Source organism: Neolewinella maritima (genome assembly GCF_923081025.1).
In the GTDB taxonomy this organism is placed as follows: Bacteria; Bacteroidota; Bacteroidia; order Chitinophagales; family Saprospiraceae; genus Neolewinella; species Neolewinella maritima.
The window spans coordinates 403,700-461,150 of sequence record NZ_CAKLPZ010000003.1 but is presented as its reverse complement, the minus strand read 5'-3'; the positions used below and the strand labels follow the sequence as shown (position 1 = coordinate 461,150).

48 protein-coding genes, 1 tRNA gene and 1 other RNA gene (2 of these 50 cut by a window edge) are annotated in these 57,451 nt (G+C 60.2%); 20 read left to right on the top strand and 30 right to left on the bottom strand.

The window, feature by feature from the left end:
* From MJQ68_RS13645 to MJQ68_RS13630, 4 genes are all read left to right on the top strand, one after another.
* Window positions 1–694 carry the 3' portion of a Gfo/Idh/MocA family protein gene (locus MJQ68_RS13645; protein WP_238751687.1) on the top strand. It extends 623 nt beyond the left edge of the window, so only the last 694 of its 1,317 coding nucleotides appear in the window; its start codon lies beyond the left edge, outside the window; it ends in the stop codon at window positions 692–694.
* Between the two features lie 32 nt (window positions 695–726).
* Window positions 727–1,623 carry an FAD:protein FMN transferase gene (locus tag MJQ68_RS13640; RefSeq protein ID WP_238751686.1) on the top strand — a complete coding sequence of 299 codons (897 nt, stop codon included), beginning with the start codon at window positions 727–729 and terminating at the stop codon, window positions 1,621–1,623.
* 70 nt (window positions 1,624–1,693) lie between these two features.
* The gene (locus tag MJQ68_RS13635; RefSeq protein ID WP_238751685.1) at window positions 1,694–2,638 is read left to right on the top strand and encodes a nucleoside hydrolase; all 945 of its coding nucleotides are present in this window, start codon (window positions 1,694–1,696) and stop codon (window positions 2,636–2,638) included.
* A 119-nt stretch (window positions 2,639–2,757) separates the two neighbouring features.
* Window positions 2,758–4,557, top strand: a complete 1,800-nt coding sequence (locus MJQ68_RS13630; protein WP_238751684.1) for an acyl-CoA dehydrogenase family protein — start codon at window positions 2,758–2,760, stop codon at window positions 4,555–4,557.
* A gap of 84 nt (window positions 4,558–4,641) precedes the next feature.
* On the opposite strand, the gene MJQ68_RS13625 is transcribed toward MJQ68_RS13630, so the two are convergent.
* The gene (locus MJQ68_RS13625; protein WP_238751683.1) at window positions 4,642–5,031 is read right to left on the bottom strand and encodes a hypothetical protein; all 390 of its coding nucleotides are present in this window, start codon (window positions 5,029–5,031) and stop codon (window positions 4,642–4,644) included.
* Window positions 5,032–5,245: 214 nt separating this feature from the next.
* On the opposite strand from MJQ68_RS13625, the gene MJQ68_RS13620 reads away from it, so the two are divergent.
* From MJQ68_RS13620 to MJQ68_RS13600, 5 genes are all read left to right on the top strand, one after another.
* The gene (locus MJQ68_RS13620) at window positions 5,246–6,916 is read left to right on the top strand and encodes an AMP-binding protein (RefSeq protein WP_238751798.1); all 1,671 of its coding nucleotides are present in this window, start codon (window positions 5,246–5,248) and stop codon (window positions 6,914–6,916) included.
* Between the two features lie 39 nt (window positions 6,917–6,955).
* Window positions 6,956–7,567, top strand: a complete 612-nt coding sequence (locus MJQ68_RS13615) for a DNA-3-methyladenine glycosylase (protein WP_238751682.1) — start codon at window positions 6,956–6,958, stop codon at window positions 7,565–7,567.
* On the top strand, window positions 7,564–8,940 hold the full coding sequence (locus MJQ68_RS13610) for a type IX secretion system plug protein (RefSeq protein WP_238751681.1): 1,377 nt from the start codon (window positions 7,564–7,566) through the stop codon (window positions 8,938–8,940). Before MJQ68_RS13615 ends, MJQ68_RS13610 begins: the two co-directional genes overlap by 4 nt.
* Window positions 8,941–9,025: 85 nt before the next feature.
* Window positions 9,026–10,477, top strand: a complete 1,452-nt coding sequence (locus tag MJQ68_RS13605) for a TolC family protein (protein ID WP_238751680.1) — start codon at window positions 9,026–9,028, stop codon at window positions 10,475–10,477.
* Window positions 10,478–10,504: 27 nt separating this feature from the next.
* Window positions 10,505–11,863 (top strand): HlyD family secretion protein, encoded by a 1,359-nt coding sequence (locus MJQ68_RS13600; protein WP_238751679.1) that lies wholly within the window; start codon window positions 10,505–10,507, stop codon window positions 11,861–11,863.
* Between the two features lie 282 nt (window positions 11,864–12,145).
* On the opposite strand, the gene MJQ68_RS13595 is transcribed toward MJQ68_RS13600, so the two are convergent.
* Window positions 12,146–12,577 carry an HAD family acid phosphatase gene (locus MJQ68_RS13595; RefSeq protein WP_238751678.1) on the bottom strand — a complete coding sequence of 144 codons (432 nt, stop codon included), beginning with the start codon at window positions 12,575–12,577 and terminating at the stop codon, window positions 12,146–12,148.
* A gap of 114 nt (window positions 12,578–12,691) precedes the next feature.
* Here MJQ68_RS13595 and MJQ68_RS13590 point away from each other — a divergent pair, with 114 nt between their 5' ends.
* The 3 genes from MJQ68_RS13590 (at window position 12,692) to MJQ68_RS13580 (ending at window position 18,087) form a co-directional block, all read left to right on the top strand.
* Window positions 12,692–13,489 carry an SDR family NAD(P)-dependent oxidoreductase gene (locus MJQ68_RS13590; protein WP_238751677.1) on the top strand — a complete coding sequence of 266 codons (798 nt, stop codon included), beginning with the start codon at window positions 12,692–12,694 and terminating at the stop codon, window positions 13,487–13,489.
* Window positions 13,490–13,599: 110 nt separating this feature from the next.
* Window positions 13,600–16,371 (top strand): 2-oxoglutarate dehydrogenase E1 component, encoded by a 2,772-nt coding sequence (locus MJQ68_RS13585; RefSeq protein ID WP_238751676.1) that lies wholly within the window; start codon window positions 13,600–13,602, stop codon window positions 16,369–16,371.
* Between the two features lie 69 nt (window positions 16,372–16,440).
* On the top strand, window positions 16,441–18,087 hold the full coding sequence (locus MJQ68_RS13580; RefSeq protein ID WP_238751675.1) for an amidase: 1,647 nt from the start codon (window positions 16,441–16,443) through the stop codon (window positions 18,085–18,087).
* Here MJQ68_RS13580 and rdgB read toward each other — a convergent pair.
* The 10 genes from rdgB to MJQ68_RS13530 all read right to left on the bottom strand — a co-directional run bounded on the left by rdgB (window position 18,050) and on the right by MJQ68_RS13530 (window position 30,208).
* Entirely contained in the window at window positions 18,050–18,658 is a 609-nt protein-coding gene (gene rdgB, locus MJQ68_RS13575) for an RdgB/HAM1 family non-canonical purine NTP pyrophosphatase (protein ID WP_238751674.1), read from the bottom strand. The genes MJQ68_RS13580 and rdgB overlap by 38 nt on opposite strands.
* Window positions 18,659–18,732: 74 nt before the next feature.
* An RNA gene (gene ffs, locus MJQ68_RS13570) (signal recognition particle sRNA small type) lies at window positions 18,733–18,829 on the bottom strand.
* Between the two features lie 63 nt (window positions 18,830–18,892).
* Window positions 18,893–19,630, bottom strand: coding sequence for a gluconate 2-dehydrogenase subunit 3 family protein (locus tag MJQ68_RS13565; RefSeq protein ID WP_238751673.1), 738 nt, complete (start codon window positions 19,628–19,630; stop codon window positions 18,893–18,895).
* Complete coding sequence (locus tag MJQ68_RS13560; protein ID WP_238751672.1) at window positions 19,630–21,351, bottom strand: GMC oxidoreductase; 1,722 nt, start codon at window positions 21,349–21,351, stop codon at window positions 19,630–19,632. The genes MJQ68_RS13565 and MJQ68_RS13560 overlap by 1 nt, the downstream gene beginning before the upstream one ends.
* Before the next feature lie 57 nt (window positions 21,352–21,408).
* Window positions 21,409–22,149 carry a hypothetical protein gene (locus tag MJQ68_RS13555; RefSeq protein ID WP_238751671.1) on the bottom strand — a complete coding sequence of 247 codons (741 nt, stop codon included), beginning with the start codon at window positions 22,147–22,149 and terminating at the stop codon, window positions 21,409–21,411.
* A 105-nt stretch (window positions 22,150–22,254) separates the two neighbouring features.
* Entirely contained in the window at window positions 22,255–23,598 is a 1,344-nt protein-coding gene (locus MJQ68_RS13550; RefSeq protein WP_238751670.1) for a SusD/RagB family nutrient-binding outer membrane lipoprotein, read from the bottom strand.
* A 109-nt stretch (window positions 23,599–23,707) separates the two neighbouring features.
* On the bottom strand, window positions 23,708–26,953 hold the full coding sequence (locus MJQ68_RS13545) for a SusC/RagA family TonB-linked outer membrane protein (RefSeq protein ID WP_238751669.1): 3,246 nt from the start codon (window positions 26,951–26,953) through the stop codon (window positions 23,708–23,710).
* A 333-nt stretch (window positions 26,954–27,286) separates the two neighbouring features.
* A complete protein-coding gene (locus MJQ68_RS13540) occupies window positions 27,287–28,003 on the bottom strand; it encodes a pyridoxine 5'-phosphate synthase (RefSeq protein ID WP_238751667.1) in 717 nt (238 codons plus the stop codon).
* An 87-nt stretch (window positions 28,004–28,090) separates the two neighbouring features.
* On the bottom strand, window positions 28,091–29,356 hold the full coding sequence (locus tag MJQ68_RS13535; protein ID WP_238751665.1) for an NYN domain-containing protein: 1,266 nt from the start codon (window positions 29,354–29,356) through the stop codon (window positions 28,091–28,093).
* 303 nt (window positions 29,357–29,659) lie between these two features.
* Window positions 29,660–30,208, bottom strand: coding sequence for an RNA polymerase sigma factor (locus tag MJQ68_RS13530; protein WP_238751664.1), 549 nt, complete (start codon window positions 30,206–30,208; stop codon window positions 29,660–29,662).
* A gap of 212 nt (window positions 30,209–30,420) precedes the next feature.
* Between MJQ68_RS13530 and MJQ68_RS13525 the strand changes: the two genes are divergently transcribed.
* Both MJQ68_RS13525 and MJQ68_RS13520 read left to right on the top strand, forming a co-directional pair.
* Entirely contained in the window at window positions 30,421–30,948 is a 528-nt protein-coding gene (locus tag MJQ68_RS13525) for a helix-turn-helix domain-containing protein (RefSeq protein ID WP_238751662.1), read from the top strand.
* A 24-nt stretch (window positions 30,949–30,972) separates the two neighbouring features.
* On the top strand, window positions 30,973–31,872 hold the full coding sequence (locus MJQ68_RS13520; RefSeq protein WP_238751661.1) for a DMT family transporter: 900 nt from the start codon (window positions 30,973–30,975) through the stop codon (window positions 31,870–31,872).
* Here MJQ68_RS13520 and MJQ68_RS13515 read toward each other — a convergent pair.
* On the bottom strand, window positions 31,831–33,663 hold the full coding sequence (locus tag MJQ68_RS13515; RefSeq protein WP_238751660.1) for a tetratricopeptide repeat protein: 1,833 nt from the start codon (window positions 33,661–33,663) through the stop codon (window positions 31,831–31,833). The two genes, MJQ68_RS13520 and MJQ68_RS13515, sit on opposite strands and share 42 nt — an antisense overlap.
* Before the next feature lie 76 nt (window positions 33,664–33,739).
* Here MJQ68_RS13515 and surE point away from each other — a divergent pair, with 76 nt between their 5' ends.
* Window positions 33,740–34,582, top strand: coding sequence for a 5'/3'-nucleotidase SurE (surE, locus tag MJQ68_RS13510; RefSeq protein WP_238751659.1), 843 nt, complete (start codon window positions 33,740–33,742; stop codon window positions 34,580–34,582).
* Here the strand turns inward: surE and MJQ68_RS13505 are convergent.
* The gene (locus MJQ68_RS13505; protein ID WP_238751657.1) at window positions 34,579–34,872 is read right to left on the bottom strand and encodes a hypothetical protein; all 294 of its coding nucleotides are present in this window, start codon (window positions 34,870–34,872) and stop codon (window positions 34,579–34,581) included. The two genes, surE and MJQ68_RS13505, sit on opposite strands and share 4 nt — an antisense overlap.
* A 123-nt stretch (window positions 34,873–34,995) precedes the next feature.
* Here MJQ68_RS13505 and MJQ68_RS13500 point away from each other — a divergent pair, with 123 nt between their 5' ends.
* On the top strand, window positions 34,996–35,769 hold the full coding sequence (locus MJQ68_RS13500; RefSeq protein WP_238751656.1) for a DUF697 domain-containing protein: 774 nt from the start codon (window positions 34,996–34,998) through the stop codon (window positions 35,767–35,769).
* Here MJQ68_RS13500 and MJQ68_RS13495 read toward each other — a convergent pair.
* The 10 genes from MJQ68_RS13495 to MJQ68_RS13450 all read right to left on the bottom strand — a co-directional run bounded on the left by MJQ68_RS13495 (window position 35,766) and on the right by MJQ68_RS13450 (window position 48,928).
* Window positions 35,766–36,692, bottom strand: a complete 927-nt coding sequence (locus tag MJQ68_RS13495) for a DUF4097 family beta strand repeat-containing protein (RefSeq protein ID WP_238751654.1) — start codon at window positions 36,690–36,692, stop codon at window positions 35,766–35,768. The two genes, MJQ68_RS13500 and MJQ68_RS13495, sit on opposite strands and share 4 nt — an antisense overlap.
* A 61-nt stretch (window positions 36,693–36,753) precedes the next feature.
* Entirely contained in the window at window positions 36,754–37,329 is a 576-nt protein-coding gene (locus MJQ68_RS13490; RefSeq protein WP_238751653.1) for a hypothetical protein, read from the bottom strand.
* Complete coding sequence (locus MJQ68_RS13485) at window positions 37,326–37,907, bottom strand: RNA polymerase sigma factor (protein ID WP_238751652.1); 582 nt, start codon at window positions 37,905–37,907, stop codon at window positions 37,326–37,328. The genes MJQ68_RS13490 and MJQ68_RS13485 overlap by 4 nt, the downstream gene beginning before the upstream one ends.
* Window positions 37,908–37,976: 69 nt before the next feature.
* Window positions 37,977–38,609 carry an outer membrane beta-barrel protein gene (locus MJQ68_RS13480; protein ID WP_238751651.1) on the bottom strand — a complete coding sequence of 211 codons (633 nt, stop codon included), beginning with the start codon at window positions 38,607–38,609 and terminating at the stop codon, window positions 37,977–37,979.
* A gap of 117 nt (window positions 38,610–38,726) precedes the next feature.
* The gene (gene treY, locus MJQ68_RS13475) at window positions 38,727–41,000 is read right to left on the bottom strand and encodes a malto-oligosyltrehalose synthase (RefSeq protein WP_238751650.1); all 2,274 of its coding nucleotides are present in this window, start codon (window positions 40,998–41,000) and stop codon (window positions 38,727–38,729) included.
* Complete coding sequence (treZ, locus tag MJQ68_RS13470; protein ID WP_238751649.1) at window positions 40,997–42,763, bottom strand: malto-oligosyltrehalose trehalohydrolase; 1,767 nt, start codon at window positions 42,761–42,763, stop codon at window positions 40,997–40,999. Before treZ ends, treY begins: the two co-directional genes overlap by 4 nt.
* A 1-nt stretch (window position 42,764) precedes the next feature.
* On the bottom strand, window positions 42,765–44,210 hold the full coding sequence (locus tag MJQ68_RS13465) for a dihydrolipoyl dehydrogenase family protein (RefSeq protein ID WP_238751648.1): 1,446 nt from the start codon (window positions 44,208–44,210) through the stop codon (window positions 42,765–42,767).
* Window positions 44,211–44,275: 65 nt separating this feature from the next.
* Window positions 44,276–46,921, bottom strand: a complete 2,646-nt coding sequence (gene mutS / locus MJQ68_RS13460; RefSeq protein WP_406613001.1) for a DNA mismatch repair protein MutS — start codon at window positions 46,919–46,921, stop codon at window positions 44,276–44,278.
* An 83-nt stretch (window positions 46,922–47,004) separates the two neighbouring features.
* Window positions 47,005–48,348, bottom strand: coding sequence for a DUF2851 family protein (locus MJQ68_RS13455; protein ID WP_238751646.1), 1,344 nt, complete (start codon window positions 48,346–48,348; stop codon window positions 47,005–47,007).
* Between the two features lie 85 nt (window positions 48,349–48,433).
* Entirely contained in the window at window positions 48,434–48,928 is a 495-nt protein-coding gene (locus tag MJQ68_RS13450; protein WP_238751645.1) for a dihydrofolate reductase, read from the bottom strand.
* 113 nt (window positions 48,929–49,041) lie between these two features.
* On the opposite strand from MJQ68_RS13450, the gene priA reads away from it, so the two are divergent.
* Complete coding sequence (gene priA, locus MJQ68_RS13445) at window positions 49,042–51,522, top strand: replication restart helicase PriA (protein WP_238751644.1); 2,481 nt, start codon at window positions 49,042–49,044, stop codon at window positions 51,520–51,522.
* Window positions 51,523–51,552: 30 nt separating this feature from the next.
* Here priA and MJQ68_RS13440 read toward each other — a convergent pair whose 3' ends face one another.
* The gene (locus tag MJQ68_RS13440) at window positions 51,553–52,296 is read right to left on the bottom strand and encodes a head GIN domain-containing protein (protein WP_238751643.1); all 744 of its coding nucleotides are present in this window, start codon (window positions 52,294–52,296) and stop codon (window positions 51,553–51,555) included.
* Between the two features lie 109 nt (window positions 52,297–52,405).
* Between MJQ68_RS13440 and MJQ68_RS13435 the strand changes: the two genes are divergently transcribed.
* Entirely contained in the window at window positions 52,406–53,632 is a 1,227-nt protein-coding gene (locus tag MJQ68_RS13435) for a metallophosphoesterase (protein WP_238751642.1), read from the top strand.
* An 8-nt stretch (window positions 53,633–53,640) separates the two neighbouring features.
* Here MJQ68_RS13435 and MJQ68_RS13430 read toward each other — a convergent pair whose 3' ends face one another.
* On the bottom strand, window positions 53,641–54,552 hold the full coding sequence (locus MJQ68_RS13430; protein WP_238751641.1) for an aldo/keto reductase: 912 nt from the start codon (window positions 54,550–54,552) through the stop codon (window positions 53,641–53,643).
* A 28-nt stretch (window positions 54,553–54,580) separates the two neighbouring features.
* On the opposite strand from MJQ68_RS13430, the gene MJQ68_RS13425 reads away from it, so the two are divergent.
* Window positions 54,581–54,934, top strand: a complete 354-nt coding sequence (locus MJQ68_RS13425) for a transmembrane 220 family protein (protein ID WP_238751640.1) — start codon at window positions 54,581–54,583, stop codon at window positions 54,932–54,934.
* Here the strand turns inward: MJQ68_RS13425 and MJQ68_RS13420 are convergent.
* The 3 genes from MJQ68_RS13420 to MJQ68_RS13410 form a co-directional block, all read right to left on the bottom strand.
* Complete coding sequence (locus MJQ68_RS13420) at window positions 54,916–55,674, bottom strand: LytTR family transcriptional regulator DNA-binding domain-containing protein (protein WP_238751639.1); 759 nt, start codon at window positions 55,672–55,674, stop codon at window positions 54,916–54,918. The genes MJQ68_RS13425 and MJQ68_RS13420 overlap by 19 nt on opposite strands.
* Complete coding sequence (locus tag MJQ68_RS13415; RefSeq protein WP_238751638.1) at window positions 55,674–56,261, bottom strand: hypothetical protein; 588 nt, start codon at window positions 56,259–56,261, stop codon at window positions 55,674–55,676. The genes MJQ68_RS13420 and MJQ68_RS13415 overlap by 1 nt, the downstream gene beginning before the upstream one ends.
* 71 nt (window positions 56,262–56,332) lie before the next feature.
* Window positions 56,333–56,803: a DUF1573 domain-containing protein gene (locus MJQ68_RS13410; protein WP_238751637.1), complete on the bottom strand. Its 471-nt coding sequence runs from the start codon at window positions 56,801–56,803 to the stop codon at window positions 56,333–56,335.
* Window positions 56,804–56,971: 168 nt separating this feature from the next.
* Here MJQ68_RS13410 and MJQ68_RS13405 point away from each other — a divergent pair.
* A tRNA-Ala gene (locus MJQ68_RS13405) sits at window positions 56,972–57,045 on the top strand.
* A gap of 44 nt (window positions 57,046–57,089) precedes the next feature.
* Here the strand turns inward: MJQ68_RS13405 and MJQ68_RS13400 are convergent.
* Window positions 57,090–57,451: the final stretch of a class I SAM-dependent methyltransferase gene (locus MJQ68_RS13400; protein ID WP_238751635.1), read on the bottom strand. The gene runs 433 nt beyond the window's last position; 362 of the gene's 795 nt are visible here — the last part of the coding sequence; the start codon falls outside the window, past its right edge — the gene reads right to left on this strand; the stop codon is at window positions 57,090–57,092.

The window sequence follows — 57,451 nt, the reverse complement described above, 5'->3', positions numbered from 1 at the left end:
CTGGAACAGCGGGGGGGTGTGGGTACGACCCCGCGAGCCGCAGCAGACCGAGATGGAATATCAGATGCGCAACTGGTACTACTTCAACTGGCTCTGCGGCGACCACATCAACGAGCAGCACATCCACAACCTCGACGTGGGCAACTGGGTCAAGCAGGCCTACCCCGTCACGGCCTCCGGCTACGGAGGTCGCCACGTGCGCAACGGCAAGGAACACGGCGAGATCTTCGACCACCATGCCGTAGAGTACACCTACGCCGACGGTAGCCGCATGATCAGTCAGTGCCGCCACTGGAACGGTGCCTCCACCAAGGTCACCGAGGCGTTTCAGGGCACCAACGGCACCGCCCCCGCCCCGGGCAAGCTGCTCACCCCCGGCGGCTACGGCCTACTCGACCACGACGCCCGTAAGGACCCCAACCCCTACCAGACCGAGCATGACCTGCTCTTCGCCGCCGTAGCGGCGGGGGACTACAAGTATGCCGACGCCGAGAACGCCGCTAAAAGCACCCTGACCGCCGTAATGGGCCGCATGGCCACCTACTCCGGGCAGGTCGTAGACTGGGATGCGGCCATGGCCTCCGAGTTGGATCTCTCGCCCCTTACCTACGCCTTTGACGCCCCACCGCCCATTCTGCCCCTTGAAAACGGCTACTACCCCATCCCGGTACCCGGCGAAACCCGGGTAATGTGAAGCCGGGCTTTTGGTTAGCCAGTTTAGTGACCATGCTACTACTTGGGGCTTCGCCGCTGTGGGCGCAGCAGTCTTCGGTGTCCGCCTCCCGCCCCGCCATGGGTACGCCCTGGCGCATCACGGTGTACGCCGTCGATACCTTCGTGGCCCACCGGGCGATCGACAGTGCCTACGCGCGCATCGAGCGGGTGGAGCAGTCCATGAGCGACTACCGGCCGGACAGCGAGATCAATCGCCTGGCTAGCCTACCGGCCCGGCAGTGGTATCCGGTATCCACCGACCTGTATACCGTGCTTCGCTTCAGTGAGCAGCTGCACATGCATAGTGACGGCGCATTCGACGTGACCATCGGCACCCTCACCAAACGCTGGCGACGGGCCATCCGGCAGCAACACTTTCCCGAAAACGCGATCAGGGGGGCGCGTACGCCGGTGCGGAGTGATTACCATTTAGGTCGGTCCGGACAAAGTATGCTGATGAGCGATAGCATACTCTTCGATCTGGGTGGGGTGGCGAAGGGCTACGCGCTGGACGTAGCCGGGGATGTACTGCGGGACTTCGGCATCGACTGCTTCCTCATCGACGGCGGCGGCGACCTGCTGTTGGGTAGTGCCCCACCCGATCGGGCGGGCTGGACCGTAGCACTGCCCTCCGGTCCGCTCGATACAACCGATGTAGCCATCGCGACCTCCGGGCCGGACTACCGCTACTTGCTGCACGAGGGGGTCCGTTACAGTCACCTCCTCGATCCGCGGACCGGGCTGGGCGTGACCCACGGGCAGACAGTGACGGTCTTTGCCCCCACGGGCATGGTAGCAGACGGACTGGCCTCCGCCCTCTCGGTTCGTACAACCGCTAGATCAGCCCTGATCCAGTTATTTCCAGCAACCACCTATCGGGTAATGCATGAGTATATACCGATCCGATGAATCCGTGCAATTACCGCGAAGCGGCGACAAAGTCGATCCGCGCCCTCCGTGTTTAGATTACCTTGCCCCCATGCGCTTCATCTTCTACCTGGCTGCACTACTCACTCTAGCCGCCTGTAATACCTCCGCCACCCGTACCTCCCAGCAGGCCCCCACCCGCCTACCTATAATCGTAGATGCCGACACCGCCAACGAGGTAGACGACCTCTTCGCGCTGGTGCGCGCCGTGGCCGAGCCGACCTTCGATCTGCGGGGCATCACCTCCGCCCAGTTCCACACCTCGCCACTGGCCTCGGACAATACGGTACAGGAAAGCCAAGACATTAATGAGGAGCTTCTCCGGCTACTGGACCGTGAAGACATTCCCCACCCCCTCGGCGCGAACGTGCCGCTGGCCGATCGCAGCACCCCCTCCCCCTCGCCCGCCGCCTCGCTCATCATTGAAGAGGCACTGCACCTGCCGCCGGGCCAAAAACTTCACTTGGTCATTCTGGGCTCCTGTACCAATGTGGCCTCGGCCGTGCTCCTAGAACCCAAGATCATTCCCCGGGTAAGCGTACACTACCTGGGCTTCTGGCACGACCCGGCCACCAATACCTACAATAAGAAGGAATTTAACTCTGGCAACGATACCCTGGCCGTGGCCGTACTGCTGGACACCGAGGGGCTGGAGCTGGACGTGATGACCGCCACCACCAGTCAGCACCTCGTCTTCGACCGTACGGACGTAGAGCAGCGGCTGAAGGGCCAGGGCGGGGCGGCCGACTACCTCGTAGACCGCTGGGACAGCTACACCCGCTGGTGGACCCAGGAAGACCCCGAAAAGGCCCACTGGATCATGTGGGACGTAGCCATCATCGAAGCCCTGGCCCGTCCCGAATTGGCCAGTAAAGAGGGTTACCCCACCCCTCCGGAGAATGCACTGCGCGAGATCGGCATCTATACCGAGATCGACGTGCCGGGTATGAAGACAGACTTCTGGAGCCGCTTTCCCGGCCTAGACGATGCTGAATAGTTATTCCGGCAACTGACTTAGCGAATTTTCGCTAAAACACAACGAATGGCTTGTGCCCTACGTTCTTAGCCCGTAACTTAGCAGCGAATTTTCGCTAAAGCACTAAAACTATCCGGATCATGCCAGCTACGCTAACCGCACAACAAGTCCTCAAGGGCGGCGAATTTTTGATCGCCGATGCCGATTACCACAGCACCTTCACGCCCGAAGAGTTCAGTGAAGAGCAGCTCATGGTCAAGCAGATGGTGGAAGATTTTATCCAGCAGGAAATCTACCCCAACCTAGATAAGATCGAGAAGCAGGAGGACAACATTGCCCCCCGCCTACTGGAAAAAATGGCCGACCTCGGTCTGCTCGGTTCCCACATGCCCGAATCCTACGGCGGCATGGAGATGGACACCAACACCAACACCCTGATCTGTGACGTCATGGGCGGCAGCTCGGGATCGTTTACGGTATCCTACGCGGCACACACCGGTATCGGTATGCTGCCCATCCTGTACTTCGGTACCGAGGCACAGAAAGAAAAGTACCTGCCCCGCCTGATCAATGGCGAACTCAAGGCCGCCTACTGCCTCACCGAGCCCGGTAGCGGATCGGACGCCATGGGGGCCAAGACCAGTGCGACCCTGGACGGTGACGCCTACGTGCTCAACGGCCAGAAGATGTGGATCTCGAACGCCGGCTTCGCCGACGTTTTCATCGTGTTCGCTCAGGTAGACGGCGACAAGTTCACCGGCTTCATCGTACCCAGCGGACTGGACGGACTCACCCTCGGCGCCGAAGAAGACAAGCTCGGCATCAAGGGTAGCTCTACCCGTCAGGTATTCTTCGAGAATGTACGCGTACCGGCTGACAACAGCCTCGGACAGATCGGTAAGGGTCACCTAATCGCCTTCAACGTCCTCAATGTAGGCCGTTTCAAGCTGCACGCCCTCAGCATGGGAGGCAGCAAGCGCTCCCTGGAAGTGGGTGTCCGCTACGCCAACGAACGCATTCAGTTCAAGCAGCCGATCGCCAACTTCGGTGCCATCAAGTACAAGATCGGCGAATCCGCCATTCGCATTTTCGCCGGTGAGAGCGCGCTGTACCGCGTCAGCCAGCAGATCCAGGACATGAACAAGCAGCTGCAGGCGGATGGGAAGTCCTTCGCCGAGGCCAAGCTACTGAGCGCCGAAGAGTACGCCATCGAGTGTGCCCTGCTCAAGTTCCTCGGTTCCGAGACGCTTGACTACACCGTAGATGAAGTCGTGCAGATCCACGGCGGCATGGGCTACTCCGAAGAGACCCTCGCCCCCCGTATGTACCGCGACAGCCGCATCAACCGCATCTACGAGGGCACCAACGAGATCAATCGCCTGCTCAGCGTGGATATGCTACTGCGCCGTGCCATGAAGGGTGCGCTGGACATCGTAGGACCCGCCTGGGCCGTACAGAAGGAACTCAGCGGCATGCCCGACATGACCCCGCCCGAGGGCGAGTACGGTCAGGAGATCAAGGCCATCGCAGACTTCAAGAAGCTGATCCTCATGGTAGCCGGTGCGGCCGCTAAGGAGCAGATGGACGGCAAGATCAACCTGAAGTCCGAGCAGGAGATCCTGATGAACGTAGCCGATATGCTCGGTGACCTCCTACAGGCCGAGAGCACCCTGCTCCGGGTACAGAAGATGCGTGCCGAGGGATTGGGTAAGCAGGACATCAGCGTCTACGACGCGATCCTGCGCACTTACATCCACGACGTCACCGCTCGTATGATGAAGAATGGCACGGATGCCGTAGCTAGCTTCGTCGAGGGCGATATGCTGCGCACCTTCACGATGGGCATCAAGCGCTTCACGAAGTACCCCCCACAGAACGTCAAGAAGCTGCGCCGCCTGGTCGCCGATACGGTGATCGAGGCGAATGCCTACGTGCTCTAGTTCAAGGGGTTAAGGTTTCAAGTGAAAAGGGGTTAAGGACGTGATGTCCTTAACCCCTTTTCTCCGTAACTCCTCAACCCCTTGCTATATCTTGACCACTTCGGCCTGGATGGGGTAGTCGGCCAGGATACGGTTGGTGAAGGCCATGTGTCCGCGGGGGACGGCCAGGTACAGCTTACCGTGCTTGTAGGCGGCCAGGCTGGAGAGCAGCCGCCACTTGGTGACCAGCTCGCGTTCGTCGTCGGTCTTCATACCGAGCTCGAAGTAGCTCTTGCGGCCATTGACCTCACCGGTGACGTCGGGGATGAAGTACTCCTCGGTGTCCTTGCTGCGGCGGATCTTGGCGGGGGTTTCGTAGCCTTCGGCGTTTGCCTTGACGTTGTCGAAGCCCTTCTTATTTACGATCTTGTCGAGCAGGGTTTGAATAAGCTCCGCGTCCTTTTGCTGCGCGTCGGTGAGAATTCCGTTTTCCATTGTGGGATAAGTAATTTAAAAGGTCGTAGTCAGTCAGCGAATATCCACAAATTCCGCTAGACGGGTGGGTCGGCCACCGGATCTGGGAGATGCGTCATTCGCAAGTGCTTATATGAGAACGTTACCAGTCCGACCGGAGTTCTTGCGCGGTCACTAGTAAGCCTATCCCCCCCGTGTTGTACTTTGGGAGCTCCAACGCTTAAACTTGATCATGATGAACACCGACCAGCGTCCCTGGCTCGCACAGTACCCCGCCGGCATCCCCGCCAACGTCGAGGTAGATTCCTTTCCTACCCTCCGGGCGCTCATCGCCGATGCGACCAAGCAGCACGGGAACAAGGCCGCCTTCTCCTGCATGGGCAAGGACGTCACCTACAATGAGCTCGACCGCCTCAGCACCGCCTTCGGAGCCTACCTGCACTACCGCGGCCTGCAACCCGGCGACCGCGTGGCCGTCATGATGCCCAATATGCTGCAGTACCCCATCGCGCTACACGGTATCCTCAAGGCCGGACTGGTGATCGTCAACACCAACCCGCTCTACACGCCGCCGGAGATGAAGCACCAGTTCACCGACAGCGGGGCCAAGGCCATCATCATCGCCGAGAACTTCGCGGCCAATCTGCAGAAGATCGTAGGAGAAACGGACATCCACACCGTCATTCTCACCAGCATCGGTGGCATGCTGGGCTGGATCAAGGGCGGCCTGACCAACTTCGTCGTGCGCAACGTCAAGAAGATGGTGCCCGCCTACGACCTGCCCAATGCCGTACAGTTCCAGACCGCCCTGGACGAGGGCAAGAAGTATAAGCTGCCCCAGTTTACCGGTCAGCCCACCGATACCATCGCCCTGCAGTACACCGGCGGCACCACCGGCGTATCCAAGGGAGCCATGCTCACCAACAGCAATCTGGTAGCCAACGCCCTGCAGTCGAAGGCCTGGATGACGCAGAAGCTCGAGGCCGGTAGCCAGGAGCGGATGCTCTGTCCCCTGCCGCTGTACCACATCTTCGCCTTCACGGTCAATTCAGTAGCCATCTTCGCCCATGGCATCTGCAACGTGCTCATCGTCAATCCCCGCGACCTGAGTACCATCGTCAAGGCCTTTAAGGACAACCGCATCGCCGGCATGACCGGAGTAAATACGCTCTTCAATGGGCTGCTCAACGATAAGGACTTCACCAAGCTCGACTTCCGCCACCTCAAGATCACCGTCGGCGGCGGCATGGCCGTACAGCGCGCAGTAGCCGAGCGCTGGCAGAAGCTTACCGGCGTACCCCTCAGCGAGGGCTACGGACTGACCGAGACCAGCCCCTCGGCCAGCATGAACCCCCTGAACGACAAACTCCGCATCGGCTCCATTGGCGTGCCACTGCCGAATACCGACATGCGGGTCTGGAACGAAGACGCGCACCGCGTAGCCACCAGCGAGGAGCGCGGCGAGATCCAGATTAAGGGCCCCCAGGTCATGAAGGGCTACCTCAACCGCCCGGAAGACACCGCCAAGGTGCTGCAGGACGGCTGGCTCAGTACCGGCGACATCGGCATGATGTCCGAAGACGGCTTCTTCACCATCGTAGACCGCAAGAAGGACATGATCCTGGTCTCAGGCTTCAACGTTTACCCCAACGAAGTAGAGGACGTGATCGCCGCCCACCCCAAAGTACTGGAGGTAGCCGCCGTAGGCGTACCCAGCGAGCGCTCCGGCGAGGTGGTCAAGATCTACGTCGTCAAGAAAGACGCCTCGCTCACCAAGGAGGAGCTCATCACCTACGCCCGCGAGAGCCTGACTGGCTACAAGATTCCCAAGGAGGTCGAGTTTCGCGATGACCTGCCGAAGAGCAACGTCGGCAAGATCCTGCGGCGGGAACTGCGGGAGGCCTAGGTCGAGGCGTTGCACGCCGAGGAGCTACGAACCATCACCATGGACCTCCATACCCTACTCACCGGCCTCGATCCCGTCCACATCGCCCGCCAGCTCATCGGTCAGGAGCTCTACACCCACATCGACGGCCGGGAGACCGCCGGCCTCATCACCGAAACGGAGGCCTACTGGGCCCCCGACGACCGGGCCAGCCACGCCTACGGCTACCGGCGTACGCCGCGCACCGAGCCCTTTTACCAGCGGGCAGGCACGAGCTACGTTTACCTCTGCTACGGCATCCACGAGTTGTTCAATGTGATCACGGGGCCGGAGGGGGTGCCCCACGCCATTCTGATCCGCGCCATCGAGCCCACACAGGGCGTGCATACCATGCTGGCGCGCCGTCCTATGGAAAGCTTAAAGCCGCAACTTAGCCGCGGACCCGGCGTTGTTTCCAGGATTCTGGGCATCACCCGGGCACACAACGCTCTGGACCTGCTCCACCCCGACAGTCCCGTACAACTGCGGGCGCGGCCGCCGGTGCCGAGTGATGAGCTGGTGACTACTCCCCGCATCGGCATCGCCGGGGCCGGACCCGAATGGGCCGCCAAACCCTGGCGCTTCTACCGCAAGGGGAGCCGGTACGTAAGTAGACTCAACGCCTTCCAATGAACTTACACGCTTCGCTCCTTTCTGCGCACCTGCGTATATCCGCCCTCCTGCTGGTTTTGTTACTGAATGGACTGCTAACGGCACAGAACGAGCAGGACCTGAAGTACTACGACAACACCTACGTCGACCACATCAAGACGGTGCGGCTACACGTGGATGGCTTTCCGCACTCCTACCCCGTGATCGAGCTGGGTGGCGGGGCCCGCCTGCGCCTCTCCTTCGATGACCTGCGCGAAGAGGTGGGCCGGTATTCGTACAGCTTCGTGCACTGCGACCGGGACTGGACCCCCTCCACCCTGGGCCAAATGGAGTACAACAGCGGGTACGGCAACGACTACCTGGAGGACTACGACTTCAGTCTGCGCACCCTGGCCCGCTACGTGCACTACGACCTGACCTTCCCGAACCGGAACATGCGCCTGGAACGCAGTGGAAACTACCTGCTGGTGGTCTACGATACGCAGCAGGACAACCGCCCCGTGATCACCCGCCGCTTCATGGTAGCGGAGAATGTAGCGGGACTGAGCGCGCAGGTGACCCGCCCCAACCGGGTCGATAAGATCCACACCCACCAGGAAGTGCAGCTATCGGCCAACACCAAGCAACTGCAGCCGCGGGCACCGCTACAGGAGCTGAGCGCCAGCATCCTGCAGAACGGCCGCTGGGACAATGCCGTGACCGGCGTACAGCCCAACCTGCTGGGCCGCGAGAGCGTGCAGTTCAACTACCAGGACCTGATCGTATACCGGGGGGGCAACGAGTTTCGTAATCTGGACCTGCGCTCGATCCAGGCCCCGCGCACGCCCGTAGCCAGTATCACCAATGAGGGTAGCAACTACGCCATGCTACTGGCCCCGGAGGAGACACGCGGCAACAGCGTGTACGTGCAGTACTTCGACCTGAATGGCGATTTCGTCAACTTCCGTAGCGACCGGCCGGTGGTGAACCTGGCCGATGAATTTCTGCAGGAGAACTTTGCGCGCTTCGGGCTCGACTTCACCGGCGACTACATCGAGGTGACCTTTGTGCTCAAGCCCCGCAACGGCGTACCGCTCGATGAGGACGTGTACCTGTTCGGTATGATGACCGAATGGCGACTCAAGTACGACTACCGCATGGTCTGGAACACCAACATCAACGCCTATGTGGGCCGGGTGCTGATCAAGCAGGGCTTCTACAACTACTACTTCGTGACCGACCAGGGGGAGTCGGGCCGCAAGCTTCTGCGCCCCGGCGACCGGGTGGGCTACGACCGCACGGAAGACAGTTTCACCGAGACCGAGAACGACTACCTCAGCCTGCTCTACTACCGTCCGCTGGGCGGACGCTACGACCGGCTGGTAGGTACTACGCTCACGAACAGCAACCAGTAGCGCCGGTCTAGTACATCTCGTCATTCATAGAATATATTTCTCCGCGTGGAGGGAAGCCGTAGTTTTGCTGGCCTAAACGATCAGTATGAACCGCCGCATCTTCTACCTCCTCGTCCCCCTCTGTTTTCCCCTTATCGTATCCGCCCAGACTGACCGGGAATGGACCCTCAGCGAGGCGGTCACCTACGCCCGGGAAAACAACCTGCAGGTGCGCCGCATCAACAACAGCACCGAGCTGGCACAGATCGATGTGCAGCAGGGCCGCAACAACCGCCTGCCGACGCTGACCGGAGGGACCGGCGTAAATCTACAGCTGGGCCGCACCATCGACCCCACTACGAACACCTTCGAAGCGCAGAATATTCTCTCCCAGGGCTACCAGCTACAGGGGGCAGTGACCATCTATAACGGTGGGCGCATCAAGAATCAGCTGCGGCAGTTCGAGCTAGACCTCGAGGCCGCCCGTACCGATGCCGAGGTGACCGGCAACGACATTGGCCTGCAGGTCGCCAATAGCTACCTTACGATCCTACTCACCCGCGAGCAGCTCGCCAACGCCCGGGCCCAGCTCGCTCTCACGGACGAGCAACTCGCTAATACGGACGCACAAATTCGGGCCGGTAGTATCCCTGCCGGACAGCGCTACGATATCATTGCTCAGCAGGCCGCCAACCAGCGCTCCGTAGTGGAGTTGGAGAATCAAGTTCGGCTGGCCAAACTGGATCTGCAATTACTTCTGGAGCTCGACCCCGATCCGAACTTCGAGATCGCCACCCCGGTACGTGACCTAGAGGAGGCCACCCTGCTTACTGACTACGACCTGGACGAAGTGCTCAACGCCGCTCGCCAGACCCAGCCTACCATCCGGGCGGCGGAGCTGCGCCGCTCCTCGGCCGAGGTACAGAAAGATATCGCGCGGTCGGGTCTGCTTCCTACCGTTCAGCTCTACGCTAGTGTGAATACGAACTATTCTAACCTGGGTAGGGACTTCGAAAATCCGGACGAGTCCAACGTAAAGTTCGTAGAGGGGCCTACGGTGCCCGTTCTCATCAATGGGGAGGAGAGCACGCTATCGACTTTTAGTCAGACCGGCCTCGTATTTCCCAAACTGGGCTACGTCGACCAGCTCGATCAGAACCTGGGCCAGTCCTTCGGCTTCAACATCTCGGTACCCATTTACCAGCAAAACTTCAACCGGCTCAACGTACAGCGGGCGGAGGTGCAGCGCATGGGCGCCGAGATCGAAATGGAACAGGCCGAGAACCAGCTGCGCTCCGATGTAGAGCGTGCCCTGGGTGACCTACGGGCCGCCCGCGAGACCTACCGTGCCGCACAGATCAGCGAGGAGGCCGCCCAGAATGCCTACGATATCGCCCAGCGCAGCTACAATGCCGGAGCCACCAACAGCCTCGACCTCACTACGGCAGCGAACCGACTGGAGCAGGCGCGCGTAGAGTTTACCCGCACGAAGTACCAGCTCATTTTCAACCGGGAGGTGATCCAGTTCTACCTCGGCCAGGGGCTCAGCCTCGATTAATTTTACCCCAGTAAACGCATACCAATCATGTCCCGCAAAGCAATCTTTTTAGTCCTCGGTATCCTCGCCCTCGTCGTCATCGCCGCCGTGGTATTCAGTGGCCGGGGGGAGGACGGCACCCGCGTGTTCGTCCAGGAAGCCAAGCAACGCCCCATCCAGGAAGTAGTCAGTGCCAGTGGCAAGATTTTTCCACAAACGGAGGTCAAGATCAGCTCTGACGTATCCGGTGAGGTCATCGAGCTCTACGTAGAAGAGGGCGATAGCGTCGTACCCAACCAGTTGCTCGCCAAGATCGACGCCGACGTCTACCAGTCACAGGTTGCCCGGGGAGTAGCCGGCGTGAACAGCAGCCGGGCCCAACTCGCCAACTCCGAAGCCCAGATCAATACCAGTAAGGCCAATCGCGACCAGATCCTGGCCCAGCTCGAGAATGCCCGCAACGTACTGGCCCGCAACGAGCAGCTCTTCGAGGATGAGGTCATTAGCCGGGCTACCCTGGAGACTAGTCAGGCCGAAGTACGCAGCCTGGAGGCAAGTCTCACCGCCGCCGAAAGCAACGTCAGGGCTGCCGAAGAAACCGCCCGCGCCGCCCAGTATAATATCCAGTCCAGCGAAGCGAATCTCGGTGAGCTACGGACCAGCCTGCGGCGTACCACGCTCTATGCCCCGATGGGCGGCGTGGTGTCCCTGCTCAATGTAGAGGAAGGTGAACGGGTAGTAGGTACTATCCAGATGACCGGTACCGAGCTCATGCGTATCGCCAACCTGAACGCCATGGAAGTACGGGTAGAGGTGAGCGAGAACGACGTGCCCTCCGTCAAACTCGGTGACAAGGCCGAAGTAGAAGTAGATGCCTACCTCAACCGCACCTTCGCCGGTACCGTGACCCAGATCGCCAACTCCAGCACGACGGCCGGTCTGGCGGATAACGTCCTGAATTCCGATCAGGTGACCAACTTCGAGGTCCGCATCAGCATCGACCCCAGTAGCTACGCCGACCTGGTAGCTACCGGCAACGCCTACCCCTTCCGCCCGGGCATGTCGGCCAGCGTAGATATCCTGACCAAACTGGCCCCGGATGCCCTGAGCGTACCCATCGAGTCGGTGACCACCCGCGAGCAGACGGAGGAGGATGAGGCAGCGGAAGAAAGTGCCGGCACGAATGCCCTCAAAGAAGTCGTCTTCGTAGTACGCGGCGATACGGTAGCTGAAGTACCAGTAGTCACGGCGCTACAGGACGCCAAGCACATCCAGGTGACCGAGGGGCTCGAGGTAAACGACAAGGTAGTGGCCGGTCCCTACGGTGCACTATCCCGCGACCTGAAGTCAGGCGAGCGGGTCATCGTCGTAGCGAAAGATGAGTTCTACACCGCGGAGGGCGACTAAGAAACCCCTCCGCAGTCCATGCCGTGAAGGGGTTTGATAATTAAGGTATGTCAGAAAGCTAAAAGTGGACGGGACCCTACGGGCTCCGCATATGTGTTGTCAGTGAAGTCTCTCAGTCATAAATATGATTCGTCTGCCAAATATAGGCCCCGGACCACTCTGTTGCAAATCCTGCCACCACTATTTCTGCTTTTCCGCCCCCATGCCTATGGGGTAGATCCAATTTACTTTCCGTTGCTGTAGAAAAAGGTCTGCCGGGGGGAGACAGCGCGCGACGACGTACTAGTCGTTGAACACTTCTACGTCGCGATTCTTCACGATCAGGTCCGTGAACTTGCCCTTGAAGCGGGTGGCCTTGACGATGTGGTTATCGATCCAGTGGTAGTTGCCGCCGCGGGGCTTGCCCATGAGCATGCCGTGGTACTTGAAGTTGTGGCGGTTGAGCCATTCTTCGGTGACCTCGCGGTGTTCCTCAGTGCGGGAGGTGAAGAAGGTGATGATGTGACCGTCTTCGTACCATTTGTTGACGATCCGCAGGGCATCCGGGTAGGGCATACAGGTGCTCATGCGCTCGGGCTCCTCGTTGGGGATGTCGTCACAGACGGTACCATCAATATCGATGAGGAAGTTCTTGACGCCGGCGGCGAGCACCGGGCTGATTAGTTCGCCCTTCTCGTTGAACGTAGTTTCCAGGTCTTTTTCGGGGGAAGCCATACGGGGTAGGTTAAATTCCAGTAGGTAAACCACAAAGGTACATCCCACCGGCGCATCCATCCGACCATTAGCCACATCTTTGCCCGTACTTTACCCGCCCAACCCCGACAAACTATGCCTTCTGTTGCCCTCGTTACCGGTGCCTCTTCCGGACTCGGTGAGGCCCTCGCCCCCCTACTGGCCACCGCCGGTTGGCGGGTCTACGGCATGAGCCGGCGGGCCGTCACCCTGGAGGGTGTCGTGGCCCTACCCGCTGATATCACGGACGCCGAGGCTGTACAGCGGGCGGTACAGCAACTGCTGCGGGCGGAAGGTAGGCTGGACGCCGTACTCCACTGTGCCGGGGTCGGGGGCGCGGGTGCGGTGGAATCCATGCCGCAAGAGCGGGCGGAGGTGGTGATGCGTACCAATTTCTGGGGCAGTTGGAATGTCTGTCAGGCTACGCTCGGTCCGCTGCGGGAAAGCCCCCGGGGCCGCCTGCTACTGGTCAGTAGTATCGCCGGGCACATGGGCATCCCCTTCCGATCCGTGTACTGCGCCAGCAAGGCCGCGGTGATCGCGCTGTCGGACAGTCTGCGGCTAGAGGTCCGGGGCTCGGCCCTGCAGGTGAGCTGTGTGAGTCCGGGCGACATTGCCACTAACTCCATCGCTACCCAGTACCGGCAGCCGGCAGCGGAGCTGGACCCGTTGTACCGGGCCCGCTACCAACGGGCGGACGATGCGATGGCCGGCAACGTAGCTCAGGGCATGTCGGCAGACTACGTGGCGGGCCGTATGTTGCGTATCCTGGAGCGGGATACTCTGACCCCGCACTACGTGATCGGGCCACCGGTGCAGAAAGCGAGCACGCTGGCCAGACGCCTGCTGCCGGCCCGGGCCTGGGAGTGGGTACTGAGCCGGTATTACAGTTAGCCGGTATACGCCTCCGATTCTATTGAACATCGCCCCTACGGGGCTGTTGGAAAACACCTACTTTAACCGCCCCGGGCAGCGCGTGTACCGCCAGTGCCCCCCCTCCCATCATGAGCAATTACTCGCACCTTGCCAACGCCCATCCGGGCTACATCGAACAACTATACCATCAATTCAGCGAAGCGCCCGACTCGGTCGATGAGAGCTGGCGTGATTTCTTTCTCGGCTTCGACTATGCATCCGATAAGCAGGGCGTAGCACTACCCACGGGCACCGACGGGGAAGTAGACTGGCAGCACGTACAGAATGAACTTAACGTGTTCGCGCTCATCAAGGCCTACCGCATTCGGGGCCACGTGACCTCGAATATCGACCCCATCGAGGAGTTCAACGATCCGGACCCCGACCTGGATCTGGCCGATTTCAATCTTAGCGATGCAGACCTCGACAAGCCCTTCCAGGCCGCGCAGCACCTGTTTATGGCCGAGGGAAGTACCCTACGGCAGATCGTGGCCAACCTGCAACGGATCTACCTGGGCAGTATCGGCTTCGAGACCGACCACATCTTCCACCGCGAGAAGCGCCGCTGGCTACGGGAGCGGATCGAAAAGCACCATCCGGAAGAAGCCTACGGCCTGTCCATCGACGACAAGCGCCACATCCTGGAAGTACTCAATGACGCCGTAGGTTTCGAAGACTTCCTGAAGATCAAGTACCCCGCCCAGAAGCGCTTCGGACTGGAAGGCGGAGAGGCGGCCATCGTAGGACTAGACACCATCATCTCCGAAGCAGCCCGTGACGGCGTTGACGAGGTGGTGATCGGTATGGCACACCGCGGTCGGCTTAACGTACTGGCCAATATTATGGGTAAGTCGTACGAGAGCATCTTCCAGGAGTTCGAGGGTATTACTCCCGATAACATCAAGGGGGACGGCGACGTGAAGTACCACATGGGATATAGCTCCCTGATCGACACCCGCGTCAGTAAAGCCGTAAATGTCAAACTAGCCCCTAACCCCAGTCATCTCGAAGCGGTAGGACCGGTCGTAGAGGGCTTTGCCCGGGCTAAGGCCGATCTACTCTACGCCAACGACTACGATAAGATCGTACCCATCCTGATCCATGGCGATGCCGCCGTGGCCGGTCAGGGCGTAGTCTTCGAGACTGCCCAGATGAGTGGCCTGGAGGCCTATACTACCGGTGGAACGATCCACCTGATCATCAACAATCAGATCGGCTTTACGACCGATTACGAAGACGCCCGCACCAGTATCTACGCCAGTGGGGTAGCTACCGTCATCGAAGCTCCCGTGTTTCACGTCAATGGTGATGACCCGGAGGCCGTATTCTACGTAGCTAAGCTGGCCATGGAGTACCGTAACCGCTTCAACTCCGATGTTTTCATTGACATGCTGTGCTACCGGAAGAACGGCCACAACGAAGGGGACGATCCTGGCTACACTCAGCCCGGCATGTACGAGCGCGTCAAGCGGCATCCGAACGTGCGGCAGGTCTATACGGATCGCCTCGTGGCCCGTCATGACGTAGAAGCCAAACTGGCCAAGGAGATGGCCAAGAAGTTCAAGTCTGAACTACAGACCCTTCACCAAAAGGTCAAGAACAGTGACCTCCCCTACAGCTATCAGCCACCGGAAAAGGCCTGGAGTGAGCTAAACCGCGACCACTGGCAGGATAAGTTCTTCGCCGAGTCGCCCGAGACCGGCGTGCCACTCGAGCAAATGGAGGCTATTCTCACCCACATCACTACCCTACCCGAAGGCTTCGACCCGGTGAATAAGGTCAATCGGTTGTATAAGGGCTATGAACAGTCCGTAGCTTCGGATAAGCTCGACTGGGCGCTGGGCGAACTGAGTGCGTACGCCACGCTGCTGATGCAGGGCCATAATGTGCGCATGAGCGGACAGGATGTGCGCCGGGGCACCTTCAGCCACCGCCACGCCATCCTGAAGAGTCAGGACGGCACCAGCATCTACAATCGCCTCGATGGACTACAGGACGAGCAGGGAAAGCTACGTATCTACAACTCGCTGCTATCGGAATATGCCGTACTCGGGTTCGAATATGGATACAGCACGGCCAGTCCGGAAAACCTGGTGATCTGGGAAGCACAGTTCGGCGACTTCGCCAACGGAGCCATGACCGTATTCGATCAGTTCATCAGCAGTGGCGAGAGCAAATGGGGCCGCATGAGTGGCCTGACCGTACTCCTCCCCCACGGCTACGAGGGGCAGGGCCCGGAGCACAGCAGCGCCCGCCTGGAACGCTTCCTGCAACTCTGCGCGGAGTTCAATATGATCGTCACCAACGTGACCATGCCGGCCAACATGTTCCACCTGTTGCGCCGGCAACTCACCTGGCACTTCCGCAAGCCACTGATCGTGATGTCACCTAAGTCTGGCCTACGGCACGAGATGGCGGTGAGTTCGGTCAAGGACTTTGGTCCCGGCACCCGCTTTCAGGAGATCCTGGACGACCCTACCGTAAAATCACCTAAGAAGATCAAGCGGGTACTACTGTGCTCCGGTAAGGTATACTTCGACCTGGCGAAGCACAAGGCCGCGGAAAAGCAGAACGACGTGGCAATCGTCCGTTTCGAACAGCTCTTTCCACTGCCCACCGAGCAGGTGAAGGCCCTGCGGAAACGATACGAGGGAGCGGAATTCTACTGGGTGCAGGAGGAGAGCCGCAATGCCGGTGCCTGGAGCTACATCAGCGAGCAATTCCTATACAGCGAGCGTCTCGGCCTGGAGCTTAAACTGACCTACGTCGGTCGTCCGGCCACCGCCAGTCCGGCTACCGGGTATAAGCCGGTGCACGTACGGGAGCAGAAGGAACTGGTGCAGAAGGCCTTCGCTAAGTAGCTCGGCGGCAGCCGACTGTTACGATACATGTCGTCGGTACAGCGTAGCTTGCCCGTCCAAGTGACCAAGATGAACCTACGTACTACCGTATTACTGATCAGCCTGAGCGTATTGCTACTGGCAATGGCTACCGTGGCCGTCACCGCCGACCAGGTCAAGCACGCCGCGGCTGTACTGGGCATCGATTTTCTCGATGATGAGGAGATCGAACTGATGCTCCCTGACCTGGAAGAAAATTTAGCGGCTTTCGACAGCATTGCCTCCGCCGATATTCCGAATGGACTTTCGCCGGCGCTGGTATTTAGTCCGGTCTTACGGCCCGATCAATTGCCGGCGGATACCTCCGTCACCGCACCTGCGTTCCCGCCCAACTTGCCGCAGGGCCGTGCGCTGCTGACGGGCTACGAATGGATGACCGTGGAGCAGCTCGCCGGACTGATCTACAACCGGCAGGTCAGCAGCCGGGAGCTTACCGAATACTTCCTGCAGCGGCTTAAGGAACACGATCCTACACTGCACTGCGTGATCACCCTTACGGAGGAGCGAGCACTGGAAAAGGCGGACGCTATGGACGCCGAGCTGGCGGCAGGTACGTACCGCGGCTACCTCCACGGCATACCTTATGGAGCAAAGGACCTACTGGCCGCAAGGGGCTACCCCACCACCTGGGGAGCCGAACCCTACCGTGATCAGACCATCGACATGGATGCCTCGGTCGTAGAGCAGCTCGACGCTGCCGGCGCCGTACTCTGCGCCAAACTGAGCATGGGCGCCCTGGCCTGGGGAGACGTATGGTACGGTGAGATGACGCGCAACCCCTGGAAGGTGGAGTCTGGCAGTAGCGGCTCGTCCGCCGGATCGGCCAGCGCAGTGGCGGCCGGACTGCTACCCTTTGCCATCGGCACGGAAACGCTGGGGAGCATCGTGAGTCCGAGTACAGTGTGTGGTACAACCGGACTGCGGCCGACCTTTGGACGGGTTTCCCGGCACGGGGCGATGGCGCTGAGTTGGTCGATGGACAAAATTGGTCCGATTACGCGCTCGGCCCGGGATGCCGGATTGGTGCTGGCGGCGATCGCGCATTACGACCCCCGGGATGGGCACGCTATCCCTGCAGGCTTCCAGTATAGCCTTCCGCTGGATATTCCCGCACCCCGCCGCATTGGCTACCTGAAGGCTAGCTTCGGTGGTGACTACGACTTTGCGGCCAGCGACTCGGCGACGCTGGCCAGCCTACGTACGATCGGCTACGAGCTGGTAGAGATCGATCTACCTAGCGCACCGGAGATCGGCTTCATCCTGAGTGTGGAGGCTGCCGCGGCCTTCGAAACGCTGAGCCGGAGTGGTGATGATGACCTGCTGACGCGGCAGATGCGCAACGCCTGGCCGAACACCTTTCGGGCGGCCCACTTCGTGCCAGCCGTGGCCTACGTACAGGCCAACCGGCTACGCCGACAATTAATGATAGATCTGGATCGGGTATTTGCTGAAAATGACATCGAGGTATACGTGAATCCGAGCTGGAATTCCAGTAGCCTATTCATCACCAATATGACCGGACAACCGTCGATCACCGTACCCAACGGAATGTACGATGGTACACCGACTAGCATCACCTTCACCGGGCGGCTATTCGGGGAACAGGAACTAATTGAGGTAGCGGCGGCGTATCAGGACGCTACACGCTGGGATGAGCAGCATCCTGCTGCCTTTTGAGGTAGTGCTCCAGCTTGGCCATGGCCCGGGCGCGGTGGCTGAACCGTGCCTTTTCGGCGCGGCTCATCTGGGCGAACGTACGGCCGTCTCCTTCGGTGGGAACGAAGACCGGGTCGTAGCCAAATCCATCTTTTCCGAGGGGACAGGTGGCGATACGGCCCTCGCAAATGCCTTCAAATAACTGTTCTTCCAGTCCCTGTACTAGGCAGATCACCGTGCGGAAGCGGGCGAGTCGATCCTTTCGGGGGCCCAGCTCGGACAGTAGTTTGGCGTTGTTATCCTCCGCGCTACGGTGAGGCCCTGCATAGTGGGCGGTGCCGACTCCGGGCTCCTTATTGAGGGCATATACTTCCAACCCGGTGTCTTCGCTAAAGCAATCCTGTCGGTAGTTATCGCGTACGTGCCGGGCCTTGAGGCGGGCGTTACCTTCTAGGGTGTCGGCGGTCTCGGGAATTTCTTCCGTGCAGCCAATGTCCTTCAGGCTACGAAAGACGTAGCGGTCACCAAGCTGCTCTTGGATCTCGGCGATCTTGTTCGGGTTGTTGGTCGCGAAAACGAGGGCTTGCTTCATGGCTCAAGATACATGTGCGAACAATTGATTGCGCAGTGCGGGAACGAGTCCTGCTGAATCTCAATAATAAGCAAAAAAAATGGGCAAGCACACCAGTCGCTCAACCTCCTACCCTTGCTGCATTTCTGCCCTGGGGGAATTCAGAAGGAGCTGACCGTGTGCCGCCCAAGCCCCAAAGGTAGGACTTTAGTAGGTACGGTGTACAATTTGTCCGCTAAATTTTGACTGGCTTGCTTAGGTAATCAGGTTGCCCTGCTCATCCCACTCGGCTGTGATGGTACGGCGCTCCTGATCTACGTACTTGGGCAGTAATTCCGGGTCGTACTGCAGGCCATGGGCGTCCAGTACATCCTGGGGTACGCCGTCCCATACGTTGGGCTGATTGCCCATATAGCCAAGGTATTCTACCCCATCGCGGCTAGTAAAAAAGCCCGTGACGACCAGGAAGCGTAAGCGGTCGAAGAAGTCTATACCCGTACGCAAGGGGTTGCTCTCCGCCTCGGATTCGGGTAGCTCGTAGGCGATATCGTCCACGATGGCGAGTTGCTCTTCCGGAGTGGCCTCGATGAAGGCCTTACCGCCATAGCGCTGGCTGGTTTCGGCGTTGAGCCAGGCGAGGCCACCCCGTAGTCTGGTCTGATAGACATCGGGCTGATCCTTGGCCATGAATTCGATGAACTCGACCACCCCAGTGTCGGTGGCTTTGGCATGATCTTCGCCCGCCGGAACAATGATATCGGCGAGTACGCCAATAGTCTCTAGCTCGAAGTCGGAGAAGAAGCGCGAGTTATTGATACGCTCTTCCCGCTCGGCTTCCCAGGCGGTACGTAAGCCATAGCCCTTGGTTTCCAACTCGGTACCTGCCGAGGCGGGTACCGGGTCGGTGCCGGCTTCCTTACAGCCTACCTGGGTGAACAGTGCGGTCCCGACAGCACCGCCGAGGAGTGTTTTAAGTGATTTGCGGCGATCCATCAGATATTCATTTTTTTGAGTTCGGAGACGATGTGCTCGCTGTTGCGCATAGCCAGGGCCATAATCGTCCAGGTGGGGTTCTTATCGGCTTGCGACGAGAAGGTAGCCGCGTCGTTGATGTACACATTGGGTACATCGTGTAGTCGGCCGTATTTATTGGTGACGCTTTCCTTGGGGTCGTCGCCCATCCGGGCGGTACCTACTTCGTGGATGATGGCCCCGGGGGCTAGCATGCCATAGTCCTGCTCGTAGGTGTACTCCGGTGTCAGGATCTCGCCACCCATATCCGTGAGGATGCTGCGGAAGGTTTCCTGCATGTGCTTGGCCTGTAGGCGCTCGTGGTCTGTCCACTTGTAGTGAAAGCGCAGGGTGGGAATACCCCATTCATCCACGGAATTCGGGTCGATCTCGCAGTAGTTATCGTAGAGTGCTACCGATTCACCGCGGCCGGAGATGTAGAAACCTGCGCCGTATACGGATTTCATCTCCTTCAGGAGGGGGTTGCCGTAGCCACCCACCTTGTAGTTGAGAATTTTCTGGATGGCCTTGTGTCCACCGCCGAAGCCGTACATGGGCATACCCATGGTGCCCCCCATTTCGATGTGGTAGCCCCGGGGGAAGTCGAGCTTTTTATTATCGCCCCACCAGGGGGAATAGACATGCAGGCCACCCATGCCGTCTTCGTTGTACCGCTTGCGGTCCATCAGACTGGGAATGAAGGCTGCCGCACCGGCACCGGTACTATCATGGAGGTAGCGGCCGAGGGTGCCGGAGCTATTGCCCAATCCTTCCGTTTGTCCCTTCATTCGCGAGTTCATGAGCAGGCGCGCAGTTTCACAGGCGGAGGCAGCGAGTACGATGACCTTTCCCTTTGCTTCGTACTCCCGGCGGTCGTCCTTGCTGACGTAGCTGATGGCAGTGGCCGTGCCGGTGTCGTCAGTGATGACCTCACGGGCCATACAGTTAACCAGTATATCCACCTGCCCCTTCCCTGCCTTCACGGCGGGGAAGATGAGGCAGCTGCCGGCGCTGAAGTCGGCGTAGACTGCGCATGAGCGACTACACTGCGCGCAGTAGAAACAGACCCCGCGGTCGTCGTTGAGCTTTTTGGTCAGCATCGACATGCGGGAGGGGTATACCGGAACGCCATTTTTACGGGCGGCCTTGGTGTACATCAGTTCCGACAGGCGGGGCTTGGGTGGGGGCAGGAAGAAGCCGTCCGGATCATTGGGTAAGCCCTCGTTGGTACCCGTGACGCCGATCATCTTGTCGACCCGGTCGTAGTAGGGTTTGATCTCCTCATAGGTAATTGGCCAGTTGGCGCCTAGTCCGTCAAAATCTTTCTTGTGGAAGTCGTCGGGGCCGAAGCGCAGGCTGATCCTTCCCCAGTGGTTGGTACGTCCGCCGAGCATGCGCGAGCGGAACCACTCGAAGCGGGTATCACCTACCGTACTATATGGTTCATTGGGAAGTTCCCACCCCCCGAAGGCGGCATTGTAATCACCGAAGGGCCGGGTAGTAGAGGCGCCGCGCCGGGGGCTTTCCCAGGGCCAGCGTAGCTGCGTTTTCTGTTCTTTGTTCTGGGGGTCGAAGTAAGGACCTGCTTCGATGATGGCTACGTTGAGGCCGTTTTCGGCTAAGATGCGCGCGCTCATACCGCCGCCGGCTCCGGAGCCTACGATGACTACATCGTATTCTTTATCGTTCTTCTTTATCTGCACGGATCGCTGGGTTTGAGACTCCCAAGTTACGGCGTGCTGCGCTACTTCTACGTCGGGTTAGCGCGCTTCGATGAATTGCAGTAGATCAACGTAATCCGCCGTCTCGTTGCGGAGTCGATTCCGCTTGGCAAACTGCATCCCTTCGCTCCGTTTACTCAGACCTAGTACATCCGCGAGATCGCTCAGCCGGTTGATCTCTAAGCCGTTGCTTCCAACGACCAAATAGGTCCGAGTGACAGATTTAAGGGTCTTTCGCTGCTCACTGGTATCAAACATATTCTGCTGGGGGGGGTCTTCCCAAACGGTACTATGATTCACCAGTAGGCGACGGTCGGCACCAGCAAAGGCAACCTCATAAAGATGGGTGCCCTTGATGCGGCCCGTAGGGTCGAAGCCAGATACGAATACCCTACCCTGGGCGTCGATAATGGCCTGTACCTTTTGATTGTCCAGGTCGTAGACCTTGTCGTCCATTTGTACCTCTACCTTCTGATCGATGAGGCGAATGCGGCCGGGGAGTTCGTACTCTTGGCCGTTGAGCAAGACGATGGAGAGGGGCTGGAAGGTGGGATTTAGGTAGGCTTTTTTTGGATCAATCTCGTAGGCAAACGTAGGGTTACTTACGTAGAAGGCCCCACCGGCCGTTAGTGCTGCGCTTGGATCCTGCAGGTTGAACATGGCCTGACGAGTCTTATCGTTGGGTTCTGTCTGACTACTGAGATCGGTAGTCTGATTCTGGGCGAATGCGGTCATAGATAGCATCATCACGACTTGAAGAAGTATAGTACGATTAGTCATGGGATGGATTTAAGGGAAGAACAATATACAAAAACGGCGGACGCACCAAGGTGATGCGTCCGCCGTAGCTTGATCCAATAGGTAGTGACCGTAGGTCAAATACGCTTAATTAAATACAGGGGTTGGATCATCCAACGACTTGTCGCCGGGGTAGTTACTGTTAGAAGAAACTTCGGTAGAGGGGTAGAGAAAGCGCTCAGCAGGTGAGTTCCGCGTGTCCATATCGGCTCCAATGAAGTTGTCCGTCCGGATGATATCGTAGAAGGTCGGTAGACCAAATACAGACACATACTTCTCGACCAGAATGGCACGGAGAAGATCGTCGCCACTGAGGTCGGTGTCGTCCAGGTCTTCGTAGGAGTCCGTTCCGGTCAGATTGTCCCAGTAGTTACGCGCGTTGTTCAGCGCAGTCAGCGCAGCTTCCGAGTCACCCGTACGGGCGGCGGATTCAGCGATAATGAGTTGCACTTCGGGGTAGCCGATGACGGGGAAGTTGGCATCTGCAGCGAAGAACCCATCGGACTCTACGTTGATGCGGTAGATACCCTGGTCGATACCGGAGCTCAGGAGGTTGAGACGCGCAGCATCGTCCGTCTTATCATCCCCACGCGACAGGGCCGTGGTGTCAGAAAGAAAGTTGTACAGCGTGGACTCGACGGTGCCGGCGGTACCGAACGAGAGGTAGTTGGCACGCTGCTCAGCCTCGAACTGGTACACGAGGTTTTCGGAGAAGTTGGTCGTAGTATGGATGATGTCTACTCCATCGGAGAAGTCTTCAAAATCAGCGGCGGTGGCAGCACTTAGGGCGTTCTCGTAGTCACTCTGAGCCAGGTAGTAGCGTGCAAGCAGTGCGTTACCGAACTCCCCCCAGGTAGAGGTTCCGGTGAGCACTTCGTTAGCCACGGATACGGATCGGTCGGAACCTTCTCCGCCTATAGCGCCCTGGATCAGTGAGATAGCAGTGGCTAGCACCTGTTCCTGTGGCTCATAGCTTGGATCGGCAAATTCTAGCTTGTTGACTTCCGTGTAGGGTACATCGCCAAACATCAGTGCTGCTTCGGCGGCGTAGTAGCCTTCGAGCATCTGGGAGTAGTTGGCGATAGCGGTCTGTCCTTCTGCAGTGGCTTGCTCCCGTGCAATTTGCGCCTGGGAGATACCCTGCTGATAGAGATCACCCCACACTTCGTCGAAGGTAGCGGAGCCTACTTCGAAACGATCCTGGGTGATGTACTGGCGGTCCGTACCGGCAAACTGGTCGGCCCACATTCCGGCGATCCGGAGGGGCTCGGCCTCCGCAATGGCTGCCGTGTTCAGTACCACTTGATTAAATACTAACTGAGTGGGTACTTCGGTAAATTCGTTGGGGTTCACGTTGAGGTCATCTACAATGCTCTCACAGGACGTGAACAGTGCGGCGGATAGTAGCGCCGCATATGCTACATTCTTCATTTGTCTGATTAAGTGGAAGTGAAAAAAAACGAGCGGTCGAGGATAACGTGAAGGATGGTGCTTTGGTGACCACCCTTCACGTTTTGATTCCTGCAGACCTTACGTCATTCTAGAAGCCGAACTTTAGGTTGAACAGTACGGAGCGGCTTCCGGGGTTGTTGAAGTAGTTAAGACCACGACCGCGGGAGGCACCCGTCAGGTTAGTGTCGGGGTCAGCACCCTCGAAGGGACTCCAGAGTACGAGGTTACGTCCGGTTACGCCAATGCTGACGTTGCTCAAACCTACACCTTCCAGCAGGGTGGTAGGCAGTGCGTAGCTCAGGGTTACTTCACGCAGACGTGTCCAGGAAGCATCCTCTACGAACTGCTCGTCGATCTCACCGAAACCACCTCCGTTACCGAGGTACCACGAAGCATCAGCAGCTACGGGACCTGCACCGAAGTCGATCACGTTACCACGGAACTGCGTGCCTGCGGGGATGGTATTACCGGCAGCGTTCTTGATGTCGGACGGTGCCGTAGAGATGTTGGCCGTAGTGGTCGCGATACCAAAGTAGTTAAGAACTCCCTGGGTACCGTTCCACATATCCTGTCCCTGAGCGGTTTCGAACAGCAGGCTGAACGATACTCCCTTGTAGCCAAATTCGCTACCGAGGCCTCCGCGCCAGTCTGGGTTAGGATCACCGATCACACCCTGGATGGGGTCGTTGAAGGGGAATCCGTCCTCGTTCAGGCTCAGGCTACCGTCGGCTTCCCGGGCGTACTTGCCGCCGTAGATGGCGCCAAAGGTCTCTCCTTCCACGAGTGCGGAAGAAGTGGACGTGAAGCCGTTCAGGATCAGGCGACTGACATCGGGTAGCTTGGTTACGATGTTCTCGTTGTGGCTGGCGTTACCGAAGACGCGCCACTGCATGTCGCCACCGCGGAATACGTTGTAGGAAAAGTCAAATTCAACGCCCGTGTTGGTGATCTCGGCGATGTTGGCAAAGCTCGAGGTGAATCCACTGCTGGGAGGAGTCTCCACATCCAGCAGGGCATCTTCCGTGACCCGATCGTAGTACGTAAGTCCAACCCGCAGGTTGTTCTGGAAGAAGCGGAAGTCACCACCCAGTTCGATTTCCTTCACCCGCTCGTTGGTCAGGTTGGGGTTACCCTGGATCGAGCTGCGAGCGTACGAACCTCCGTAGTTGAGGCCATCCAGTACATCACCCCATCCACCAGAACCGGGAGTGGTGGAAACGAAGGTAGAGCGGTTGCGGTACAGTGGGGGTTCGATACCTACCTCACCGTAGCTAACACGCAGTTTGGCGAAACTAAACGCCTTGGAATCGTCGTCCAACAGCTTGTAGCCTAAGCTTACACTGGGGTAGAAGAATACTTCGTCGGGCAGGGAAGCGGTGCGTTCTGCACGACCACTCAGTTCGACCAGGAGGTTTTCTACAACCGTAAAGTTCAGGACGCCGAAGACACCGTTCTTCCGGTTCCGACTCAGGAACTGGGTAGAACCGTTGTTAGACGCGATGGCGTTCTCAATGATGAACTGATCGGAGGGTACCAACAGGTTAGTAGCCGAGCCACTGAGCCGCTGGTAGTCATTGTCGAAGTAGTTGTAGCCTACGGTGTAGTCCACCGCAAAGGCATCGCTGATGTCGGAGTTACCCGTCAGAATCAGGAACAGGTTCTGGGTCTTTTCCGTAATCTCATCCCGGAACAATCCACCCTGGCCAAAATCACCCGCTGAGTTGACGGGAAAGACGGTGCGCCGCTCGTCCGTGTAGTAATCCAGACCGTAGCGGGCCGTGAACTTCAGGTTAGGTAGGATATTGTAGTTGATCTCAGGAGCGACCAGGAAACGGTCCACTTCGGAGGGGTTCACCTGCCGGTTGATGGTCCAACCTGGGTTGTTGTAGGCCGGGCGGCCGATTCCAAGGTAGTTGCGGTAGCCACGGTGGCCGGGGCTGGATACACCGTCAACAGTGTAGTCGCCCGAGTAGTCCGTGTTATCGAAGTCGGGGGAAGTACGCAGGTAGCCCAGGTAGAGACCGGCTAGGTTAGAACCCGTTTGTACCCGGTTGGATTCTACACCAGAGTAGCTGGAGTTAACCCGGATGTTCAACTTTTCAGTTAGGTTGAAATCCTGGTTGATACGGATCGTACTACGATTGTAATCAGAATTACCGCGCAGCAGACCTTCTTGCTGGAGGCTGGAGATACTTACGTAGGTGTTGCTGTTGTCACCACGGAAGTTGACGCCTACGTTCATGTCCAGGGTGTTACCCGTTTGGAACACCTGGTCGCGGTTGGTCTCGTTGAAGGTCTGGGTATTGCCATTGTTGATGATGTTGCCATCTGCGTCGCGGGCAAACCCTCGGTACACGGTGCCCGTCTGGTCACCAGTAAAAAAGCCTCCGTCTTCGTCGAATACGGTAGCTCCACTACGATCGGAAATACGATCACCCCAGCTGAGGCCGGTGTTAGGTACGAAGGTACCGAACTGATCGAAGTTGCTACGGGTGTTAGGAGAACCCTGTCCGAAGGTGCTCTGCTTTTCGTACTCCCGGTTCACTTCGTCCAAACCGTAAGAAACACCAGCGCTCACGCTGTACTTCTTACCTCCCGTACGGCCGCGCTTGGTATTGATTACGAGTACGCCGTTGGCTGCACCCGTGCCGTAAACAGCTGCGGCGGAAGCCCCCTTGAGTACGGTGATGCTCTCAATGTCCTGTGGGTTGATGTCGTTGAGGCGACTCTGCTGTACCACACCGGCGGTACCACCACCAATGTTCGAGTTAGAGATAGGAACTCCGTCCAGAATGATCAATGGCGAGGCGTCACCGAGAATGGTGTTCTGACCGCGGATCTGGATATAAGCACCAGCACCGGGATCACCCGAGTTACGGGTAATGTTGATACCAGAGGTCTTACCCGCCAGGCCCTGGACTACGCCAGTTTCACCCGAGCGCTGAAGCACGTCCGCCTTTACCAGTGTTGCGGAGGAAAGATCCTCGTCCCGCCGCCGTTCGATGCCCAGGGCAGTCACGACGACTTCCCCCAACTGGGCGGCGTTTTCTTCCAGAGAAATATTGTAGGTGGTAGTACCGATCTGCAGGTCCACGGTCTGCGTCGTGAAACCCGTGTAGCTGACGATGAGGGCAGTAGACCCATCGGGTATAGCGAGGGTGAAGTTGCCATCGATGTCGGTAACTGTTCCAGACGTCGTGTTCTCTACCAGAACCGAGGCGCCGATGAGGGCTTCTCCTTCTGTGTCAGAAACGGTACCGGAAACAGTCTGCTGTGCTATCGCCATGCTGCACGCAAAACTGACGATGGCAAGCAAGAGTAGTATTCTTTTCATGCTAGTCGAATGTTGTAGTTGATTAAAAGGCTATAAAACTGTGTACGGACCGGAGGGTACGGAAACCATCCTGAAGTACTAGTATCTATTGGATCGTAGCGGGTAACCGGAGGCTGACTATTGGTTGATTAGTGCGCGTTAGAGGGTCAGCCGTGCCCACAGCTAGTGGGGGGAATGTTCAGTGGTGTGAACGCAAAGTTAAAATATTTCGCTGCCTGTGCAACCTAAATACTTAAACGACTGTCCCTGGGTACGGTCGCGACACAATCCTCCGGGCGAACTCGATTCGCCAAATAATCTGCATTCTCCTGGGGGCGGCACCGGGCCCGGCCGCTAGTTCAGCCGTTGTAAATAAAGCTGAATCGTGTTTGCCAATCCGTAGTACAGCGCATCAGAGATCAGTGCGTGGCCGATACTCACCTCCTGGAGGTCAGGGAGTTGCCGGGCAAAAAACGCCAGGTTGTTCAGGTTGAGGTCATGCCCCGCATTAATGCCCAGACCCAGTGTAGCGGCATAGCGGCTCGCCTCGGCAAAGGGGGCAACCGCAGCCACGCGATCGCTAGCGTAGCCCTTGGCAAATGGCCCGGTGTAAAATTCTACCCGGTCGGTGCCTACCGTCCGCGCTCCATCCAGCATGGCAGCATCGGGATCTACGAAAATAGAGGTCCGGATGCCGGCAGCGCGCAGCCGTTCGATGATGGGAGTGAGCATGCCGGCCCGCCCGACGGTGTCCCAACCGTGGTCGCTAGTCAGCTGTCCCGGCTCGTCGGGCACGAGGGTCACCTGGTCGGGTTTACTGGCGAGCACAATTTGCAAAAATTCCTCCGAGGGGTAGCCCTCGATGTTCAATTCGGTGGTCACGACCTCCTTCAGGGCCGCCACATCGTCGTAGCGCGCGTGGCGCTGGTCCGGACGCGGATGAATGGTGATCCCCTGCGCGCCGAAGCGTTCGCAGTCGCGGGCCACCTGCAGCAGGTCCGGGTAGTTGGCCCCGCGGCTGTTGCGGATCAGAGCTACTTTATTCAGGTTGACGGAGAGGCGTGCGGGCATGGTGCGAAAGAGCGTTACTTAGAGTAGGCGGCAAAAGTAGGGCACGTCACCGGTACCATCCCACGCACCCGCGGCCCCGCCCTCCGGTTACTCCTCTTCCAGCTCGTCGAGGGCCTTCAGACGGTCGCCCTGGTCGGGGGTACCGGTGAGAGCCAGGGAAAGGGCCGTGTAGTCGAGGGGCTCCTGAATATTGTTGCCGATGCGTGCCAGCATGAGCTGGAAGTAGCGGTCCTCGATGTCCTCGAGTCCCTTGATCTCGTCGTGAAAACCGATGGTGTCGTCGACGGACGGGCGGAAGAGGAAGCACTTGAACAGCACCTGCCGCACCTTCTTGACCTCGGTCATGGACAGATTGGGGTAGTCCTCGCGGAGCAGCCGCAGGCACTCCTGGTCGATCTCGGCGAAGGATGCAAACGAAATATCGTCAGCCAGAAAGCCGGCGTACACGTCGATCCCCTCCCACATGATCACCGGATCCGGCATGCGAATGCCCTGTTGGGAGGCCACGCGCAGATAAAAATTGGCGATTTGCTCGGGATCGGCGCGTTCGGGGCGTGGCTGACGCTGGGCGTGCTCGCCGATGAGTCGGTACTCGGGCTCCTGCTCCCCCTCGCGGTGGCGGCGCTCGAGCAGGTCGGACTGGTCGCGCAGAAACTGGCTGAAGGCCTCATAGCCCAGCATGCCCTCGTCGAAGTCAGGCTCCTGACGAATAATGGCCGGTTTGATGCGCACCTGCTGCACCCAGTCGCTACCGTAGTAGCGGGATAGCTGATTGATGGCTACGGTCAGCAGGTTGCGGGCCCGCTCCGTAGACAGACTATGACCGCCGTCGACGGCCCCGGTGTACAGTTTACGGCACCCCAGGCGGTGGTAAAAGTGGAAATCGTCACAGCTCTGGATCCAGAAGTCGTCGGCTTCGGATTCCACACCGAGACCGATCAGCCGACTACCGTACTCGTGGACGGTCTGCCGCAACTGCCGGTACTCGCTACCGCCCCCGACGATGAGGATCTCCTCGGCGTGGTCGGGCGTACGCAGGTAGGCCAGCAGGTCGGCACTCAGCTGCCGGAACACGTACGGATTGCCCTGCTTGTTGGAGAAGATCTGACTTAGGTCGATGAAGGTATCGGAGAGTACGTCGGCGTAGTTGCCCAGGGGACGCCAGTCGGCGTACGCACGGTTGTACACCACCTGGCCGGCATCGTCGAAATAGGCCATGAGGCACTGTACGTCGACGACTTCGGGCTGGGGCACACTGGTGGGCAGGCGGGACGGCTGACCATTATTAGCGGCGGTGAGTAGGGAAGTGTGCAACTGTGCAAAATCCCAGAATATAGCTAAGCGAGCTGGCATACGAAGGAGCGATATTTACGCCGCGTATACTTACATGACTGGTGTACGGCTTCTAGCAACTGCCGTACACGATCGAACGTCTAAAAATGTGTGTGTCGGGGCATAAAGCCGGCCGACAGAATTGAGTACTGAATAATATAGTGATCCAACTAACGGGGGATCACGGCGATCAACGCAATGTGTTTTCGTTCAAAGTGTAAGCACAAATGGCAGGCTGCAAGGTACAACAGATAGTTTAACTGCGCACCCGGCTTGGTTTCAAGACCTTCTAACCCTCCGGCCCCCACGAAGTTCAAACTATGCCTAGGAGGCGACCGAGGCAACCATACGTTCGCGCATGGCTTCTTCGTACATCTTCTGCAACTTCTTACGGGCAAAGAAGATGCGCGACTTGATCGTACCCAGGGGGCTACCCAATTGCTCGGCGATCTCGTCGTACTTGTAGCCCTGGTAGGCCATCAGGAAGGGCACGCGGAAGTCGTCCGGCAGCCGGTCGACCAGCTCCTGCAGCTCGTTGAAGGTGACTTCACTCTCCCCGTCGTTGACTACGGTTTTGTTACCGCTGTTGATGTAGTAGTTGTTGGGCGTCTGATCGATGATCAGGTTGCGCCGCACCTTTTTGCGGTAGTTATTGATAAAGATATTACGCATGATGGTCACCGCCCAGGCCTTAAAATTGGTGCCGGGGTTATACTTCTCCGCATTGGTCATGATGCGTAGCGCAGTATCCTGATAGAGATCTTCCGCATCATTCATATTGCCCGTCAGCTTAAGGCTGAACGCGCGCAGGCTATTCGTGATGGTGGAGAGTAGCTCCTGGATATCTTTCTGTTGCTGTATGGTCGCGGTCATCGTTCCGTTTTTTGGGGGCCCTGTCAAATTTCTTTACAAAACTAGTCCTTGTCAGGACAGTATGCAAGCGCAACGAGGCCGATGTACGGTATATAGATGCAAGTTCTATACCAAAGGCTGTATGTAATCGACCGTTCCGTAAAAAAACTTTACACTTTTCAACCTCTTCCGTCACCGAAGTGTAAACTAGGCACACTAGCCTGCCCTGTCCCATGAACGCCAAGGATCCTGATTCACCCGCCCTTCGCAAGGATCAGCTACCCAACTACATCGCCACGAATCTGCGCATCCTTCGTCGTCAGGCCGGCTGGTCGCAGACGGAGCTCGCCGAGCGCGTCGGCCTCAACCGCGGCAATATTGCCAGCTACGAAAGCGGCTCGGCCGAGCCCAGCATCTGCAAACTGCTGCGCATCTCCAATCTGTTCGATATCACGACGCGTGACCTTACGCGGCGCGACTTTACGGACCCCACCGAGCTCGCTCTGGCCCGCAGCGCCCACCACACGCAGCGCGAGCAGGAGCAGGAAGCCCTCACTCAGTACCGCCGCCGGCATACCGAACTGGGGCAACTACTCGACTCCTCCCGCCGCCTGTTCGAACACAAGCGCGCCAGCATGGGCCAGCCCTGCAAGGAAGCCGAGCTGCTAGCCGCCCACTACCTGCAACTACAAGAACTGAGCACCCAGCTGCTGCAGGAGCACGCCCGGCTGCTGGATGAGGTGGAATGTCAGTGTAGCTAAGTCACACTGGCAGTACCTGACACAATGGCCTACTCCGAGCAACGCGCCTACCTGGAGCTGCACCTGGCGGTGTTCCTCTGGGGCTTCACGGCCATCCTGGGCGACCTGATCCAGCTCTCCGCCCTCAACCTGGTCTGGTGGCGGGTCTTTCTCACCAGCCTGAGCCTGGTGTTCTTCGTCCGCATCGGTAAGATCGTACGCGAAGTAGGCCTGCGCCGCTTTCTCCTCCTGGCCGGTATCGGCACCATCGTGGCCCTGCACTGGGTCACCTTCTACGGCTCCATCAAGCTGGCCAACGCCAGCATCGCGCTGGTCTGTATGGCCACTACCTCACTCTTCTCCAGTATCCTGGAGCCGCTGATCGTCAAGCGACCCTTCGTCTGGTACGAGCTACTGCTCGGCGTGTTTATCCTCCCCGGTATCTGGCTCATCGTGGACGGTGTGGACGCGGGGATGAACATAGGCATCCTCGTAGGACTCCTCTCCGCCGCCCTCGTCTCCGTATTCACCAGCCTGAATAAGAAGTACATCGGCAGCAGCGATCCGCTGCGCATCACCTTCATCGAGCTCGGTGCCGCTACGCTCTTTCTGGCCCCCTTCCTGTATTCCCTCGGTGGCGACAAGTTCTGGCCCAGCCCGCTCGACTGGGTATACCTGCTAGTCCTGGCCCTACTCTGTACTACCCTCACCTTCTTTCTATCCCTGCGCGCGCTCCACAAGCTATCCGCCTTCGCCTCCAACCTGACCGTCAACCTGGAACCCGTCTACGGCATCTTCCTGGCCTACTTCCTGCTCGATGATGCCCAGGAGCTCAGTCCCAACTTTTACTGGGGTACGGCCCTGATCCTCGTGGCGGTATTTGGCTATACGGCCGCCATGCGCCTACTCCGGCGGCGGCGGAGCAAGCTGCTGATTCAGCCGTAGGGCAATGGCGTAGTTCTGCTGGGCCCCTTCATTATCCGGCGCCAGCTCCAGCGCGCGGCGGAAGTATTCCAATGCGGCCCGGTTATCCCCCCCTACCCCACTGCTGATCCCCAGCAGCCGCAAGGTCTCGTACTGGTTCGGTAGCAGACTATCCGCCCGCAGCAGGTAGGCCTTCGCTTTGGCCAGATCGTTCTCCTCCTCGCCGGCCTTGCGTGCCGCGCGCTGCAGGGCCAGCACCAGGTTCTTCGTCACCGTGGTCTCCCCCACCCCGTAGCCCTGGGCCCATTCGTAGTCGGCAATTGCCGCCGTGTAGTCTTCCATCAGGAAGGCAGCATTCCCCCGTAGCAGGTAGGCATTGCCGTAGCGGGGGTGGATACGCAACGCTTCGTTCAGCCGCTCGCGTGCCGTGACGATCGTTTCCCGGGTACGTGGATCTGTCAGGTCCTGACCCTGTGCCCGGTCCAAGGCAGCTCCGGCAGCGGCGTTGAGGAGCTTGGCACTCCGCGGCTGTCGCTCCAGATCGCTGGTAAACAGTGTGTAGTTGTCCCGCCAGTCTCCGTTCCGATCTACCGTAAGCACGCCGAACAGCAGGATCACCGGCAGTAGCCCCCAGCCGAGCACCGGTCGCCGCGCAAGCAGACTCACCACCGCCAGCACCGCCCCCAGCGAAGGCATGAACAGGAAGCGCTCGCTCATGAAAGTCCCCACCGGAAACAGTACGTTACTCACCACCGACAGCGTCAGCAGGTACACCAACACCCCCAGTGCCACAAACTTAGGGCGGGAACGCAGGTGCAGTGCCGACCAGACCAGCAGTCCTACGTGCAGCAGCAGACTCAGCCAGACCCACGGATCGGCCCAGGTCTTCAGCTCTATAGCCGCCGGATAGTAATCGTGCACCAGATCAGCCGGCCAGACCAGCAGCTTCAGGTACAGCAGCAGCGTGTAGAGCACCGTCGGCTGCCGCTCCCAGAAGCCCAGCGGCTGAGGACGACCACCCACCTCCTGCAGGAACGGATTGTTCATCAGCTCCAGCGAAGGCTCACCCAGACTCCAGCCCAGCACGCTGCCGCGCAGCAGCAGGAATACAGCGGCCGCGACCAGCACGGGTACCACGTGTCGGTACCCACCACCCCGCGCCACGTAGAGTAGCAGGGGAATAACCGCGGCAAAGGTGATGGCATTCTCCTTAGCCAAACAGCCCAACAAGAAGGCCACCGCACCCGCGAACCCGCCCCACCCTACGTTCCGACGCTGCGCCCACAGCAGCAGCCAAGCAGCAGCCGCCGCGCCGAGTAAGGCCATGATCTCGTCCCGCCCCTTGATGTTGGCTACCGCCTCGGTGTGCAGTGGATGGGCCGCGAAGAGTGCCGCCGCAGCCGGCGCCACCCACCACGGCAGGGCGTGCCCCCGCAGTAGCTCCCGCAGCATACCCCACAGCACGACCACGAGTAGCGCGTACCAGAAGATGTTGAGCAGATGAGACACGAAGGGGCCCTGCGCCAATTGCTGCTCCACCGCAAACAGGGCCGGCGTGAGGGGACGGTAGCGTCCGCCGGCCACCAACGCCCCGCGCTCCTGCTCGCCAAAGAAACCGTAGAAGGTATCGTGGGTAAATAGCTCCGGCCAGCCGGCTATTCCCCGCTGCACGAGCGTATTATCAGTGATCACGATCGCGTCGTCGAGCACGAAGTCGTGCCCCAGCGTGTTGGCGTACAGCAAACAACTGAAGACGAACAGGGCCACGGCCTGGAGGCGCCCCCGACGGTACCACGGCAGATTGACGGTCATGGGCCGAAGATAGCCGGCCCGGCCGGCAACCCAATGCGGTCGCTGCCCGTTGCAGGGGTTCAAGCCCTGTACGTATATGTCTGCCCGCCCCCTGATCCTGGTTACGAATGATGATGGTATTACCGCCGGTGGCATCGCCGCCCTGGTTACCGTAGCCCGGGAGTTCGGTGACGTGCTGGTGGTGGCGCCAGATAGCCCGCAGTCCGCCCAGGGCCACGCCATCACGATCAGCGTACCGATCTTCGTCCGGGAATCCGATGCCCTGGGAGAAGATATCGAAGCGTACGAGTGCAGCGGCACCCCGGTCGACTGCGTCAAACTAGCCAAGAGCGTACTGCTCGACGGTCGAACCCCGGACCTGTGCCTTTCGGGCATCAACCACGGCAGCAACGCCGCCATCAATATCCTATACTCCGGTACCCTTTCGGCGGCCATGGAGGCCAGCCTGGAGGGCATCCCGAGCATCGGCTTCAGCTTCCTGAACTACCGGGCGGACGCTGACTTCTCGGTCTGCCTGCCCTACGTGCGCCACCTGGTCGACTTCGTGCTCGCCAACGGCATGGCCGAGGGCAGCCTTTACAACGTCAATATTCCGGACCTGCCCGCCGGACAGATAAAAGGGCTCAAGGTCTGCCGCCAGGCCGAAGCCCGCTGGGTGGAGGAATACGTGAAGGCCGAGGACCCCCGGGGGCGGCCCTACTACTGGCTGACGGGCCGCTTCGTCAATGAAGACACCCGCACCGACACCGACGCCTACGCCCTCGAGCAGGGCTACGTCTCGCTGGTCCCCAGTCTGCACGACCTGACCAACCACCGCGCGCTCACCAGCCTGCAGATCATCGAATCCGGACTGCAGCCCGAGGGGGTCACCTATACCGACGATGCGATTGAAAAGAAACAGCAGCTGGAGCAGTTCTAGCCTCCCAGTAGGTCCACGCCATAGACGTAGAACCATACGGCCGCCAGGGCCATCACGCCCACCATCAGTCCCTTCATGGCGCGGGTGCGGTAGGTGCGGCGAAAGACGTTCATGGGCAGCACGTTGAGCGAGATGGCCAGCAGGGCCAGCGTGCGCGGCTTGAAGACCACGCTGCGGCTCGCACCGGCACTGAGCCAGTCGCCCAGCTGTAGGAGGAGGGCGTAAGCGACGACGGTCACGAAGACAGATACGGCCAGACCGATCCAGAAGTGGTCATTGCGGGGGATCATAAGCTTGTTTTGCCTCGCTACAACGGCCCGGACGGCGACGGCGTTCATCGCTACGCACGGTGCCCCGGTCGATAATGCGGCGGCGGTGCTTAACTTCGACTAGCAAACTACTGTTCTTCCAGCATGCGCAAAAAATTCACCGACTACGCCAAGAAGACGCTCAAAAAATCGATCATGCCCGACGATACCACCGATAAGGACGCCCACGCAAATACCATCATCCGCAACCACGTAGTGTGGAGCATGGGAGCCAGCTACCTGGTGCCCCTGCCCGTAGCCGATATTCTTGCCGTGTCGGCGCTACAGGTAGATATGACGCGGCAGCTCTGCCGGGTGTACGGCGTCGACTTCGCCGAAACCCAGGGCAAGACCATCGTCACCTCCCTCACCACCAGCACCATGACCAAGGCCGGTGCGCGCAGCCTCATCAAGCTCATCCCCGGCATCGGTACGATCGTAGGCGGTGTAGCCACCGCCGTACTGAATGGCGCCAGCACCTACGCTATGGGCGAGGTATTCAAGAAGCACTTCAGCAGTGGCGGCACCTTTCTGGATTTCGACGTAGCCCGCCTCAAGAAGGTCTACAATGAAAAATTTGAAAAGGGCAAGGACGTAGCCAAGCAGTGGAAGCAGGAGCAGGCCGAGGACATCGTTCCACCACCACCGCCCCCAGCACCGTCGAGCTTCAATAAGATACCCGTGACGGAGCCCGGCGTCGGCGCTCCCGCAGCAAAGGTCCCCCCTCCGCCACCGGCTGCTCCTGCGGGGAAGCCCGAGGCCGTCCGCGAGGCAGAGGATAACATCCGCAAGATCCGCGAGCTCGCCGAAATGAAGGCACAGAACATCATCACCGAAGAAGAATTCGAGGCGATGAAGAAGCGCATCATCGGCTCCTAGAAGCGGGTAGGCCGCACCTCCAGTATTCGCTGCTGCTTAGCCAGGTAGAGGTTGCCAAAGGTAACGCTGGCCGTGACCGTGCCGCTGCGCTCCGTATTCGGACCGATCTGGATGCGCCGCCACTCGTTGGTGCGTTCCAGCTCGATCAGCGTGCGATTTTCCGGGAGATTCATCTCCCCGTTATTACTCGCCAGCTCGTAGGCCAGGCCCTCGCCGCCGATGGGCTCGTAGATGTAGACGTTGCTCTTGTCCGCGTTCACCCGCAGGTCGCGCATGTTCAGGTTCGGACTCAGGCGGAGCTCGCCGTACTGCGCATTGATCGTGAAGGTGCCCCCCACGTCGAGCAGGTTGATGTCGGATCTGCGGGCGTTGATCACCACATTGCCATCTATCCGCTCCCCCGTGATGTCACCGAAGCGGGTGCGGATATCCAGCATCCCCTGTACGTTATCGACTTTGATGGCCGAAAACTCCCCATTGATCCGCAGGCGGTTGCGGAGGTTAGAGATCGTAGCAGCGCCAAAGTGACTCTTCAGGTACACGGGGCACTCCTCGGGCAGCGTGATGTAATAGTGTACACTTAGTTCACTTTCAGGATTCAGCGTTTTATCCCTGCGCCGGTTGCGTAAAAAGATCTTCTTACCCGCTACTTCGGTCAGGAACTCCAGGTTTTCCAGGTCGGTCTTGGCCCGCTCCAGGCGGGGATGCCGGGCGGTAAGCACTACACGTACGCTAATCTCCTGCTTAGGCCAAGTCTCTACGAATATTTCCGCTTTCTCTCCCTCCACGGCCAGTTCGCTGCCAGCAGAGTAGGTGTAGGTATCCTCGATCGTCTTGGTGACCACCTCGCGCAGGTCCGGAGACTGGGCGCGTACGCAGGTGCAAGTGAATAGCACGAGAAGCAGTAGGTACGTGGCTTTCACCGGGGAGGAGTTAAACACGGATTGCGCGGATTTTGGGCACGGATTGGGCACGGAGTCAGCCTTACAGCTCGATGATGATACGGCGGTAGACGTCGTCGCGTTCGCGTTCGATCTCGGCCAGTTGCTGTACTACGCCGGGGTCGTCGCCGTAGGCGGTGAGCATGGATTTGACCTCTTCGCGGGCGTAGGTCAGCTCGTCCAGCTCGTGACCCAGGTTATTGAGGCGGGGCTCGTTGCGGGTACGCACTTCCTGGCGGGCGCGATCGAAGCTGGCTTCGTCATCGTCCCAGTCTGCTACTACCTCGGCAGGTTGGGCCTCCTGACTGTAGGAGTAGCTGATCACCGGTCCACGGTCCTGATTCACCAGCAGGAAGCCGGTCGTGAGGAGTAGCAGCAGCGTAGCGGCGATGGCCAGGAGCTGTCTGCCCGGCAGACGGCGCAGCCGCGACCGGGGCACGGCGTCGAGTTCCTTGCTCAGGGCGTTCCACACGGCGGGCGGCGGGGCGTAGCTGGGCAGTTGCTCCCGCAGCGGTGGGGTGAGGGCACGGGCGATGTGGTCCCAGTTGTCACCGGGGCTGTTGTAGGTGGGTAGCCGGTCCAGGGCCTCCCGCAGGCGGTCGTAGTTGTGCTCGTTCATACGTAGGCCTTGAGGTAGTCACGCAATTTCTTCTTAGCGTAGAAGAGCTGGCTCTTACTGGTCCCCACGCTGATGTTTAGTAGCTCGGCTACTTCCTTATGCTTGTATCCTTCCACTTCGATCAGGACGAAGACGGCGCGGTAGCCGTCCGGCAGTTGTTGGATGGCACGCTCCAGGTACTCCACGTCCAGCGCGGTGGTGCCCCAGTTGACTTCTTCGTCCGCATGGTGCAGCGGTAATTCTTCGTAGCGGGGCTGCCGGCGCAGGCGATTGAGGGCGGTACGTACGATGACCACCTTGATCCAGGCTCCCACCGTGCTCTCTCCCCGGAAGGTGTGCAGCTTTTGGAACACCTTCAGAAAGCCTTCCTGCAGGGCATCGTTGGCCAGGTCAAAATCACCGCAGATGCGGTAGCAGGCCGTATACATGGCCCGGTTGTAGCGGTCGTACAACTCCTTCTGGGCCCGGCGGTCGTGCCGGCGGCAGGCATCAATGAGTTCGGCTTCCGTCATCCGGGCGGGGGTATTGCGTAGGAGCTGCGGCCGGTCCGGCGGGGAGGTGGCTAGCTTGCGTATCATAGGGTAAGGCTCTGCTATAGGGAGCCCGGATTACCCAGGGAGGTTGGTCGGGTAGTGCTTAAACTACGGCTAAAAGCGGTAGGCTACCGATCCGATCCACCGCTTGGGCGACTGATCGATGTCGATCTCCGTCCCCCGGAAGGTGAACGTTTCGCCATACTTGGCGAAGTTGCCGTCGTAGCGCACATCGAAGGTGAGCGGACCGATATCGATGGACCCACCCAGTGCGTAGCCCATATTGAAGGACTCGAAGGTGCGCTCAATGCCGGCGTCATCCCGTAGGTCGTCGGTGCTCGACACGAAGAAGTGCCCTACCGGACCGGCCTGCAGGCGCAGAAAGGCCAGCTTGTAGCTCAGCAGTACGGGTACGTTGACGTCGTTGTACCGCTCGTCGAACACCTCCGAGATCTGCTCATCGGGGTCCTCCAGCGTGAAGGTATTTTTGGCGCTGTTCAGCGTCACTTCGGGCTGCAGCGTCAGGTTGGGCGTGAGGGGAATGCGCAGCAGGGCCCCGAACTGGAAGCCGTAATCCGCTTCTTCGAGGGCAACACGCAAATCCTGCCGCCCCTCCCGGCTCAGGCTGAAACTTTCCCCCTCCAGGGAACTGGTGGCCAGCCCCGCCTTCAGGCCGAATTCGATCTGAGCGAAACTGCTGAGGCTGCACAGCAGCAGGGGGAGGAGAAATACGAATTTGTAGTTCATGTGTCAGGTAGCTTGGTCAACGCTATAGCGTCTAAACTAGGGTCTAGCGTGCACGAAGGGTGTTAAGACTTACCTAATCTATGTCCGCGGCCGGTCAGACGTTACAGTCTGGCGCAGCTAAGCGCGGAACCAAACCCCCAATCCAGCCCCGTACGCGTCCGTGACTACGCGCTGCAGGTCCTCCCCCTCCGGCCCCTGCACCTGCGTACCCGCCCGCTTGGCGATCTTGACGGTCAACTCCTGCCCGCGGTACGATCTGCGGAAGGCCAGCACGTCGTCGCCCTCCTGCACGGGAGTATAGTCCGCCTTCGCAAAAAAGTCAGCATGTTGCCGGCGCAGCTGCAGAAGCAGTCGCAGCAGCTGGGCCTTGCGGGCTGGATCGTAGGTATCCTTCGGTCCGTCCCGGAGCCAGCGCCGCCGCTTGGCGTAGTCTACCGGGCGGCGGTTGTCGGGGTCCACGAAGCTCAAGTCCCAGCTTTCGGTGCCCTGGTAGATGTCGGGGTTGCCGGGACAGAGACACTTCAGGATGAGCTGGGCAAAACTATTGTGACGGCTCTGCGGCCAGATATCCCGCAGCAGCTGCTCCAGTGCCGTGCGTAGATCGTCGTGGTCCAGCAACTGATCGGCCAGGTGGTTGAGGCTCTGCTCGTAGGCTACGTTGGGGTCGGCCCAGTCGCTCATCTCCTTCCCCTCACGCAGGGCTTTTTCCAGGTAGGTGTGCAGGCGGTCGCGCAGACCAGCCTCTTCGGGCGATTTATGCAGGGGGTAGGCGGCAACCATGCTCTGCAGCACCAGGTACACGCCGCGGGCCCGCACCGCGCCGGTATCGAGGGTCCGCATGACCAGCTCCACGAAGTCTTTCCACGCCTCGGGGTAAAAGGTCAGCGCCTGGAGGAAGGCCCGACCGTCTTCGCCCCGCTTCGTATCGTGGGTGGCCGTAGCGTTCATCGTCGTGCTGGGCCGCTCGGCGATGAACTGATGAAAGTCGCGCACCAGCACCCGGTCGGCGGGATCGGCGGAGCTGCCCACTTCATTGAGGTGGGCTTCGCGCCAGAATTGGTAGAAGGTGGTGTCCTCGACCCCCTTAGCCATAAGCGGACCACTCAGCTGCTGGGTGCGCTGCAGGTACTCCAGCGCATCGCCGGAAAACTCCTGGTGGGCCAACCAGTTGACCCAGCTCAGCACACCCCGCCCCTGGCCGGGGGCGTACTCTGTAACGGCCGTTGCGGCCTCCATACACACGGCCAGCTCGTGGTCGGTTAGCGGTCCGCCCGTAGGATAAATGCGGTATACCGGGAAGGCCGCCAGCCAGTGCGCCAGAGTCTCGCGGAAGCCGCCGCGCAGTTCGTCCGGCAGCAGGGGGTCCCAGCGACGCACCAGGTTATCCAACTCGCCGCTGAAGTGCTCGCGCACCAGCATCAGCTTGTTGCGGAACACCAGGGCGGCGTAGTCCGGCAGCGGCTCGTGGGTAAGTTGCTCGTATAAGCTGCTGAAGGCGTTGCTGCTGGCCTCGTTGGTCAGTAGGCGGTTCACTTCGGCCAGGAAGTCGTAGCCCGTGGTGCCCTGCACCGGCCAGTCGGCGGGTAGCCGCTCGCCGGGCTCGAGGATCTTTTCTACGTACACCTGCACATCGGGGCCGACAGATTCGCGCAGCCGCTGCAGGTAGCCCGTAGGGTCGAGCAGTCCATCCACATGATCTACCCGCAGGTGGTGAATGTGGCCGGCCTTCACGTCGGCGAAGGTGCGCTCGTGGAGGTCTTCATACACCTCCCGGTCCTCGGTGCGCATCCCGATCAGTTCGTTGACCGTAAAGAAGCGGCGGTAGTTGATGTAGTCGTTGACGGTCTGCCAGTGTACGGGCGCTACGTGGGTGGGCTGCTCGGCAGGGGCGTCGCGATCTGCATCCGGTCCTTCCCAGTAGGAGTCGTACACCCGCACGCCGTGTTTGTAAGCCTCCAGCTGCCCCTGCTCGCGCACGCGTTCCGGGCTGTCTCCGAGTACCGGTAGCATCATCCGGCCCGGTAGCCGGGGGTGCTCCCAGTCGATATCGAAGTGATCGGCGTATACCCCGGCGCGGCCGTCCTGGACCACGGTCTTGAACCAGGCGTTTTCCGGTCGCAGCGCCATGTGATTGGGTACGATGTCCTGCATATACTGCATGCCCCGCTGGTGGAGCTGTACGTGCAGCATCCCCCAGTCCTCCTCCGTGGTCACTTCGGGATTGAGGATACTGGCGTCGATCACGTCGTAGCCGTGGGTACTTCCCGGCGTGGCGGCGAGCACCGGACTACCGTATACCGTATCGATGCCCAGCTCCTGCAGGTAGTCTAGCTGCTCGATCAGCTGCCGTACGGTAAAGCCGGCGTGAAATTGAATGCGGTAGGTCGTCATTGGGTTAGGGCAAAGCCCCAGGCGGGTAGCCGGAGCAGGTGATTATCCAGGGTGGCACCGTTAGACTCTAGCAGCAGCTCGCCGTCCACCTCCACGGTCAGTTCGCTAGCTCCGAAGTTGGCGCAGGCAGTATAGGGGCTGCCGCTGATCGCCCAGGTGAGCAAATTGTCTTTCCGGTCCACCGATATATCCGCAAAGGAATAGTCGCGGGGGGCGGCGGCGCGCAGGTGCAGGGCCCGTCGGTAAAAACTGGCGATGCGCTCGTCTTCCTCCCAGCTCAGCTTGGCCGACTGAAAGGTACGCTCGGCCTGCGGATCGGGCACCGTGTGGCCCGGTTGTTGGAAGGCGGCAAACTCCGCTGCCCGCCCCTTGCGGACCGCTTCGATCAGGGGAGCATCGCCGTGGTGCACGAAGTAGGGAAAGGGATTGCGCTCACCATACTCTTCGCCCATAAAAATCATGGGGGTGAAGGGGGAAAGCAGGTAGGTAGCCGCACCCAGCAGGTACTTGTCCACCCCGACCGTATCGAGCAGGCGGTCGCCCACCATGCGGTTACCCACCTGGTCATGGTTCTGCAGAAAGACGACGAACTGACTGGGCTGCAGTCCGGCCGCCTGCGGTGAAGCACCGAAGTTGCGCTGTCGCTGGGCGGAGTACTGCCCGGTGTAGAGGTAGCCGTCGCGCAGCGCCTTGGCGAGCTGATCCAGGGTACCGAAGTCTTCATAGTAGCCGCGCCGCTCGTCCGTGAGCACGACGTGCAGGGCATGGTGAAACTCGTCCACCCACTGTCCGCTCATACCGTAGCCCCCTTCGCTGCGGGGCCGCAGGTAGCGGGGTGCGTTCAGGTCTACCTCGGCGAGCAGGATGAGCTCACGCCCGTCACGCGTACCGATCTCATCGGCCACCTCGCGGACCGATTCCAGGAAATGCTCGGCGGAGTAATCCTTGATGGCGTGTACCGCATCCAGGCGAAGACCGTCCGCACCGTAGTCATCGAGCCAGAGGCGCACGTTCTGTAGCCAGTAATTGCGCACGCCGTCGGCCTGCCGGTCGTCAAAGTTGATCGCCGGTCCCCAGGGGGTATGGTGCTGATCGGTGAATACGGGAAAGAATTTGGGCAGGTAGTTGCCCTCCGGCCCCAGGTGGTTGTAGATGACATCGACCAGCACCGCAATGCCGCGTTCGTGGGCGGAGGCGATGAAGTGGCGTAGATCCGCCGGCCGGCCGTAAGCGCGCTGCAGGGCAAAGGGGAGCACACCGTCGTAGCCCCAGTTGCGCTCGCCCGGCGTCTGGTTGAGGGGCATCAGCTCGATAGTGTTCACGCCTAGGTCGCGTAGGTAGCCGAGTTTATCGGTAGCGGCACGTAGCGTACCCTCTGGGGTAAAGGTGCCCAGGTGCAGCTCGTACAGTACGGCCCCCTCGAGGGTGCGGCCCTTCCAGGTCTGGTCGGTTCGGGGCTCGCTGTCCACTACTTCGCTGCGGCCGTGCACGCCGTCGGGTTGGTAGCGGCTGACGGGGTCGGGGTACAGCTTGCGGCGCGAGCCGTTGCGGTAGTAGCCGTAGCGGGTACCGGCGGGTGCCTGGACCGGAGCGGAAATCAGGTAGCCGTGCCCTTCCTCCTGCATGGGGTGGATGGTGGTGGCCTCTCCCTGCGACAGGGCGAGCTCCAACTGCTTTACCGCGGGTGCCCAGAGCCGGAACTGGCGTAGCCCGTCGGCGTCCGGCGCGAGCGGACCGAGGGGGAGGTAGGGAAAGGTATTCATATTAGCGATTTTGCAGGCGGTACGCCGCACGCAGCAATCGCTTTGTGAGGGGGGAAAGAAGCCGCTGCTGCGCCCGGTCCCGGGCGGGCTTCTGGTTGATGCGGCTGCCTACGGGGTAGGCATAGATCTTGTTGGTCAGGGTGCTGTACTTCGCATCCATCATGTTTAGTAGTAGCAGCTCCTGGATCATCTCCCCCGCCCCGGGTGCAGCCATGCAGCCTCCCAATAGTTTGGCACTGCCGAAGCGCGGCTTAGACAGGTAGAGGATCAGGACGCCGTCCCGGTAATCAGCCGCTACGGCCCGGTCGTCGTGGTCAAAGGATTGTACGACTTTCTCGTACGCCATCCCCCGCTCCCGCAGCTGCTGCTCCGTAAAGCCGAAGGTAGCGATCTCCGGGTCAGTAAAGGTCACCCAACTGAAGTGCTTCAGGGAATGCTTGCGGTCTACGGGACTCAGCAAATTCGTCCATAAGTCCGTATTGTGCTTCTCCGCCCCGTGGCTGAACATCTCGTGGCCGTAGGCATCGCCTACCGTGTAGATGGCGGGATTAGTGGTACGATAGTATTCGTCGACAACGATCTTGCCCTGCTTGGTGGCTACCCCGGCTAGTTCCAGTCCCAAACTGGTGGTGCGTACCTCCCGACCGACGGCCACGATGAGGTGGGTGAAGGAGATCGTGCCGTCCACCAATCCATCACTGACCAGCGTAGCGGTATGGGCATCCGTAAACCGTAGGACTTCCGTTTCGTGCCGTATGCTGACCCCCTCATCGCGCAGGTGTTGCTCCAGCACGGCAGCGGCTTCGGGAGGGTCCTGATTGAGCAGCCGTTCCCCGCGGTTCAGTAGCGTGACCTGACTACCGAGCCGCTGAAAGGCCTGGGCCATCTCGCAGGAGTTGGGTCCGCCGCCCACGATCAGCAGGCGTTCGGGTAGTTCGTGCAGCTCGCTGAACACCAACTCGTTATCGTACTGCTTCACCTGCTCGACTCCGGGCGTGCCGAGGTGGCGGGGCTTGGAGCCGGTAGCCAGAATGATGCGGGGGGCCGACAGCTTCTTGCCCCCTACGGTCACCTCGCGGCGGCCGGTGAGCATGGCCTCGCCGATCAGGCAGTCGAGTCCGTATTCCTTCTGCAGGTAGGCGGGAGTTTCGTGCTCGCGAATGATGTCCTGCTGCTGGTGTACGTAGTCCATGACCCGGCCGAAGTCGGCTTTCCCCTCCGTACGCAGCCCGAACTGCGTCGCCTGCCGCGCGCCGGCAAACTGGGCGGCTACGTGAAGCAGCGCCTTACTCGGTACGCAGCCGAAGTTCAGGCAGTCGCCTCCGAAGTGTTCCTCCGTTCTATCGATCAGGGCGACCCGAAGCCCGATCGCTCCGCCGAATCCAGCGGCTCCGAGTCCACCGGAGCCGGCGCCGATGACGATGAGGTCGTGTGTGTAGTTTGGCATAGCTGGTCAATGAGTGGAAGTCGTAAAAGTTTCCCTGTGGAAGTGGCGACTAGCCGGGGATTGAATCACGATGGTGTTTCCTCGATGACCAGTTTCAGTTCCTGCAACTTCATCATGCACTCGATGGGCGTCATCGAGTTGATGTTTACCATATCGAGCAATTCGCGTAGACGTCCGGCGGTGGGGTCTACGGTCTCGAAAATGCTCAGCTGGAGTGCATCGGTGGAGAGACTCGCAGTAGCGGCGGGGCGGGTAGCCGGGGCAGTCAGGGGCAGATCGTTCGCGGCAGCTAGCTCCGCGGGATCACCCTGCTCCGTGATGTGCTGGGCTTCGAGCTGGGTAAGGATATCGCCGGCGCGCGCTACGATACTGGTAGGCATACCGGCCATACGCGCCACGTGGATACCGAAACTGTGCTGACTGCCACCGGCAATGAGCTTACGCAGGAAGATGATGCGGTTGCCGTGCTCCTTGATGGCAATGGAATAGTTGTGAATTCTAGGTAGGCTTTCGGCCAACTCATTCAGCTCGTGGTAATGAGTGGCGAACAGCGTCTTAGGCCGTGCCCGTCCGTTATTGTGCAGGTACTCGGCGATGGCCCAGGCGATGGAGATGCCGTCGAAGGTGCTGGTGCCCCGACCGATCTCATCGAGCAGGATGAGACTGCGATCGGTGATATTGTTCATGATCGAGGCCGTCTCGTTCATCTCCACCATGAAGGTCGATTCTCCACTACTTATATTGTCACTGGCCCCGACGCGGGTGAATACCCGATCGACAATTCCGATCCGCGCCCGCTCGGCCGGTACGAAGCTGCCCATTTGGGCGAGCAGACAGATCAGGGCCGTCTGCCGCAGCAGGGCCGATTTACCCGCCATGTTCGGCCCCGTGATCATGATGATCTGCTGCCCGTCGGGATCGAGCTGCACGTCGTTGGGTACATACTGTTCCCCCACCTCGAGCTGCTGCTCGATCACCGGATGGCGGCCCTGCACGATATCGATGTCCTGCGACTCATCCATCTCGGGTTCGGTGTAGCGCTGGCGGTTGGCCACCTTAGCGAAACCGAGCAAGCAGTCGATACGGGCTAGCAGACCGGCATTGCGCTGTACCGGCGCGATGTAGTCCTGTAGCCACAGGACGAGGTCTTCGTACAGCTGCTCCTCCCGCTGGAGGATCTTATCCTCAGCGTTGAGAATTTTATCTTCCAGCAGCTTTAGTTCCTCGGTGATGTAGCGCTCGGCGCTGGTGAGGGTCTGCTTGCGCGTCCACCCCGGGGGCACCTGCTGCTTATACTTGTTGGTGACCTCCAGGTAGTAGCCGAATACGTTATTGAAGCCGATCTTCAGGCTACTGATCCCCGTGCGTTCTACCTCCCGTTGCTGGATCGCGGCCAGGCGGTTCTTACTATTCTTGGTGATATCGCGCAGCTCGTCCAGCTCCGCATCGAAGCCATCGGCGATCACCCCGCCCTTCGCGAGATTTACGGCCGGTTCGTCGCGGATCCGGCGACCTATTTCGCTGCATACATCCGGCAGCGGGTCGAGCTGCTCGGCCAGTTGCCGTAGGGTATTACTGGGACTGTCCATTAAGCGCGCACGGATGGGGCCCATCGCGCAGAGCGCATCGCTGAGCGCGCGTATCTCGCGGGGGTTCACCTTACCCAGTGGCACCTTGGAGATCAGGCGTTCGACGTCGCCAATCTGCTGGAGTGAGGCGTGTAGGTCCTGCAGCAGGGGGGCGGAGTCGACGAAGGTGCGTACAGCCTCGTGCCGGGCCTCGATCTGCGCTTTATCCTTGAGGGGCAGTACTACCCACTTACGGAGCAACCGTCCGCCCATGGGGGTCACGGTCCTGTCCAGAATATCGATGAGGGATACGCCGTGGTCATGGGGACTATACAGTAGCTCCAGGTTGCGGATCGTGAAGCGGTCCAGCCAGACGTAGCGATCATTGGCCAGCCGACTGATGCGCGTAATGTGCTTCAGGTTGCGGTTCTCGGTAGTTTCGAGGTAGTGCAGGGCAACGCCGGCCGCGATACGGGCTACGCGCAGCTCCTCTACGCCGAAACCCTTCAGGCTAGCGGCCTTAAACTGCTTGAGTAGCTTTTCGTCGGTGTAGTCGGTCGTGAAGACCCACTCATCCTGGGTCGTCAGGTAAAAGCGATCGCCGAATACCCGCTCGAACTCCTGTCGCTTGTCCTTGCTCAGTAGCACCTCCTTGGGCTGGAAGCTCTGCAGTAGCTTATCGATGTAGTCGACCGCCCCCTCGGCCACCAGAAACTCACCGGTACTCAGATCGAGCAGACTGAGTCCGCAGGCATCCTTCTTGCCCCTGCCGAAGGCTACGCAGGCCAGGAAGTTGTTCGACTTGTACTCCAGCAACTGGTCGTCTACTGCCAGACCTGGTGTGACGATCTCAGTGACGCCGCGCCGTACGATCTTCTTTTCCTTCGAAGGCTTCTCGAGTTGCTCGCAGATCGCCACCCGGTAGCCGGCCCGAACGAGGCGGGGCAGGTAGGTATCTACGCTGTGGTAGGGAAAGCCTGCCAGCTCCACGTCGCTGCCGCCGTTGTTCCGGCTGGTGAGTGTGATACCTAGCACCTGTGCGGCCTTCACGGCATCCTCCCCGAAGGTCTCGTAAAAGTCGCCCACCCGGTACAGCAGCAGGGCCTCGGGATACTTGGCCTTGATCTTGTTGTACTGCGCCATGAGGGGCGTCACCTTCTTAGACTTGCTATTTGCCACGGGAGTAGGAACGGATTGAGGAACGAAGGTAGGTAACGGCGCATGCCTCAGCCCACTGATCGGTAGATGCGGACCGGCTCGCGGACCTCCGTACGCAACTGCTGTCCGGCATCCGGTCGGTTGAGGATCGCGCAGCCCACCGCGCAGGACGTACACCGCCGCTGATCACAGTAGGTGTGCTTCATCTCCAGTAAGGCCTGTGACTCGCCGGCGGAGGTAGCCGACCAGCCCAGCGCGCGCCACTTCGTGATAACTGCATTGGACTCCGGCGGCAGTGCCTCCAGCACCTCCAGGGCGCGGTCGCGGTAGCGGTCGTCGTTGCGCAGGCCACCGTAGGTGAAGTAGGCCGGGGCTACCGCATTAATGAGAATGGACCGCACCGTCGATGCCCCCAGCCGCCGCTCGCTGGTCTCGGCTTCAGCACCGAAGCGGTAGTGGGTACGCCAGTAGTTGCTCAGACTGACGACAAACATCTGCCGCAGCTCTCCGACATCAGCCGCGGCCAGTGCCTTGCCGAACAGTTGTCCGCTGCGGTGGTACAGGCAGGCGAGCTGTGCGATGCGCAGGGTCGGAAAGTTATTGGGCCGCATGCGCAGAAAGCGCCAGGCGGTAGCGGGAAGGGGGCGCAGTTCGTGCTTCACCCGGAGCAGCTCGTACTCCTGCCGCAGGCGGGTGTGGTAGGGGTCTTCACCGGCTTCCCGCTTGGGCAGCAGACCGGATTGACCAAACAGCAAGGCCTCCAGTTGCAGCAGACTGTGTTTGTGCCGCAGCAGCACCCGCAGCGGCACGGACCGGGCCAGCATCTCCATAGCCTGGGCATTGACCTTCCCACCCATGGCGCGGGCTACACCGTGGTAGAAGGCCTCCTCCCAATCGCGTTGGGTGGCTTCAAGCCGTTGGGCGAAGTCCGTAGCCCGCCGGCCGAGGCGCTCGACCAGCATGCGCTGCAACCAGATCGCCCGCAGGGGATCGGCTACCGTATCGAGTTGGGACTGACAGGGCACCCAGTCGGATTGGTGCATCAACCGCCAGTAGGTGGTGCGGATACCGGCCGGAATGCGGTCGCGCAGCTCCAGGCAGGGGATCCGGCTGCCGTCGCGGCGGTATACTATGGTGTCCTCCTCCAGTACGACGTGCAGGATCACCCCGTCGTAGGCCGGGTCGGTTTCGTGGCCGTGGGTGTACCACTCGCTACTGCGAAGGTGCATCTCCACCTTGCCGGCCCACTGCAGACCGCCGATGCGCAGTCGAGCGGCGCCGAAGTCCGGACCGGCGTCGGTATTGTGGGTGCCGAATTGTTGAATGGTGAGGGCCTCGCCCTCGGTGGTGCGCAGCTGCCGCAAATCAAAACGGGCCAGCCGCCACAGGTAGTGGAGGAAATCTTCTCGCATGGTGTGGGTGTCTCTAAGTAGTTAATCAAACAAAACGTTCGCAATTAACTACCTTTTCGACAAACACACAACTTTTTGTTTATATTTACTTCCGTTCCAGCCGGGAAAAGCGGTAGGCGAGCTCGTTCTTCGCGTCGGGCCGGTGGGCCTCGCTCCAGATTTCCTGCCATTCCGCGGGCGGCAGGGTCGGAAAGAAGGCATCGCCGTCGGGGATGTCCGTTGCGACGATGGTCCGAAATACGGTAGTGACCATCGGCAAGCTCGCGCGGTACACATCGCCTCCACCGATGATGAAGGATTCGTCCGCCTCGGTGACCGAGGGGTGGCCCAGGGCCTCGCGCAGGCTGTGTACCACCACCACACCGGAGGCGGTGAAGAAGGGGTCGCGGGTCAGTACGATGTTGGTTCGCTTGGGTAGGGGCCTGCCGATGCTGCGAAAGGTCTTGCGCCCCATGATGACGGGGTGGCCCAGGGTGGTCCGCTTGAAGAACTGTAGATCGGCCGGCAGGTACCAGGGGATCTCGCCGTCCTTACCGATGGTATGCTGGCGATCGGTGGCTACTATAGCGGAGAGTTTCATGGGCCGAAAGTACTGCTTCCGCTATTTCTTCGCACCTGCGGCCGCGGCGGCTTTTCCGTGGGTGTCGTCAGCTGGTCCACACTATATTTGCAACAAATTATTTTAACTTCGGCGTGACCCGACCCAGCCCAGCTCCATCCCTGACCAGTAGCGGTACCGTGTACGCGGACGTGATCCTGCCCCTTTCCCTGGCACAGACCTATACCTACAGTGTGCCGGAAGAATACGTGGGCCAGCTCCAGGAGGGGCAACGCGTAGAGGTACAGTTCAGCAAGAACAAGCATTACGCCGGTATCATCCGGCGGTTGCACGGCAAGGCACCGGGCTTTAAGACCAAGCCGATCCTGAGTGTGATCGACGTGGAGCCGCTGCTGACCGCACGGCAACTGAAGCTCTGGGACTGGCTGGCCGAGTACTACGGCTGTACCCTCGGTGAGGTGATGACCGCCGGCCTTCCGAGTCACCTCAAGATGGCTAGCGAGACCATCATCACGCTCGGTCCGCTGTTCAGCGACGAGGTGACGGAGCTCTCGGAAGACGAATACCTGGTGGTGGAGGCCCTCACCCTCCAGGCGGAGCTGAGTCTGAAGGACATCCGTGATATCCTGCAGCGCAAGACCGTGTATCCAGTGATCCGGAACTTACTCGACCGCCACGTCGTGTTTCCGAAGGAAGAGTTCACGGACCGGTATAAGGCACTGTCCGTCAAGTGCGTACGCTTTGGCCCTGACTTTCAGACCGAGGCACAGCAGGCTAGCGCCTTCGACCTAGTGAGCCGATCGGAGCGGCAGACCGCCGTGCTGCTGGAGTACGTACAGTACCACCGCACGCAGCCCTACGTACGGCGCACCGACCTCTGTAAACGCACCGGAGCGTCCACTGGGGATCTGCGGGCCATGGTCAAGAAGGGCATCTTCGAGTTTTACGACCGGGAGGTCAGTCGTCTGAGTACGGACGGTGAGGCCGCCGCCGACGTCAAACCCTTGAGCGCGCAGCAGGAGCGCGCCCTGGCGGAGATTCGTCAGCACCAGGCGGATGGCAAACCCACGCTACTGCATGGCGTGACGAGCAGTGGCAAAACGCGGGTGTACGTAGAGTTGATGCAGGAGGCTATCGCTGCCGGCAAGCAGGTGCTATACTTGCTGCCAGAGATCGCGCTGACCGGCCAGATCATCAAGCGGCTCCAGCACGTGCTGGGCGATAAGATCATGGTCTACCACAGCCGCCTTAACGATATGGAGCGAGTGGAGATCTGGAAGGCGGTACAGACGGGCAAGACGTCGGTGGTCGGTCCGCGATCGGCTCTTTTCCTCCCCTTCACTACCCTGGACCTGGTGGTGGTCGACGAAGAGCACGACCCCTCCTACAAGCAGCACGATCCGAACCCGCGGTACAACGGGCGCGATGTGGCCATGTACCTGGCCCAGCAGCACGGCGCCAGCGCGATCCTCGGCAGTGCTACGCCGAGTCTGGAAAGCTGGGAGAACGCCCGCTCCGGCAAGTACGGTCTGGTCACCATGACCGAGCGGCACGGCGGCACGGCCCTGCCCGAGATCGTCATCGCCAACAGCCGGGAAACCAACGAGAAGGGCATCCACCACCCCTTCTTCACCCCTACCCTGCTCACCGCCCTGCGGGAAACCCTGGAGCGCGGCGAGCAGGCCATCCTGTTTCAGAACCGACGGGGCTTTGCGCCGGTCTACTTTTGTCCCACCTGCGAGTACACCGTAGAGTGCGTCAACTGCGACGTCAGCCTCACCTACCATAAATACCAGCACCGGCTGCGCTGCCACTGCTGCGGCTACGTAGCTACCCCGCCCGAGCTCTGCCCGGCCTGCGGCGAACCCCAGATGAAACTCAGCGGTACGGGAACGGAAAAGATCGAGGATGAACTGAAGATCTTCCTGCCCGAGGCGCGCGTAGCGCGAATGGACCTGGATACCACCCGCGGCAAGAATGCCCTGGGCAAGCTGCTCGATCAGTTCGAAGTGGGTGAACTCGATATTTTGGTAGGCACGCAGATGGTCACCAAGGGGCTGGACTTCGAGCGGGTGGGGCTGGTGGGGGTCATCAGCGCGGATCAGCTGCTGCGCTTTCCCGACTTCCGGGCCGACGAGCGGGCCTTCCAGCTCATGACGCAGGTGGCCGGACGGGCCGGGCGCCGGGGCCGGCGCGGACAGGTCATTATTCAGGCGCACGAGGGCAGTCACCCAGTGATCACGGACGTAGTCAGCGGGGACTACGCCAACTTCATCGAGCGGGAGGCCGGCAACCGGCAGCAGCACGCCTTTCCACCCTACCGGCGCATGATCCGGCTGCAACTGCGGCACACCAAACGGGCTACCGCGGAGGATGCGGCCAGGCTGCTGGCTAAGTGGCTGGCGCACAGTCTGGGCGATCAGTTAGAGGGGCCCTTCGAGCCCAGCGTGGCCCGCCTGCGGACGTATTATCTGCAGGATATGGTGGTGCGCTTCCCCCCGGCGGCTACCCAGATGAAGCGGGTCAAGACACTCATTCAGCGCTGTATCGACAAGCTGGCGCAGACCAAGGGGATGTCTGGCGTGCGGGTGGTCGTAGACGTGGATCCGTACTAGGTCGAGCGCGTTGCACGCCGAGCGTATGGGTTAGTTCCGGCTCCGAACGCTGCCGCTGCTGTTGGTATCCGAGCTCACGTCTGACGGGCTACCGTAGTAGCTCACCGAGCCGCTCGAGGTAGCCTTGGCGCGGAGCGAGCGGGCTACGTTGACAATGATGTCGGCGCTGCTGCTGACGTCCGCCTCGCCCGACTGCGTCTTGAGCTTACCGGCATCGATGCGGCTGGAGCTGCTGGCATCGCCCTCGAATTCCTCCGCTTCGCCCTCCAGTACCAGGGTGGCCGAGGAGCTAGCGTCCGTAGAGACGGACTGTCCCACGAAGGCCAGGGTGGCGGTAGCCGAGCTGCTTACGTCGACCTCCAGCTCATCGCCGTGAAAGGTATTGGTGCCGGTCACCGTGGAGCTGCTGGAGGCCTTGAGGTACTCCAGGCGGGGCAGGGTGATGTAGACGTTGATGGGTTCGGTAGACTTAAAGTTGGCCTCCGATACGTAGCCTACTTCCAGGCGGTCGCCCTTCACTTCGGTCTTGACGAACTCCTGCAGGTTGCTCTCCGCTTCTACGCGGATGTTGAAGGGGCCTTCGGCGAGTTCAACGTTCATGGAGCAGCAGGCACTTACGCCAGTGAAGCCGTCGATATTGCGGGTTTGGGTGGTGACGTCGCCGTTGCCCCGCACGCGCTCGCCCTTGCGGCCCATCCAGCCATTGTTGACCTCCACCTGGGCGGAAAGGGTGAAGAAAAGGAGGAGCAGGGAGGTAGTAAGTATGGTTTTCATAGTAGATAGGTGTGTGTGTAGTTGATGTGTACGGGGTCAGAGACGAGGGGCTACCGGCCGGGTTGCACGCCGGTCACATCTTTCTTTGTACGGCGCTGTTTATGGCAGCATGTCAAGACTGTTTTACCTGCTGGCGGCGATGCTCGTACTGGACGCATACGCTTTTTCGGCCGTCAAGTCCTGGCTCAGCGCCTACACCCCCCGGACCCGTAAAATAGGGTATTTCCTCTACTGGGGCCTCAGCGTGCTGGCGATCGGTCTTACGCTACTGAACGTGCTTAAACTCAACGCGGACTGGCCCCACGGACTGCGTACCTACACCAACGCTAGCGTATTCATTCTGTACCTAAGTAAGGTCCCCGTAGTACTGTTTCTCCTCGGCGACGATCTGCGCCGTGCCGTCACCTGGCTCGTCAATAAGGTCAGCCCGGTCACCGACCGCGACACCAGCCGCTCCCGCTTTCTCAGCACGGCCGCCCTGGTCGCCGGCGGCGTACCCCTGGTCACCCTTACCTACGGCATGGTGCGCAACGCCTACCGCTACCGCCGCTTCGCCGTCGACGTGCCCGTACAGGACCTACCGGCCGGACTCGAGGGCCTCAAAATCGTACAGATCAGCGATATGCACTCCGGCAGCTGGACCCGCTCCAGTCCCCTCTACGACGCCGTCGAGATGATCAACCGGGAGGAGGGCGACGTGGTCGTCTTCACCGGCGACCTGGTCAACAACCGCGCCGAGGAGATGCTGCCCTACGTCGACATCTTCAAGGAGGTACGCGGCAAGTACGGCGTGTACAGCATCCTGGGCAACCACGACTACGGCGACTACGTAGACTGGGGCACCGACGCCGCCAAGGCCGCCAATATGGAGCAGCTCTACGCCATCCACGCCAGCCTGGGCTGGGATCTGCTGCGCGACGAGCACCGCAAGCTCGACATCAATGGCCACCGCCTGGCCCTCATCGGCATCGAAAACTGGTCGGCCGTCCTGCGCTTCCCCAAGTACGGCCATCTGGACGTTGCCGCCGCCGGCACCGAAGACTGCGACTGCAAGGTGCTGCTCAGTCACGACCCCACTAGCTGGGACGCGCTGGTGCGCCCGGACTACGCCGATATCGACCTCACCCTCAGCGGACACACCCACGGCTTCCAGTTCGGCATCGAGATCCCAGGCTTCAAGTGGTCGCCCTCCCAGTTCATCTACGAGCAGTGGGCGGGCCTGTACCGACAGGGCAAGCAGTCGCTGTACGTCAACCGCGGACTGGGCTTCCTGGGCTACCCCGGCCGCGTCGGTATCCTACCTGAAGTAACGGTGCTCACCCTCCGACGGGCCTAGCCAAAGGTCTAGGCTACCTCGATCCCACGACCCGCTTCCAGAATTTCGTACCAGTCCTGCCGCTCCAGCTGCAGGTCCAGGGCACGTACCGCACGCGTCAGCCGCTCCTTTTTCGTGGTACCGAGCACCGGCAGTGGTGTGGTGGGATGCTGGCGGCACCAGGCGATGAGGATCACGTCTTCCTCCACGCCGTACTTCGCCGCCACGTCGCGCACCTTCTCGCGTAGCCGCAGTACGCTGGTGCCCTCGCCGCTGAAGTAGTCACTCCCCCCCAGCGGACTCCACACCATGGGCCGTATCCCCGCCCGCTGACACTGATCGTAGGTACCGTCGAAGAGCGGATCCGGATGCAGGGGGTTGCATTCTACCTGATTGGTCACCAGCTCCACGTGGTCTTGCAGTAGCGCAAACTGGCTCGGCGTAAAGTTGCTCACCCCGAAGTGGCGCACCTTGCCCGCCTGCCGCAGCTCCGTGAACGCCCTGGCGATCTCCGTCGGTTGCATCAGGGGGTCCGGACGGTGCAGCAGCAGTACGTCCAGGTAGTCGGTCCGCAGGTTGCGCAAGCTCCGCTCGACCGATTCGATGATGTGGGCGTAGCTGCTATCGTAGTGCTTCACGCGGGTGTCGGGCCGGCGGCTGGTCTTCAGCTGAATGCCGCACTTCGTCACCAGCTGCATCCGGGCGCGGTCGCCGGTGCCGAGCTGAGCCAGGGCTGCCCCGAAGCCCTCTTCGGTACTGTAATTGCCGTAGATATCCGCGTGGTCGAAGGTGGTGATACCTAGTTCCAGGCAGTGCCGGATCAGGTCGGCCTGAGCCGCGGCGCCGTAGTCGGCTCCCCACTCGCCCCAGGTCATGGTGCCGGCTACGAGTTCGGAGAATTGGGGGGTGCCGGGGCTAGGGCGTTGGTCACTGTCGTTCATAGGCGTAATTTTACGACAACCCCCTGACATGAAATACCTGCACCTCGTCGTCGCCCTCCTCTTTGCCCTGTTCGCCTACTGGCAGTTGAACGATCCCGACTGGCCCGCCTGGGTGGGTATGTACGGCTCGGTCGCCCTGGTGGCCGCCTGGTGGGCGCTGGGCCGCCCGCCCCGCCTGCTGATCTTCCTGGCCCTGGGGGTGGCCGTAGTCTGGATGAGTACCCTGATCCCCGACCTAGTCACCTGGATCGGTGAGGGCATGCCCACCATTGCCGGACAGATGACCGCCGAATCTCCCCACATCGAGCTCACCCGCGAGTTTTTTGGTCTGTTCATCAGCAGCGCTACCCTGGGGGGCTACGCCTACAACTCCCGGAAGTAAGCCGGACTGACCGGCACCGTCGCCTCCGTACCCCGCAGCCGCAGCCGCAGTCCCTGCGCGTCGGCCGAGGCGGCTACGATCTGCCGGGGATCGACCAGGTAATCCGCATGACAGCGCACTACCCCCTGCTGCCGCAATTCTCGATCAGTCTGCTCGATGGACTGCGCCATCTCACGGGTCGTACCGCCGGTCAGGTGTAGGGTCACGGAGTTCGGGGTGCTGCGCCGTCCGAAGACCACGCCTTCCGTGGCAGGTTCCGCACCGGCGGCCCCGCCCAGTGCGCCTACCTGGATGCGGCTGGCGGTGCGTTGGTGCTCCTGCTCGGCGCGTAACTGCAGGGCGACGCCGCTAAAGATGATGGGCAGCAGCCCTACCACTACGGTAGGTAGCGTGATGTAGAGGAGTACGCGCAGGTTGAGGACCGACCAATCTACGGTGGCATTGTAGACTAGAAAGCAGGCGCAGGAGACGAGGAAGAGCAATACGGCCTGATCGAGGGTCCAGCGGAGGAGCGTCCAGCGAGGGCCGGTACGCACTACGCCCAGGCGGTCGGTGACGAAACTATACGCCACGGCTACTGCGAAGACGACCAGTCCGTAGGCCAGCGAGCGGGGCAGATCGAAGAGGAAGATCCAGAGGGCCAGCAGCACGAACACCGCCGTGCGGGCGTGCCCGATGACGATGCCGCGCCCGAAGCTGCGCTCGGGGAAGGGCCGGGAAAAGGGGTTGCGGCTCAGCATCAGACCGTGCTGGAGCTGAACAGGCGGTAGATGTCCATGCCCCGCCGGTAGAGGGGGTCCAGCTGCTCGGGGGGCAGCAGTACGCCGCGCTTGTACAGGATGAGGTAGTAGCCGATACCCTCCAGGCTCCAGCCCTTATTGAGGGTGAAGTAGTTGAGTACGTCCTCGGTGAAGTGATGGCGGATGTAGTCCTCGTCGTCGCCGGTCAGGCGGTACTGTCCGCTGAACTTTGGGAAGCGAACGAAGTCGATATCGTGCATCCCGAGCAGCTCGCCGAGCTTATGCAGGATGGTCTCGGGCTGCAGGCGCAGGACGGGCAGGCCGAGCTGCTGACTTTCCAGGAACAGGACGGTCTGCCGGGAAGTATGGCGGGTGCCGTAGTCGTAGTAGCTGTAGTCGAACAGCGCCACGTCGTGCTCCAGCAGGCCGTGCTGCTTGCGCAGGACGTTGGTGATGGTACGGCTACCGCCCTGGGCGGTGAGGCGGAAGTCGCGCAGCTTGGCATGCAGCCCCATCTCGTCACCGGTGGTGAACTGGTAGCCGCGGGCGGCAGCTAGGTTGCGGAGACTGTTTTCGCGGTAGTCCATGGCCCAATATAGAAAATGCCCCCTTCCGTGGGGAAGGGGGCATTCAATTTTGCGGTAACGGGGATGACGGCTTACTGACCGTTGTTGAACATACCGGTTTCGCCGGCGGGTACGGCATCGGGCTGGGCGGGCTTTTCGAGTACTTCCCCCATGATGGTGAGTACGATGGGCTCATCGCTCACGTTGGTCGTCAGGGTCACGCGCTTGCGGAACTTACCGAGCCGGTCGGTGGCGTAGCGCACCTTTACCTCGCCGGACTCGCCGGGTGCCACGGGGGCCTTGCTGTAGCTGGGTACGGTACAGCCGCAGGAGCCGACGGCATTGGTGATGATCAGGGGGGCGTCGCCCGTATTGGTGAAGGTGAAGACGCGGTAGGGATCGGCGTTTTGCTCGATGGTACCGTAGTCAATCTCGGTGCTTTCGAAGGTCATCGCGGTAGGCGCGGTGGCCTCTGCGGTAGCTTCGGGCATGGCGGTCACCTGGGCGGTGAGGGAGACCGAGAGGGCGGATAGCAGAACGAGAAGGGAGAATATGCGCTTCATGTGCGGTTGATTTGCGTGCGGGTGTAAAAGTAGGGGTATAACGTCGCTTGCGGGCAAAAGATGATAAGTGAACCGGCCGGCGGTGTTAACGTGATGTAAAAAGTTTGCTCCGCACGCTTGTGTAGTTCGCGCGGCTACGCGTATCTTTGCCACCGCTTAAACGGCTACGGGGGATTAGCTCAGCTGGCTAGAGCGCTTGCATGGCATGCAAGAGGTCACCGGTTCGACTCCGGTATTCTCCACCTACGACGCCTCCGGTACTTCACGTACCGGGGGCGTTCGTGCTTTATGGCCGTAGGCACACTAGACTATATGTAAGCGGGATCAGTCCGGCTAGCTCCTTGAGGTGCCAGCGCTGCGGGGTCACTTCTACCGCGTTCGGGAAGCAATCGTAGGGGCTGTAGTCGTACTCCCGGAAGTGCTGTAGTTGCAGCCCCTGGTCCAGAAGCGCCGTGATGACCGCGCTGACGGGATGGTCCCAGCTCACCATCGTACCGCTCACCGTTTCACTCCGATCGGTGTAGCTCCCGCTTACCTCTTCCACGATAGCTTCCCTACTGAAGTACGGATACTGGATGGCCGTACGCTCTTCATTCCACAACCAGACGAAGGGGTGAAACTCTACGAATACGAACTGTCCGCCGGGGC

What these genes read in the sequence shown, in the direction of transcription:
- MJQ68_RS13535 (WP_238751665.1), bottom strand. Translation starts at nt 29,356, where the DNA reads ATGCCAGCTCGCTTAGCTATATTCTGGGATTTTGCACAGTTGCACACT.
- MJQ68_RS13485 (WP_238751652.1), bottom strand. Translation starts at nt 37,907, where the DNA reads ATGATACGCAAGCTAGCCACCTCCCCGCCGGACCGGCCGCAGCTCCTA.
- MJQ68_RS13620 (WP_238751798.1), top strand. Translation starts at nt 5,246, where the DNA reads ATGAACACCGACCAGCGTCCCTGGCTCGCACAGTACCCCGCCGGCATC.
- MJQ68_RS13480 (WP_238751651.1), bottom strand. Translation starts at nt 38,609, where the DNA reads ATGAACTACAAATTCGTATTTCTCCTCCCCCTGCTGCTGTGCAGCCTC.
- rdgB (WP_238751674.1), bottom strand. Translation starts at nt 18,658, where the DNA reads ATGAAGCAAGCCCTCGTTTTCGCGACCAACAACCCGAACAAGATCGCC.
- MJQ68_RS13595 (WP_238751678.1), bottom strand. Translation starts at nt 12,577, where the DNA reads ATGGCTTCCCCCGAAAAAGACCTGGAAACTACGTTCAACGAGAAGGGC.
- MJQ68_RS13615 (WP_238751682.1), top strand. Translation starts at nt 6,956, where the DNA reads ATGGACCTCCATACCCTACTCACCGGCCTCGATCCCGTCCACATCGCC.
- treY (WP_238751650.1), bottom strand. Translation starts at nt 41,000, where the DNA reads ATGACGACCTACCGCATTCAATTTCACGCCGGCTTTACCGTACGGCAG.
- MJQ68_RS13625 (WP_238751683.1), bottom strand. Translation starts at nt 5,031, where the DNA reads ATGGAAAACGGAATTCTCACCGACGCGCAGCAAAAGGACGCGGAGCTT.
- MJQ68_RS13555 (WP_238751671.1), bottom strand. Translation starts at nt 22,149, where the DNA reads ATGACTAATCGTACTATACTTCTTCAAGTCGTGATGATGCTATCTATG.
- MJQ68_RS13530 (WP_238751664.1), bottom strand. Translation starts at nt 30,208, where the DNA reads ATGACCGCGACCATACAGCAACAGAAAGATATCCAGGAGCTACTCTCC.
- MJQ68_RS13605 (WP_238751680.1), top strand. Translation starts at nt 9,026, where the DNA reads ATGAACCGCCGCATCTTCTACCTCCTCGTCCCCCTCTGTTTTCCCCTT.
- MJQ68_RS13545 (WP_238751669.1), bottom strand. Translation starts at nt 26,953, where the DNA reads ATGAAAAGAATACTACTCTTGCTTGCCATCGTCAGTTTTGCGTGCAGC.
- MJQ68_RS13455 (WP_238751646.1), bottom strand. Translation starts at nt 48,348, where the DNA reads ATGCGAGAAGATTTCCTCCACTACCTGTGGCGGCTGGCCCGTTTTGAT.
- MJQ68_RS13565 (WP_238751673.1), bottom strand. Translation starts at nt 19,630, where the DNA reads ATGGATCGCCGCAAATCACTTAAAACACTCCTCGGCGGTGCTGTCGGG.
- MJQ68_RS13415 (WP_238751638.1), bottom strand. Translation starts at nt 56,261, where the DNA reads ATGGACTACCGCGAAAACAGTCTCCGCAACCTAGCTGCCGCCCGCGGC.
- MJQ68_RS13500 (WP_238751656.1), top strand. Translation starts at nt 34,996, where the DNA reads ATGCGCAAAAAATTCACCGACTACGCCAAGAAGACGCTCAAAAAATCG.
- MJQ68_RS13585 (WP_238751676.1), top strand. Translation starts at nt 13,600, where the DNA reads ATGAGCAATTACTCGCACCTTGCCAACGCCCATCCGGGCTACATCGAA.
- MJQ68_RS13515 (WP_238751660.1), bottom strand. Translation starts at nt 33,663, where the DNA reads ATGACCGTCAATCTGCCGTGGTACCGTCGGGGGCGCCTCCAGGCCGTG.
- MJQ68_RS13420 (WP_238751639.1), bottom strand. Translation starts at nt 55,674, where the DNA reads ATGCTGAGCCGCAACCCCTTTTCCCGGCCCTTCCCCGAGCGCAGCTTC.
- MJQ68_RS13630 (WP_238751684.1), top strand. Translation starts at nt 2,758, where the DNA reads ATGCCAGCTACGCTAACCGCACAACAAGTCCTCAAGGGCGGCGAATTT.
- MJQ68_RS13520 (WP_238751661.1), top strand. Translation starts at nt 30,973, where the DNA reads ATGGCCTACTCCGAGCAACGCGCCTACCTGGAGCTGCACCTGGCGGTG.
- MJQ68_RS13580 (WP_238751675.1), top strand. Translation starts at nt 16,441, where the DNA reads ATGAACCTACGTACTACCGTATTACTGATCAGCCTGAGCGTATTGCTA.
- MJQ68_RS13465 (WP_238751648.1), bottom strand. Translation starts at nt 44,210, where the DNA reads ATGCCAAACTACACACACGACCTCATCGTCATCGGCGCCGGCTCCGGT.
- MJQ68_RS13435 (WP_238751642.1), top strand. Translation starts at nt 52,406, where the DNA reads ATGTCAAGACTGTTTTACCTGCTGGCGGCGATGCTCGTACTGGACGCA.
- MJQ68_RS13525 (WP_238751662.1), top strand. Translation starts at nt 30,421, where the DNA reads ATGAACGCCAAGGATCCTGATTCACCCGCCCTTCGCAAGGATCAGCTA.
- MJQ68_RS13550 (WP_238751670.1), bottom strand. Translation starts at nt 23,598, where the DNA reads ATGAAGAATGTAGCATATGCGGCGCTACTATCCGCCGCACTGTTCACG.
- treZ (WP_238751649.1), bottom strand. Translation starts at nt 42,763, where the DNA reads ATGAATACCTTTCCCTACCTCCCCCTCGGTCCGCTCGCGCCGGACGCC.
- MJQ68_RS13490 (WP_238751653.1), bottom strand. Translation starts at nt 37,329, where the DNA reads ATGAACGAGCACAACTACGACCGCCTGCGGGAGGCCCTGGACCGGCTA.
- MJQ68_RS13640 (WP_238751686.1), top strand. Translation starts at nt 727, where the DNA reads ATGCTACTACTTGGGGCTTCGCCGCTGTGGGCGCAGCAGTCTTCGGTG.
- MJQ68_RS13410 (WP_238751637.1), bottom strand. Translation starts at nt 56,803, where the DNA reads ATGAAGCGCATATTCTCCCTTCTCGTTCTGCTATCCGCCCTCTCGGTC.
- MJQ68_RS13505 (WP_238751657.1), bottom strand. Translation starts at nt 34,872, where the DNA reads ATGATCCCCCGCAATGACCACTTCTGGATCGGTCTGGCCGTATCTGTC.
- MJQ68_RS13540 (WP_238751667.1), bottom strand. Translation starts at nt 28,003, where the DNA reads ATGCCCGCACGCCTCTCCGTCAACCTGAATAAAGTAGCTCTGATCCGC.
- MJQ68_RS13430 (WP_238751641.1), bottom strand. Translation starts at nt 54,552, where the DNA reads ATGAACGACAGTGACCAACGCCCTAGCCCCGGCACCCCCCAATTCTCC.
- surE (WP_238751659.1), top strand. Translation starts at nt 33,740, where the DNA reads ATGTCTGCCCGCCCCCTGATCCTGGTTACGAATGATGATGGTATTACC.
- MJQ68_RS13635 (WP_238751685.1), top strand. Translation starts at nt 1,694, where the DNA reads ATGCGCTTCATCTTCTACCTGGCTGCACTACTCACTCTAGCCGCCTGT.
- MJQ68_RS13590 (WP_238751677.1), top strand. Translation starts at nt 12,692, where the DNA reads ATGCCTTCTGTTGCCCTCGTTACCGGTGCCTCTTCCGGACTCGGTGAG.
- MJQ68_RS13610 (WP_238751681.1), top strand. Translation starts at nt 7,564, where the DNA reads ATGAACTTACACGCTTCGCTCCTTTCTGCGCACCTGCGTATATCCGCC.
- MJQ68_RS13600 (WP_238751679.1), top strand. Translation starts at nt 10,505, where the DNA reads ATGTCCCGCAAAGCAATCTTTTTAGTCCTCGGTATCCTCGCCCTCGTC.
- MJQ68_RS13425 (WP_238751640.1), top strand. Translation starts at nt 54,581, where the DNA reads ATGAAATACCTGCACCTCGTCGTCGCCCTCCTCTTTGCCCTGTTCGCC.
- mutS (WP_406613001.1), bottom strand. Translation starts at nt 46,921, where the DNA reads ATGGCGCAGTACAACAAGATCAAGGCCAAGTATCCCGAGGCCCTGCTG.
- MJQ68_RS13450 (WP_238751645.1), bottom strand. Translation starts at nt 48,928, where the DNA reads ATGAAACTCTCCGCTATAGTAGCCACCGATCGCCAGCATACCATCGGT.
- MJQ68_RS13440 (WP_238751643.1), bottom strand. Translation starts at nt 52,296, where the DNA reads ATGAAAACCATACTTACTACCTCCCTGCTCCTCCTTTTCTTCACCCTT.